This is a genomic window from Saccharothrix sp. S26, assembly GCF_021390395.1.
Lineage (GTDB): Bacteria > Actinomycetota > Actinomycetes > Mycobacteriales > Pseudonocardiaceae > Actinosynnema.
The window spans coordinates 1-57,671 of the sequence record NZ_JAJUWT010000020.1 but is presented as its reverse complement, the minus strand read 5'-3'; the positions used below and the strand labels follow the sequence as shown (position 1 = coordinate 57,671).

Below are 57,671 nucleotides of genomic sequence, written 5' to 3'. Positions count from 1 at the left end.
CCGCGAGGTGCACCGGCGGGCGGCGGCGACGCAGCACGCGCTGCCGGTGGTGGTGGCCGTCGGCACCACCGTGACGGCGCTGCCGGACGTGCGGCGGTCGTTGGGCGAGGCGGCGCACGTGGCGGGTGCGGCGCTGCGGTCGTCGGGCACCCGGCTGTACCACCGGCTGGACGACGTGCGGCTGCGCGGCCTGCTGCACCTGCTGCGCGAGGACGAGCGGGTGGTCGCGTTCGCGGACCGCGAGCTGGGGCCGTTGCTGGCACGGGACGCGAACCAGGGCACCCGGCTGGTGGAGCTGTTGCGGTGCTTCTGCGAGCACGGCGGCAACAAGTCCGCGGCCGCCGCCGCCGCGCATCTCTCGCGGACCGCGTACTACCAGCAGTTGAGCCGGATCGAGCAGGTGCTCGGGGTGTCGCTGGAAGACCCGGAGTCGGTGCTCTCGCTGTACGTGGCGCTGTTGGTGCAGGAGATGGGCGAGCGGGACCCTCAGCTGCCCCGCCCGCCCACGTCCGCGACCTAGCCCAGCGGCACGGGCAGCTTGCCCAGCTCGCCGCCCAGGTCGGGCGCCTGCCCCGTCGAGACCGGCGGGGCCACCGGGAGCTCCGGCACGGCCGGCAGACCGGGGATCGCGGGCAGGGCGCGGGCCTGCGGGGCCAGCAGGTCGCCCGCCGCCGGCAGCTGGGGCGCGGCCGGGGCCTGGAGCGCGGCGGGCGCGGCCACCTGCGGCGCGGTGACCTCCGACGTGCCGCCGGGCAGCGGCGCGGGCAGCTTCACGGCCTCGCCGCTGAGCAGCTCGGTGACGGGCTTGGTGGCGTCGACGTCGACCTCGGGGGCGTTGCCGACGTTGCCGATGTTGCCGTCCACGATCTCGGTGGGGCCTTCGGCGGCGGACGCGGCGGAGGCGAGCAGCGGCGAAGCACCGATGGCGAGCAGGGCGGCGGCACGCAGGAGGCCGCGCGTGCGGTATCCGGACACGGTTTTCCTAACCTGGTTGGGGACCTGCAAGTTGACCTACTCCGCATCGGCCACCGCACCCCTCACCCTTGACCGCTCGATCAGGTGACTGACGCTGCGTGTCCCCACACCACCCGATCGGGTTGCGGCTCGTGCACCGCCGCCGGCGCGGGTGAGAGCCCCGCGGGTCCGGGGTCGGGGTACCGGAACCGCGGGGCCGCCCGCCCCCGTGGCGGATCGTGGGCCGCGCGGGCCCGTGTCGGGGAGACGTGGTGCGACACGGGCCCGCGGCGGCTTCCTCCCCCGGAGCGCTAGGGGTTGGTGACCCCCAGCGTGTAGCTGCCGGAACCGCTGTACGCGTGCACGCGGTAGCGGTAGTAGCCCGGCGTGCCGTTGTAGCTCACCGCCTCGCTCGCGCCGGGGCTGTCGCCCTTGGCCACGACCACCCAGGAGCTGCCGTTCCACTTCTGCAGGTAGAGGTCGAAGTCGGCGCCGGACGGGCCGGCCAGGCAGCCGACGTGCGCGCCCGGGACCGTGGACTGGTAGTAGCTGTTGTTCGGCTGGAACGCCTGGCCGCCCGCGGCCAGCGAGCCGTTGTGGGTGGCCTCCGAGTCCTCGCAGCCGGTCGGCGGGTCGGGGTTGCCGCCCCCGCCGGTGACCAGCGTCAGGCCGTAGGCCTGGAGGATCTCGTTCACCGGCTGGAAGTACGTGGTGCCGCCGCTGCCGCAGTTGCCCGAACCGCCGGACGTGACGCCCTGCGCCTGCGTGCCGGCCAGCAGCGAGCCGCCCGAGTCGCCGGGCTCGGCGCACACCGTGGTCTGGATCAGGCCGGTCACCGTGCCCTGCGGGTAGGTCACCGACGAGTTGCGGGCCTGGATGGTGCCGCAGTGCCAGCCGGTGGTGGAGCCGGAGCGGCACACCGCCGCGCCGACCGGCGCGTCCTGCGAGCCCGCGACCGACACCGTGCCGCCGGAGTAGTTGTTGACCAGGCCGCGCGGCGTGTTGCCGGCCGCCACCTGCACCCAGGCGTAGTCGTTGCCGGGGAAGCTCGACCCGCGGAACGTGCCGCTCGGGTTGGACGTGGACGCGCCGGTGGTGCCGCAGTGCCCGGCGGTGACGAACCCGCCGTTCACGGAGAAGCCGACCGAGCAGCGCGTGCCGCTGCCGATGTTGTACGCGTTGCCGCCGACGACGTCGATCAGCGGGCGGGGCGACTCGGCGGTGGTGGTGTACCGGACGGCCGACGGGGAGGCGCCGGAGGACGCGACGAACGCGCGTGCGGCGGCGAGCCCGCCGGGGTGTGACTTGACCACGACGGTGTTGGTGGGCAGGTCGACGTACCAGCCGGGCACGGACTTCGGGGCCTTGGCCACGTTCGCGTCCAGCGCGGACTTCACCGCGTCCAGGTCGCGCTCGCTGCGCTGGACCACCTTCGTGCGCACGCCGTCCACGTCGGACGCGCCGGTCACGCCGACGGTCAACGTGCCGGACGAGTCGATCCACGCGCCGCCGAACCGGCCGTCCAACCGCTTGCGCAGGGAACGCGCGGTGTCGGCGTTGCGCTCGTCGGCGGCGAGCCGGGCACGCGCCTGGTCGGCGTCCAGCCCGAGGTCGCGCTGGATGGCGGAGAGGACTTCGGCCTCCTGGCCCGCCGGCGCGGCCTGGGCCGCGGTGGGGCCCAACAGGCCCGCCGCGACGAGCGCCGCGGCGAGCGCCACCGGTCTCAACAGTGCTGACATGGGGAGTTCTCCTCGAGGGAGGGCAGGGATTCCCCGTGAAACTAAGTGCGCGGGACCGGCCGCGGTAATACCGGTTAGGTCATAAGACGCGGTGATGCCCAGGACCGGCGGCGGGGTGTCCGGCCCGCGCGACCGGGGCGGCCCGCGCGACCTGGACACCGAGCCGGCGGCGGGCACGCGCCGGACACCGAGGGCACCGGGCCGGTGACGTGACCGGGCGGGACCGCGGGCCGTCAGACCAGCGCCTGGTGCGGCACCGCGCCGTACTCCGGGTGCGCCGGCAGCCAGCCCGCGTACCGGGGGCTGCGCTCGGCGGTCTCCCGGTACGCCTCGGCGGCGTAGCGCAGCACCTGCGGGCCCAGCGCGGCGGCCGGGCCTTCCGGGTCCCAGCCGATCAGGTGCCGCCAGCGCAGCGGCGCGCCCGCCAGCGGCATCGCGACCAGGCCCGGCGTGCGGCGGAACGTCGGCTGGCACAGCGCGACCGCGTCGCCGGACGACGCCAGGTCGATGCAGCTGTTGATGTCGACCTCGTACATGGTGCGCGGGGTGAAGCCCGCCCGGCTGCACGCGGCCACGAAGCAGTCGCCGAAGCAGCCGTCGCCGGGCACCACCGCCCACTGCATGTCCTTCAACGCGCCCAGCTCCACCTCCTCCAGCAGCGTGAAGGGGTGGTCCTCGGGCATCAGCACGAACACCGGCTCGACCGCCAGCACGTGCCACGTCAGGCCGTGCTCCGAGGGCGGCGGCGCGTCGCCGCACACGCCGACCAGCACGTAGTCCAGCCGACCCGCGGCCACCAGCGCCGACAGCTCGTCACCGGACCAGGACACCTGCGTGGAGACGTGCGCGCCGGGGTGCGCCTCGGTCAACCGGTGCACGAGCCCGCCGAGCATCGGCCCGTTCACCGCGCCCACCCGGTACCGGTCGCCGGGCACGGTGTCGTCCACCAGCCGCATCGCGTCCTCCTGCAAGCGGGAGAACGCGGGCAGCAGCACGCGCGCCCGCTCCAGCACCAGCTCGCCGAGCGCCGTGGGCCGCGCGCCGCGGTGGTCGCGCTCGAACAGCTTGCCGCCGAGCAGCGCCTCGATCCGGTGCAGCTGGGCCGTGAGGGCGGGTTGCGCGAGGCCTAAGAGGGAGGACGCCTTCGACAGGCTGCCCGCGTCCGCGATCGCGCAGACGACCCGCAGGTGCCGCAGTTCGAGCTTCATCCAACGGACGTTAGGTCACGGTTCACCCGCCAGTCGAGGGCCCGTCGCGGCCGCGCGCGGCGGCCCGGACCAGCGGCGGGAGTGGCAATGGACAGAGTGTGCCCTGATCATGGCAAGCGTGGACACTTTGCCACTGCCCACGCGCGCGGGCCGACCGGAGGATGCCGGGATGGAATTCGCGCCGAACCGCCCGCACGAAGGGTGTTTCACGAGCGTAACAGGGAAGTGACCGATGGCCCTTGACTCCGCAACCCAGGTCACAGCCGATCCCGACGGCCGCGTCGAGCTGCCCGACCACGCCGCGATCGCGGACAGCCCGCACTACAACACCGACCTGGCGCCGGTGCCGCTGGAGCGGCGCACCTGGTCCACCTACAACTTCTTCGCGCTGTGGATGGGCATGGCGCACAACATCCCCAGCTACACGCTGGCCGCGTCGCTGGTGGCGCTGGGGATGGACTGGGTGCAGGCGTTCCTGACCATCACCCTGGGCAACCTCATCGTGCTGGTCCCGATGCTGCTCAACAGCCACGCGGGCACGAAGTACGGCATCCCGTTCCCGGTGTTCGCCCGCGCGTTCTACGGCGTGCGGGGCGCGAACCTGGTGGCGCTGCTGCGGGCGTTCATCGCGTGCGCGTGGTTCGGCATCCAGACGTGGGTGGGCGGCAAGGCCCTGCACGTGATCGTGGGCCGGTTGGCGGGCGACGGGTGGGTGCACGCGCCGGTCGTGCTGGGCCAGGTGTGGACGTTGTGGCTGTGCTTCCTGGCGTTCTGGCTGGTCCAGATGCTGATCATCTGGCGCGGCATGGAGGCCATCCGCCGGTTCGAGAACTGGACCGCGCCGCTGGTCAGCGTGGGCTTCCTGGTCCTGCTCGGGTACGTGGCGGTGAAGGCGGGCGGGTTCGGCCCGATCCTGGCCGAGCCGTCGAAGCTCGGCTGGGGCGCGGACTTCTGGAAGGTGTTCTTCCCGTCGCTGATGGGCATGATCGCGTTCTGGTCCACGCTGTCGCTGAACATGCCGGACTTCACCCGGTTCGGCGGCAGCCAGCGCAAGCAGGCCGTCGGGCAGGTGCTGGGCCTGCCGACCACGATGTCGTTCATCGCGATCGTGGCCATCCTGACCACGTCCGGCGCGATGGCGCTGTACGGCGAGGCGATCTGGGACCCGGCGGAGCTGGCCAGCCGGTTCGACAGCACCGCGGTGGTGCTGGTGGCGCTGGTGGCGCTGGTGCTCGCGACGGTGTCGGCGAACCTCGCGGCGAACGTGGTGAGCCCGTCCTACGACTTCTCCAACGCCTTCCCGAAGAAGATCACGTTCGCGGTGGGCGGGCTGATCACCGGCGTGGTCGGCGTGGTGATCCAGCCGTGGCGGCTGATCTCCGACCCCGGCATCTACATCTTCGCCTGGCTCGGCTTCTACGGCGGCCTGCTGGCGTCCGTGGCGGGCGTGTTCATCGCGGGCTACTGGATCCTGGCCAAGACCCGCCTGGAGCTGCCGGACCTCTACCTGGCCGGGCGGGGCGCGTACTGGTTCCGGGCGGGCTGGAACTGGCGGGCGGTCGCGGCCACGCTCGTGGGCTCGGTGCTCGCGGTCGGCGGCGCGTACAACGGGCCGTTCCCGGCCGACGGCCTGATCCCGTTCCTCAAACCGCTCTACGACTACAACTGGCTCGTCGGCGTGGTCGGCGGCATGCTCGTCTACCTGGTGCTGGCGCCACGGAGGGAGAACGCGTGAGCAACGTCATCCGAGCGGGTCTGGTGCAGCAGAAGTGGACCGGCGACAAGGAGTCGATGATCGCGAACGCGGTCGAGGCGGTCCGGTCCGCCGCGTCGCAGGGCGCGCAGGTCGTGTGCCTGCAGGAGCTGTTCTACGGGCCGTACTTCTGCCAGGTGCAGGACGCGGACTACTACTCCTACACCGAGGGCATCCCCGACGGCCCGACCACCGAGCTGATGTGCGAGCTGGCCGAACAGCTCGGCGTGGTTCTCGTCGTGCCGATGTACGAGGAGGAGCAGCCCGGGGTCTACTACAACACCGCCGCGGTGATCGACGCCGACGGCACGTACCTCGGCAAGCACCGCAAGAACCACATCCCGCAGGTCAAGGGGTTCTGGGAGAAGTTCTACTTCAAGCCGGGCAACCTCGGCTACCCGGTGTTCGACACGGCCGTGGGCAAGGTCGGCGTGTACATCTGCTACGAGCGGCACTTCCCGGAGGGCTGGCGCGCGCTCGGGCTGAACGGCGCGCAGATCGTGTTCAACCCGTCGGCGACCAGCCGCGGCCTGTCGGAGTACCTGTGGCGGCTGGAGCAGACCGCGGCGGCCGTGGCGAACGAGTACTACGTCGGCACGATCAACCGCGTCGGCGTGGAGCCGCTGGGCGACAACGAGTTCTACGGCCAGTCCTACTTCGCCGACCCGCGCGGCCAACTGGTCGGCGAGGCGGCGTCGGACACGGAGGAGGAGGTCGTCGTCCGCGACCTGGACATGGACCTGCTGGCCGAGGTCCGCGACCTGTGGGCGTTCTACCGCGATCGCCGCCCGGACACCTACGAAGGGCTGGTGCGCCCGTGAGCACGTTGATCAAGGGCGGCACGGTGGTCAACGCCACCGGGGCCGTCGCGGCCGACGTGCTGGTGGACGGCGAGCGGATCGCCGCGCTGCTCGCGCCCGGCTTCCCGGTGCGGGCCGACGAGACGATCGACGCCACCGGCAAGTACGTGATCCCCGGCGGCATCGACGGGCACACGCACATGGAGATGCCGTTCGGCGGCACTTTCTCCGCCGACACGTTCGAGACCGGCACGATCGCGGCGGCGTGGGGCGGCACCACCACGATCATCGACTTCGCCGTGCAGGCCAAGGGCACCTCACTGCTGTCCACACTGGACAAGTGGCACGCCAAGGCGGACGGCCGGTGCGCCGTCGACTACGGGTTCCACATGATCGTCTCCGATGTCGACGACGCCTCGTTGAAGGAGATGGAGTCCTGCATCGACGCGGGCGTGAACACGTTCAAGATGTTCATGGCCTACCCCGGCGTCTTCTACGCCACCGACGGCGAGATCCTGCGCGCCATGCAGAAGGCCCGCGAGACCGGCGCGACGATCATGATGCACGCGGAGAACGGCATCGCGATCGACCAACTGGTCGCGCAAGCGCTCGCGCAGGGCCGCACGGACCCGGTCGAGCACGGCCTGACCAGGCCCGCCGAGCTGGAGGGCGAGGCCACCTCGCGCGCCATCACCCTGGCCAAGGTCACCGGGTCGCCGCTGTACATCGTGCACCTGTCCGCCGCCCAGGCGCTGGACGCGGTGACGAAGGCGCGCGACACCGGGCAGAACGTGTTCGCCGAGACGTGCCCGCAGTACCTGTACCTGTCGCTGGAGGACCTGGCGAAGCCGGACTTCGAGGGCTCGAAGTACGTCGCCTCTCCCCCGCTGCGGCCCAAGGAGCACCAGACCGAGCTGTGGCGCGGCCTGCGCACCAACGACCTGTCGGTGGTGTCGACCGACCACTGCCCGTTCTGCTTCAAGGACCAGAAGGAGCTGGGCCGCGGCGACTTCTCCAAGATCCCCAACGGGATGCCGGGCGTCGAGCACCGGGTGGACCTGGTGCACCAGGGCGTGGTGAAGGGCGAGATCACGCTGGAGCGGTGGGTGGAGATCTGCTCCACGACGCCCGCCCGGATGTTCGGCCTGCACCCGCGCAAGGGCGTCATCGCACCCGGCGCGGACGCCGACGTCGTCGTGTACGACCCGACCGCGCGGCAGGTCATCTCGGCCGCCACGCACCACATGAACGTCGACTACTCGGCGTACGAGGGCATGGAGATCACCGGCAAGGTCGACACGGTGCTCTCGCGCGGCCGGGTCGTCGTGGACGCGCGCGGGTTCCACGGCGCGGCCGGGCACGGCAAGTTCCTGTCCCGCGAGCTGAACCAGTACCTGGTGTAGGGGGCGGACGTGGACTTCGGGGTAGTGCTCCAGACCGACCCGCCCGCGCGGGACGTGGTGGCCGGCATGAAGGCCGCCGAGGACAACGGGTTCCGCTACGGCTGGACGTTCGACTCGGTCGTGCTGTGGCAGGAGCCGTTCGTCATCTACTCGCAGGTGCTGGCCGCGACGAAGGACCTGGTCGTCGGCCCGATGGTGACCAACCCGAGCACGCGGGACTGGTCGGTGACCGCGTCGTTGTTCGCGACGTTGAACGACATGTTCGGCAACCGCACGGTGTGCGGCATCGGGCGCGGCGACTCGGCGCGCCGGGTGATCGGGCAGAAGCCCGCCTCGCTGGCCACCCTGGGCCGGGCCATGACCGTGATCAAGGAGCTGGCCGAGGGGCGGGAGGTCGAGCACCACGGCACGCCGGTGCGCATCCCGTGGGTGCGCGACGGCAGGCTGGAGATGTGGATGGCCGCGTACGGGCCCAAGGCGTTGCGGATGGTCGGCGAGCAGGCCGACGGGTTCATCCTGCAGACCGCGGACGTGGACATCGCGCGGTGGACGATCGGGAGCGTGCGCGAGGCGGCCGAGGCCGCGGGCCGCGACCCGTCGGCGATCACGATGTGCGTGGCCGCGCCCGCGTACGTGGGCACGGACCTGGCGCACCAGCGCGACCAGCTGCGCTGGTTCGGCGGGATGGTCGGCAACCACGTGGCCGACCTGGTCGCGCGGTACGGCGACACGGGCGCGGTGCCGGCCGCGCTGACCGACTACATCAAGGGTCGCGAGGGCTACGACTACTCCCACCACGGTCGGGCCGGCAACCGGTCGACGGACTTCGTGCCGGACTCGATCGTGGACCGGTTCTGCCTGCTGGGCCCGGCGTCCGCGCACGTGGACCGGTTGCAGGAGCTGCGCGAGGTGGGCGTGGACAACTTCGCCCTGTACTTGATGCACGACGACAAGGACAAGACGCTCGCGTCCTACGGCAACGAGGTGATCGGCCGGGTGTGACCGCGCCCCGGGGCGTGCGGCCACCCGTGCGCCCCGGGCGATTTGCCTCGCGGGGTGGTGTGCTGGGATGGTCCCCGTTCTCGGGAAGATCAACGAGGAGGGACCCTTCCATGCGCTTGGCACTGACCGCCGCGGTTCTCGGGCTGTCCGCCGGGGTGTTGTCCGGCTGCGGCGGTGACGGCGGCGGGCAGGACGCGTCCCAGGCGACGACCATCACGGCGACGACCACCACCGCGGCCACGTCCGAGGCGTCGGCGAAGCCGGAGGCCAAGGGCCTGGACGGCACGTGGAAGCCGATCAACGACAGCCCGATCGCCACCCTCACCGTCACCGGCACCACCGCGCAGACGACCGGTGAGCTCGCCTGCCCCGGCACGATCACCGACGCCGACTCGGCCAAGCCGGTCCTCACCCTCGACTGCCCCACGCCGAACGAGGACCGCAAGCGCGGGACGCTGGAGCTCAAGCCGGACGGCTCGGCCCTCGTCGTCACCTGGGACGGGCCCGCCTGGGGTGGCCTGATCGACAGCCTCAAGCGCGCCGACTGACCTCGCCGGCCCGGAATTGTCGGACCCCCTCGCTACCGTCATCGGCATGATCACACCGACCGCTGCCGAAGAGGCCCGTTTCTGGGCGATGCTGGAAGACGCCTGGGCCGGCCTCGGCCCAGGCCCCAACGAGGTGCGGCGCGCGCTGGCCAAGCGTGACGTGTCCGAGGAGGCGTTCGAGGAGGCCGCCGAGCTGGAGGGGCACCTCGACGGCGTGCTGCGGGCGTTGGCGCGGGCGTGCGAGGGGCTGTCCGCCGAGGAGCTCACCGCGCTGGACCGGGTGGTCGAGCGCAAGCTGTACGACATCGACCGGGCGGACGTCCAGGAGGTCACCGACGGCTCGGACGACGGCTTCCTGTACGCGCGCGGCTTCATCGTGGCGCTCGGCCAGGAGTTCTACGAGGCCGTGACCCGCGATCCCCGGGTCGCGGTGGTGGACGCCGAGTGCGAGGCGTTCTGCTACTTCTTCGCCCACCTGCACCGAGTGCGGTTCGGGGTTTTCCCGGAGACGGGGTCGGGGATCTCCCGGGAATCGGTCTCGAACCCGGCGGGGTGGCCGCGGTAGGGGGTACCGTCGAACGCGTGATCGACTTCGAGAAGCAGTCCGTCTTCAAGCTGGCGCCGTGCCGTCCGGAGGACATCGCGTCGCAGGTGTCGCCGATCCTGATCCAGGGCGAGCAGATCGTGTCGAGCTTCAAGACGGTGCGGGACTTCGTGGTGTTCACCAACAAGCGGGTGATCGCGGTGAACGTCCAGGGCATGACCGGCCGCAAGAAGGACTTCACCTCGCTGCCCTACAGCCGGGTGCAGGCGTTCTCCATCGAGACGGCGGGCACGTTCGACATGGACGCCGAGCTCGACCTGTGGTTCAGCGGCCTGGGCCAGGTGCGGCTGGAGTTCAAGGGCCACGCCGACGTGCGGCTGCTGGGCCAGATGATCGCGACCTTCATCCTCTGACGGACACCGCGGTTGCCGGCGGACCTCAGCCCGGCACGACCGCGAACTTCCCGAGCTGGCCGGAGGCCAGGTCGGACGCGCCGGTGACGAGGTTGCGCACCGGCCCGCTCGCCCGGCAGTCCTGCTGGTACGGCATCGCTTCACACCCGCCCGTCGTGCCGTTGCCGAGTTCCCCGGTGCGACCGTTGCGGCCCCACGCCCACACCGGGCCGTCCGCCGTGCGCGCCAGCGTCGTGCCGGCCCCACTGCTGATCTCGACGACCCCGGTCACCCCGGTGACCTGCACGGGCACGCCGACAGCGCACAGGTGGACCGGCTCGACGCACGGCGCGTCGGTGCCCAGCTGGCCCCAGTAGTTGTCGCCCCACGCCCACACCCGGCCGTCCGCGGTGGCGGCGTACCCGACCTCGACGCCGGCCGCGATCGACACGACGTCGACCAGCCCGGCCACCCGCGCGGGCAGGACGTTGTCCCCCAGCGGCGCGCCCGTGCCGGCCTCGCCCCGGTGGTTCCACCCCCAGGACCACGCCGTGCCGTCCGAGCGCAGCGCGTAGGCCATGCGCCCGCCGGTGGCCGCGGCGATCGCGGTGAACGTGGTGCCCGACGGCTGCGGCAGCGGCACCCGGCGCGGCGTGCCCGCCCAGCAGAAGCCGCTGTCCGGGCAGGTCCCGCCGCCCAGGCCGCCCCAAAGGTCGTTGCCCCAGGCCCACACCGTGCCGTCCGACTTGAGCGCGTAGGACGCGCCGCTGATCGCGGCGATCGCCGTCATCCCCGTGAGGCCGCCCACCCGCACCGGGACGGCCGAGTCGGCGAAGACGTCGTGCCCGAGCCGGCCGTCCGCCGCCGAACCCCACCCCCACACGGTGCCGTCGGACTTCAACGCGTACCCGGCGGCGATCGCGGTCACGCCGGTCAGCCCGGAGACCCGCAGCGGCACGGTCGACTCGCCGCCGGCGGCGCCGGTCCCGAGCGCCCCGACGTGGTTCGCGCCCCAGGCCCACACGGTGCCGTCGGACTTGAGCGCGTAGGCGGTGCCGGTGCCGGTGGCCACCGCGGTGACCCCGGACAGCCAGGGGCGGCGGGACGGTGCCGCGCCGTACCCCTGGTCGCCGCCCCAGGCGTACAGGCAGTCGGCCGTGCACGGCGGCGGCGTGGCGAAGAAGCCCGCGAGGTCCACCACCAGGTCGGCCGAACCCGCGTTGTTGTACAGCGTGATCCGCACGCCGCCGTCGAGCGCGACCACGGCGCCGTTGGCCGTGTCCTGGCCGGGCGACAGGTTCAGGTTCGACGCGGTCGGCCGGTCGGCCCCGGCGCGGTACGCCGAGACGTGCGTGGTCGCGGTGACGTTGGTGCCGGTCAGGTTCACCACGGCGGCCGCGGCGGAGGTCGGGATCCGGGCGGACAGCTCGACGTCCCTGGTCCGGCCCGCGCCGAGCGGCCCTCCGGACTCACGGGTGTCCGTGATGCGGATCGGCGACACGGGGAAGAACCGGTGGCCGTGGTCGTTCGCGTAGTAGCCGGCCAGGTCCACGATGAGGTGCGTGTTCCCCGCGTGGTTGTAGAGCGCGATCCGCCGGTCCGCGCCCAAGGCGACCGTGACCAGGTTCGGGCTCGTCTGCCCCGGCTCCAGGTTCAGGTTCGACACCACCGGCCGAGTCGCGCCGGAGGGGTACGCGATCACGTGCGTCGACGCGGTGGGCTCCGTGCCGGTCAGGTTGACCGTCACCGCCGTGGCGGACGCCGGCACGTGCGCCGACAGGTCCACCTCGCGCGTCGAGCCCGGACCGACCTCGGTGGCCGTGCGGGTGTCCAGGACGCGGGTCGGCGGCGTCGTGGTGAACCGCGACGCCGCGTCGGAGGTGTAGTAACCCGCCAGGTCCGCGACCAGCTGCACCGCGCCCGCGTTGTTGTACAGGTAGAGCGTCCGCCCGCCGCGCGGCAGCGCCGCGGTGACCAGGTTGGCCCTCGTCTCGCCGACGCCGAGGTTCAGGCTGGAGTTCGCCGGGTGGTGGTACCGCTCCGCGGAGATCTTGACGTGGGTGGCGGCCGTCGGTTCCGTGCCGGTCAGGTTGAACACCACGGCGGTGGCCGACACCGGCACGTGCGCGGACACGTCGAGGATCGCCTCGCCCCGGACCGGGCCGACGCCGCCGCCGGTGCCGTCACGCGTGTCCAGCACCCGCCGCGGCGCCATCGGGACGAACGTCGCGCCTTCGTCGGCGGACGCCGAGGAGTCGAGCGGCTCGGCCTGTGCCGCACCGGGGTGTGCCCCGGAAGCGACCAGCGCGCACACCAGGAACGCCACAATCCGACGCACGATGTTCCCCCACGTTCCCGTTGATCCGGATGACCATAGATCGCGGAACCCCGGAAGCGATACCTCTACCGATCCCGTGACCGGCCCGTCACACGTCGTGCGGAGCGGAGTTCCACACCTCGGTGAACGCCTCACGGGTGATCGGCTTGACGGGCCTCGTTCGGGTCGATCGGCTCGTCGGTGGGGCCGCCGTACACGTCCTCCAACCGCCGCCACGGGAGCGGTGCACGCCGCCGGTCGAGGCCAGCCCGACCTGCCGGATCGCGATCAGCTCGCCCTCGTGCTCGACGGTCTCGTAGAGCGCACGCGCGCCCTCGTCCACCCGGCTCGAGATGCCGATCATCGGACCGAACGGGTCGTGCCGTCCCACCCCGCCAGGGCGCCGGGCAGCAGTTCGGCCAGTTGCACGGGGTACACGGTCGCGTCGGACGACGCCAGTTCCGGCGCCGACCACCACTTGTGCCGGCGGATGGTCCGCTGCTCGATCTCGTTGAACCTCGAGGTGTCCACGTCGACCGCCTCCACCCTCCCGATGAAGAACCACTCGACCGCCGCGTAGTTCAAGCCGTCGAAGGCGAACACGGCGTGCCGCTTCCACACCGGACCGACCAGCTCGTCACCGGAGACCTCCACGCCGGTCTCCTCGAACAGCTCCCGCACCGCCGCGGTCCGGACGTCCTCACCCGGCTCGACCCCGCCGCCCACGGTGAACCAGAACAGCTCGTCCGGTCGGGTCGGGTCGAAGCCCTCGAACAACAGCACCCGGTCCTCGGCGTCCAGCAGCACGACCCGCGCCGACACGCGCTGGGTCAACGCGGACGCCTCGACGTCACCGCCGGGTTCGGCGATCTCGAAGTACGACGGCGTGGGCGCGGTGCCGGCGAGCCGCAGCCACCGCACGGACCGCCGCCTGCGCAACGCCAACGTGTCGCGCACGGCGTCGTTGTGCACCCGCCGGGCCAGCACGACCCGCTGCTCGGCGTCGGACAGCTCGGCCGCGAGTTCCGGCTCCAGCACCGACCGGTCCAGCCCGTCCAGCAACGCCGACAGCCGGTTCTCCGCCGCTTCGCGGTCCGCGCGCGCCGATCGCTCGGCCCGGTCCGCCGCCGCGCGCAGCTCGGGCCTGCCGCACACCGCCGCCACCGCCCGCGTCACCACCGCCCGCCGGGCCAGGGCCGCGTCCAGCGCCGCCCAGGCGGCGTCCGTGCGCACGTGCAGCCGGTCCAGCCGGTTGGCCGTGCCCAGCGTCCACGGCCCGATGAGCACGGCCAACGCCAACAGGACCAGGAACGTCGTCGCGACACCGGAACTGGTCACGCCTCACCCACCCGACGGGGGTCCGCCGCCATGGCGCTCTCGTACACCCGCAGCACCTGGTTGGCCACCACCGACCAGTCGAACATCATCACCCGCTGCCGGGCCGCGTCCACGTACTCCGCCCGCCGCGCGGGGTCGGTCAGCAGGTCGCGCAACGCGTCGGCCAGCGCGGAGGGGTCCCCGACCGGGGTCAGCACGCCCGCCTTGCCGTCGTCGAGCACCCGTCGGAACGCGTCGAGGTCGCTGGCGAGCACCGCCGCGCCCGCCGACATCGCCTCGGTCAGGATGATCCCGAAGCTCTCCCCACCGGTGTTGGGCGCGCAGTAGACGTCCACGCTGCGCAGCGCGCGTGCTTTCGTCTCGTCGTCCACCATGCCGAGGAACACCATCCGCGACGCCAGCTCCGGTCCCGCCTGCTTGCGCAGCTCGTCGGCGTCACCGCGCCCGACCACGAGCAGCCGCACGTCGGGCAGGTCCAGCTCGCGCAACGCGTCGAGCAGCACCGGCATGCCCTTGCGCGGCTCGGTGAACCGGCCGACGAACCCCACCGTGCCGCCGGGGCGCGGGTAGCCGTCCAGCGGTGCCGCGTCGGCGAAGAACCCGACGTCCACGCCGTTGGGGATCTCGACCGCGTCACCGCCGAGGTGCTCCACCTGCACGCGGCGGGCCAGCGCGGACACCGCGATGCGGGCGGTGACCTTCTCCAGGAACGGCTGGAGCACCACCTGGAACGCCGACAGCATCTTCGAGCGCGGCGTGGAGGTGTGGAAGGTCGCCACGATCGGGCCGTCGGCCACCATCAGCGCCAGCATCGACAGCGACGGCGCGGTCGGCTCGTGCAGGTGCAGCACGTCGAAGTCGTGCTCGGCGATCCACCGCCGGACCCGGGCGAACGACACCGGGCCGAACGACAACCTGGCCACCGAGCCGTTGTACGGGATGCCGACCGCGCGGCCCGCGGCGGTGACGAACTCCGGCACCGGCGTGTCCTCGTCGGCGGGCGCGAGCACGTCCACCTCGTGCCCGAGGCCGCGCAGGGCCCGGGCCAGGTCGACCACGTGCGCCTGCACCCCTCCGGGCACCTCGAAGGAGTACGGGCAGACGATGCCGACCTTCACGCGGGTTCCCCCCGGCGGGCCAGCACCCGGCGCAGCGCCTTCTGCCTGCTCTCCGGCAGGTCGGCCAGCCACAGCTGCTGCATCATGTGCCAGTCGGTGGGGTGCGCGGCGATGTCGGCGGCGAACACGTCGGCGATCTGCTGGGTGGCCGCGGGCACGCCCGCCGTGCCGGACACGCGGATCGGCGGGTGCAGGCGGATGACCCAGCCGTCCTCGGTGAACCACAGGCCGGCCGGGATCAGCGCCGCGCCGGTGGTCGCGGCCAGGTGCGCCGGACCGGCGGGCATCAGGGTGCGCTCGCCGAAGAACGTCACGGGCACGCCGCCCGCGGTCAGGTCGCGGTCGGCGAGCAGGCAGACGACCTGGTTGGCGCGCAGCCGCTCGGCGAGCACCAGCGCCGGGTTGCGGTCGCCGCCGGTCAGCGGCACCACCTCGAAGCCCAGGCTCTCCCGGAACGCGATGAACCGCCGGTACAGCGACTCGGGCTTGAGCCGTTCGGCGACGGTGGTGAACGTGCCGCAGTGGCCGACCAGCCAGACGCCCGCCATGTCCCAGTTGCCGCAGTGCGGCAGCGCGATGACCGCGCCCCGGCCCTCGGCCAGCGCCGCGTCCAGGTTCTCGACGCCGGTCATCGTGCGGTCCAGCTCGGCGTAGAGCTGCCCCTGGTCCAGCGACGGCATCCGGAACGCCTCGCGCCAGTACCGGGCGTACGAGCGCACGGCCAGCCGCACCAGCTCGTCCAGCTCGGCCTCGCCCGCCTGCGGCACGACCCGCCGCAGGTTGGCCCGCAGTTGCCGCACGCCACCGCCGCCGCGCTTGGCCGCCCGGTCGGCGGCCGCGTCGAACAGCGCCCGCGCCACCTTCTCCGGCAGCAGCCGCACCAGGCGCCACCCGGCCGCGTAGCCGAGGTCGGCCAGGCCGCCCTTCAGGTCCCGACCCTTCACTTCCCGAGCTCCTTCGCGGCGCGGCTCACGGCCAGGATGCGCTGCACGACCGTGATCGTCACCAGCGCGGCCAGCAGGTACAGCGCCACCGGCAGGATGTAGGGCACGCCCAGCCCGTGCAGGCCCACGCCGACCAGCGCCACGATGAACCGCTCGGCGCGTTCGGCGACACCGCCGTCGGCGGACAGGCCGGACGCCTCGGCGCGCGCCTTCACGTACGAGGTGACCTGCGCGCCGACCAGCGACACCAGGGTCGCCGCGGCCAGCCCTCGCTCGTCCGCTCCGAACGCCCACCAGGCGATGGCGGCGAACAGCGCGCCGTCGGCGATCCGGTCGCAGCTCGCGTCCAGCACGGCGCCGAACTTCGTGCCGCCGCCCTGCGCGCGGGCCATCGCGCCGTCGATGAGGTCGAACAGCACGAACGCGGTGACCAGCGCCGCGCCGGTGAACAGCTGCCCTCGCGGGATGAACCACAGCGAGGCGGCGACGGAGCCGACGGTGCCGAGCACGGTGACGGCGTTGGGGGTGAGGCCGCGGCGCAGCAGCCACGCCCCGATCGGATCGGTGACGCGCGAAACCGACGCGCGGGCGAAGATGTTCAGCATGGGGTGGCGGGGCACCTACCGACTCCGACGACGTGGTCACCGGCAGCCTAACCGCCCAGCTCAGCCGAGCTTGCGGTGGTCCCTGGAGATGTTGTCCAGCAGGTCCTCCAGCGCGTCGCCGCGCACCGCCAGCCGTTCGAGCCTGCCGAACAGGGCCAGGTACTCGCGCACGTCGTGCGGGTCGGTGATGGTCGCGTTGCCGGTCAGCACGCTCAACGTCACCACCCGTTCGTCGTAGACCTGGAACCCGTGCAGGGCGACCAGGTTGGCGTCCGCGGTCCACGGGACCACGCCGAGCTGCACGTTCGGCCTGCGCATGATCTGCACGAGGTGGTCGATCTGCTCGCACATCAGGTCCGCGGAGCCCATCCGCCAGCGCAGCGCGCTCTCGGCCAGGAGGAACACGAACCGCTTGCCCAGGTCGTCCATGCGCGCCCGGCGCGCGCGCAGGGTGGCGATCGCGGTGTCCTGCTCGTGAGGCGGCGTCGTGTTCAGCACCACCCGCAGGTAGTTCTCGCTCTGCAACAGCGCGGGCACGCCCGCGTTCTGGAAGAAGCGGCTGGTGGTGGCGCGGGCCTCGATGCGGGCCACGGTCTGCTGGTGCCGATGCGCCCCCCGGTGCAGCACCACGCGGCGGGTCTCCGCCTCGGCGTGCAACTGACGGGCCAACTCCACCAGCTCGACCCTGGTCTCCCTGGTCGCGGACAGCTCGGCGACCAGGCGCTCCACGTCGGTCACGGACGGGAGGAGCATGCCGTTCTCGATCTTCGACAGCTTGGACTGGCTCATCCCGGTAGCGCGCGCCGTGGCCGTGCCGGTCATCTTGGCCTCGGTGCGCAGCCTTCGTAACTCGCGCGAGAGCCGTTCTCGGGCCAGCCGCGAACGCTCAGGTGCGGTCATGCAACGCACCGTATCGACGCTCACCCCTCTTGACGATCGGCCACAAAGGTGTCTGAGGCCGCGCCGACGGCCCACGCGGGTGATCTGGAACACGTCGCGACGGCCGCACGTGCACCAGGGCGTGCAGGTGCGCTTGCACCAGGTCCGTGGCCTGCGGTGGCGCGGTCACGGCGGGCGCGGCGGCGGCCGGCGCGCGGTCAGAACGCGACCCGGAGCAGGACGAGGTCCTTTTGCACCAATCTGATCTCGATGCCGGTGATGTCCGATCGGTTCAGCTCCGTCGTGGCCACCGGACGGGTGGTGGAGCCGGGACCGGCGGTCCAGGTCGCGACCCGCGTCGCGGTGCCGTCGGCCGCGACCACGTGCAGGGAGTAGGCGAACACGGGCGGCGGTGGCCCGTCCGGCACGGCGTAGGAGCACAGCACCTCGATCCGGGTGCCCCACGGCTCGTCCACCAGGTGCACGCTCGCCGTCACCGGGCTGGGCATGGTCTGGTGCATCGCCACGTCCGGCACGGGCGGCGGCGCGCCGGCCGTGACGTCGGGGGCGGCCGGCCGCACGGCCAGGGCGACCGCCGCCCCCGTGAACGCCGCCACGACCAGCGCGGCGGCCACCAGGAGCCGGGCACGCCGCCGGCGCGACCGCTCGGCCGCCACCAGGCCGGTGAGCACCGTCGGCGGCGGCGGCTCGTCGGCGTCCGGCTCGGGCTCCAGCAGGTCGAGCGCCCGGTCGCGGGGCACCACCGAGAGGATGCCCGGCACGCCCGCGAAGGACGCCACGTCAGCCGAGCACTCCGGGCACCCGGCCAGGTGCCCCTCGAACTCCCGCCGTTCGCCGGGCGACAGCGAACCCAGGACGTACGCGGCACCCCAGTCCCGGTACGGATCGACTGGCGAGCTCAACGTCCGGTGACCCCTTTCTCCTCCAGCGCCAGCCGCAGCGCCCGCAGACCGTAGTGCAGCCGGGACTTCACGGTTCCCTCCGGCAGGTCCAGTGCGACGGCCAGCTCGGCGACCGACTGCCCCATGTAGTACGCACGCACGATCACCGCGCGGTGCTCCGGCGTCAACTGCGTGAGCACGTCGGCCACCAACCAGGCGTCCAGCGCCGAGTCGCTGTGGTCGGACCGGGCCCGCTCGGGCAGCCGTTCCGACCCGATCTCCCAGCGGGCCCGGGCGCTGCGGCGCTCGTCGATCACGACGTTGCGCGCCACCGTGTAGAGCCACGCGCGCGCCGCCGTCGGGCCCTGCTCCAGCACCTTCGGGTTGCGCCACGCCCGCAGCAGCGCTTCCTGCACCACGTCGCGGGACAGCTCGTCGTCCCCCGTCAGCCGGCGCACGTACCGCCACAGGGCGGGCGCGTGCTCGTCGTGGAGGGAGCGCAGCAGGGCGATGTGACTGTCGTTGATCGCGCACCTCCTCGGCTAGTCGCGGTGCGGCGGTTCCCCGGTGGGGCGGGAGAACGCGGGCGGTCGCTTGGCGAGGAACGCGGCCGTGCCCTCGCGCATGTCGTCGCTGGTGAACGCCTCCCGGAACGCGTCGAGCTCGAACGCCAGCCCGGCGGCGACGGTCGTGCCGCGGGAGGCGTTCAACGCGGCCTTGGCCAGCGACACCGCCGTGGCCGAGTTGTCCGCGATCCGACCGAGCACCCCGCGTGCGGCGGCCAGCATCTCATCACGGCCCGCGAACACGGCGGTGACCAGGCCCAGCCGCAACGCCTCCGGCGCGTCGACGTGCCTGCCGGTGTAGATCAGCTCCCGCGCCACCGCGGGGCCGACCAGGCGTTGGAGCCGCACGCAGCCGCCGAAGCCGGGGATCAGGCCGAGCACGACCTCCGGCTGGCCGAACACCGAGCGTTCGGTGGCGTAAGCGAAGTCGCACGCCAGCACCACCTCGCAGCCACCACCGAGCGCGTAGCCGTCCACGCACGCGACGACCGGGCACGGCAGCTCCTCCAACAAGGTGGTGACGCGCTGGCCGAGCATCCCGAACCGCTCGCCCTCCTCCGGCGTCATCACGGCCATCTCGCGGATGTCCGCGCCCGCGACGAACGCCGGACCGGGCGCTCCGGTGAGGATGACGCCCCGCGGCGCCGGCCCGGCGACCAAGCCGGACAGGAAGTGGGCGAGCTCGGTGAGGACGCGGGCGTTGAGCGCGTTGCGCGCCGCCGGGCGGGACACGGTGACCGTCGTGACGCCGTCCCGGTCGTCGATGAGCAAGGTCGAGTAGTCCACGAGTCTCCTCACGAGTCCCAGATGGCGCCGAACGCGGGCACGCCCCGCGCTTCCAGCTCTTCCACGACGTGCCAGGTGGTCTTCTTGTTGGAGATGCAGATGACGGCTTCGGCGTCGAACTCGCGGTGCGCGCGCAGCGCCAGCTCGACCAGGTCGGGCTTGCCGTCGCGGACGGTGTCCCAGACCAGGGCGTCCGGCTGCACGGCCTCGATCTCGTCGACCAGCTCGTCGCCGTAGGTGTCGCGCGGCGTGCGGGTGGACCACACCAGCCGCGCCGGCGTGTCGCCCGACAGCAGGTGGGGCAGGCACGGCCCGATGCCGCTGCCGGTGGCCACCCACACCACCCTGGTGAACAGCTTGTCGATGTTGCCCACCCCGGCGGTGGGCACGCCCTTGACCCACAGGTGCGTCGGCAGGTCGTCGATCAGCGAGCCGGTCCAGTCGCCCGCGCGGGAGATGGTGAGCCGGAAGCCGGTGCGGCCCGGTGTCGGCACGTTCGCGAACGAGTGCCACTCCAGCAGCGGGTTGCGGCTCACGGCGGTCGAGGAGCCGGCGAACGGCGTCACGCCGTGGTCGAACGACACCAGCGCGACGTGCCGCGACGGGCGGGCGATGCGCACCGGCACCCGGCGCAGCCGCGTCCACGGCAGCACCACGCTCACCACCACCAGCAGGAGCAACCAGAACTGGGCCGAGCCGACGAAACCGGGCTGCCGGGACGCGTCCGCGGCGAACAGCGCGAGCACGGTCCAGCCCGCGAAGCGGTGCACGCGCTCGAACACGTCGTGCCGGCGGGCGCGCAGGCCCGGCAGGGCGAACACGACCATCGCGGTCATCAGGGCGAGGATCGTCCACGTGAGCGGGTCGTCGCGGACCACGGCCAGCACGGCGAACCAGGCGGTGGCGCACACGGCGGCGCCCACGTGCAGCCCGCCGAAGTGGTAGACCTTGCCCAACGTCCAGCGCACCCGCAGCGGCCACGTCGTCGGCGCGCTGGTGGCGAGCCGGAACAACAGGTTGATCACGTGCTGCTGGCGGATCAGCACGGCCAGCGCCACGTTCACGACGACCAGGTCCGCGAGCGCTTGCGCGTCGTCCACGCCGAACGCCGCGACGGCGTTGGCCGCGACGACCCCGGCGGCGAGCCGGTTGTGGTGCGTGAACGGGCGCTTGCGCAGCCTCAGCCTCCACGCCGGCGGCGTGTCGGTGCGCGTGGTGGTCATGCGACCGTCACCAGCGACGACAGCGCGGCCCGGTCCACCTTGCCGCGTTCGGTCAGGGGCAGGTCGTCCACGGCGACGACCCGTGACGGCACGCAGTAGTAGGGCAGCGCGCGTGACACGGCCTCCGCGGCCGCTCGTGGGTCGACGGTGGCGGGGCTGACGAAACCGACGAGCGCGCCTTCGTGCAGCACGGTCGTGGCGCGGGCGCAGCCGGGGGTCGTCTCCAGGGCGGAGGTGACCGCGTCCAGCTCGACCCGGAAGCCGCGTACCTTCACCTGGTCGTCGGTGCGGCCGTGGTGCTCCAACTCGCCGTCCGACGTCCAGCGGCCGAGGTCCCGGGTGCGGAACATCAGGTGGTCGCCACCGAGGAACGGGTCGGGCCGGTAGCGCTGGGCGGTCAGCACGTCGTTGCCGAGGTAGCCCGCCGTGACGCAGGCGCCGCCCGCCCACATCTCGCCGACCTCGCCGATCCGGCACGGCCGCAGGTCCTCGTCGAGCACGTACACCGTGGTGTTCGGGACCGGGCGGCCGATGGTCAGCCGACCCACCTCGGGGTCGTAGCGCTGCACGGTGTTGACGATGGTGACCTCCGTGGGGCCGCAGGCGTTGTGGAACGCGGCGCGGGCGGACCAGGCGTCGGCCAGGGGCTTGGGGCAGCGCTCACCGGCGACCGCGACCGCCCGGACGTCGGGGCAGCGCTCCGGGTCCAGAGTGGACAGCACGCCCGGGGTGGCGATGAGGACGGTGGCGGTGCTCGCCGCGGCCGCGATGTCACGACCGCGCAGGACGGAGGTCGCGCCGTGGGCCAGCGCGCCGAAGAGCTCCCACACCGCCATGTCGAACGCGATGTTGAGCAGGTGCGCCACCCGGTCGCCCGGCCGGATGCCGAGGTCGCCGGGTGCGGTGAGCAGGACGTTGCACAGGTTGGCGTGGGTGACGCGGACGCCGTTGGGCACACCGGTCGTGCCGGAGGTGAAGATCACGACGGCGGTGTCGCCCGGCTCGACGCCGGGTGGGCCGACGCGGCGGTCGGGGAGGGTGTCGAGGGCGAGCACTTTCGGCGCGGTGAGCGCGGGCGCGTGCTCGCTTGTGGTCAGCACGACGTCGATGCCCGCGGTGCGCAGCACGTGGTCGAGGTGGGCCTTCGGGGTGATCCGGACGTCCTGCGGCACGTACGCCGCACCGACCTTCAGCACCGCCAGGATGCCGACCACCATGTGGATCGAGCGCGTTAAGAAGACGCCCACGTGGTCACCGGGCCGGACGCCCGCGGCGAGGAGCTCGGCGGCGACGACGTTCGCGCGGTGGTCGAGCCGGCCGTAGGTCAGGCAGGCGCCCTCGTGCTCGACCGCCCGCGCGTGCGGCGACCGTGCGGCGTGGGCCTCGAAGGCGTGGTGGATCCGGTGGAACGGCGGGGTCGCGCTCGGGCCGCGACCGAATCGCCGGAACAGCGGGCGGTCGTCCGGGGGCAGTCCTTGCACAGCGGAGGGCTCGGTCATGGCCGTCACGGGGTGTGCACCTCTCGTCAGCCGGGCGTGGTCACCCGGTCTGAACGAGACAGCCCCACCGTCCGTTCAACGAGACGCGAAAAAAGTTGAACTTTCCCCCACCGCGAGAGTCCTACGTTCAGACCGCGAGAGTCCTACGTTCAGGACCCCCGAGTTCAACGCTCAGGCCCGGACGTCGGGTGTCCGAGCGTTGAACTCAGGGGTCGCGAACGTAGGACTCTCGCGGCGTGAAGGTAGGACTCTCGCGGGTCAGGTGGTGGTGGACCAGGCGTCGGAGAGCAGTTGCCTGGTCTCGCCCAGCAGTTGCGGCAGGACCTTGGTGTGGCCGATCACCGGCATGAAGTTGGCGTCGCCGCCCCAGCGCGGCACCACGTGCTGGTGCAGGTGCGCCGCGATGCCCGCGCCCGCCACCACGCCCTGGTTCATGCCGATGTTGAACCCGTGCGGCCCGGAGGCGGACCGGATCACCCGCATCGCCTTCTGGGTGAACGCGGCGAACTCCGCCGTCTCGGCCGCCGTCAGGTCGGTGTAGTCGGGCACGTGCCGGTACGGCAGCACCATCAGGTGACCGGGGTTGTACGGGTACAGGTTCAGCACCGCGAACACCAGCTCGCCCCGCGCCAGGATCAGCCCCTCGGCGTCGTCCAGCCCGATCACCCGGCAGAACGGGCACCCCTCCGGCTCGTCGCCGACGGCCTTGCCCTCGCCGCGCACGTACGAGAGGCGGTGCGGGGTCCACAGGCGCTGCAACGCGTCGTCGACCCCGACCCCGTCCTGCTCCTCGTGCCCGCCCTGCTCCTCGTACGGCCCCGTCACTGGACGAGTTCCGCCGTGGGCGAGGCGTTCTCGCGCCGGGCCACCCAGTCCACGACCGTCTCGACCGCACGCTCGACCGGCACGCCGTTGACCTGGGTGCCGTCGCGGAACCGGAACGACACCGCGCCCTGCTCCACGTCCTTGGCCCCCGCCAGCAGCATGAACGGCACCTTCTGCGTGGTGTGGTTGCGGATCTTCTTCTGCATCCGGTCGTCGGAGGCGTCCACCTCGACCCGGATGCCCTTGGCCTTGAGCTGCCGGGCCACCGCGAGCAGGTGGTCGACGTGCTCGTCGGCGATCGGGATGCCCACCACCTGCACCGGCGCGAGCCACGCCGGGAACGCGCCCGCGTAGTGCTCGGTCAGCACGCCGAAGAACCGCTCCACCGAGCCGAACAACGCGCGGTGGATCATGACCGGGCGCTGCCGGTTGCCGTCCGGGCCGGTGTACTCCAGCTCGAACCGCTCCGGCAGGTTGAAGTCCACCTGGATGGTCGACATCTGCCAGGTGCGGCCCAGCGCGTCCTTGGCCTGCACCGAGATCTTCGGCCCGTAGAACGCCGCACCGCCCGGGTCGGGCACCAGCTCCAGGCCCGAGTCCTCGGCCGCGACCCGCAGCGCCTCCGTCGCCTTCTCCCACACCTCGTCGGAACCGACGGACTTCTCCGGGTTGCGGGTCGACAGCTCCAGGTAGAAGTCGTCGAGGCCGTAGTCGCGCAGCAGCCCGAGCACGAAGGACAGCAGCGACTTCAGCTCGTCCTGCACCTGGTCTGGCGTGCAGAAGATGTGCGCGTCGTCCTGCGTCATGCCGCGCACCCGGGTCAGGCCGTGCACCACGCCGGACTTCTCGTACCGGTACACACCGCCGAACTCGAACATCCGCAGCGGCAGCTCGCGATAGGACCGCCCGCGCGACTTGAAGATCAGGTCGTGGAACGGGCAGTTCATCGGCTTGAGGTAGTAGTCCTGGCCGGGCTTGCGGACGGTGCCGTCCTCGTTGAGCTCGGCGTCGAGGTGCATCGCCGGGTACATGCCCTCGCGGTACCAGTCGAGGTGACCGGACGTCTCGAACAGGTTGCCCTTGGTGATGTGCGGCGAGTAGACGAACTCGTAGCCCTCCTCGGTGTGGCGGGCGCGCGAGTAGTCCTCCATGGCCTTGCGGATGATGCCGCCCTTGGGGTGGAACACCGCCAGGCCGGAGCCGATCTCGTCCGGGAAGCTGAACAGGTCCAGCTCGACGCCGAGCTTGCGGTGGTCGCGGCGCTCGGCCTCGGCCAGCAGCTCCAGGTAGGCGTCCAGCGCCTCCTGCGACTCCCACGCCGTGCCGTAGATGCGCTGGAGCTGCGGGTTCTTCTCGTTGCCGCGCCAGTACGCGGCGGCCACGCGGGTCAGCTTGAACGCCGGGATGTGCTTGGTCGTCGGCACGTGCGGGCCGCGGCACAGGTCGCCCCACACGCGGTCGCCGGAGCGCGGGTCGAGGTTGTCGTAGATCGTCAGCTCGCCGCCGCCGACCTCCATCACCTCGGCGGTGTCGACGTCGCTCTTGATGTCCACCAGCTCGAGCTTGAACGGCTCCGCGGCCAGCTCGACCTTGGCCGCGTCGACCGACTCGACCACGCGCCGGTTGAACCGCTGCGCGCCCTTGATGATCGCCTTCATGCGCTTCTCCAGCGCGGCGAGGTCGTCGAGCGTGAACGGCTTGTCGACCTGGAAGTCGTAGTAGAAGCCGTCCTTGACCGGCGGGCCGATGCCCAGCTTGGCCTCGGGGAACTGCTGCTGCACGGCTTGCGCGAGCACGTGCGCGGCGGAGTGCCGGATGACGCTGCGGCCGTCCTCGGTGTCGGCGGCGACCGCCTCCACCTCGACGTCGACCCGCGGCGTCCACGACAGGTCGCGCAGGTGGCCCTCGGGGTCGCGCACGACCACGACGGCGTCCGGGCCCTTGCCCGGCAGCCCCGCTTCACGCACCGCCGTCCCCGCGGTGGTCCCCGCCGTCACCACCACGCGCGGTGGGGCGAGAGCGGCTGCGGGACGTGGCTGGGACACGGTGACTCCTCGGTGTCGGGTCGGGTCTTGTGCCGAAGATGTTATCGGTGCTCACCGAGTCCTTTTCCGGCGCACCGGCTCGGCCGCTGCGGTGCCCCGCGGATCACCCGCTGGGGTGAGCCGCGGCGCCCCGGATCAGGGCGGGCAGCGCGTCGGCCGAGGTCACGGCCCGTCCGGTGGTGCGCTGGTAGCGGCGGACGAGGCCGCGGTGGCGGACGCGGTGGCCGAGCCGGCGTTCGACGACGAGCAGCGGGTTGCGGCGCGGCGGCGGGAAGGTCGCCGCCAGGTCGGCGAGCAGGGCCGCCCGGTCCACGCCCGCGGTCTTGAGCACCCACGCGACGCCGGGGTCCAGCGCGGTCAGGGCCAGCGCGAGGTGCTCGGGGCGGTGCTCGCGCTCGCGGCGGGCCAGGGCCAGGCGCAACGACGCCGAGTAGGCCGCCTGCGCGTCCAGGCCGAGCGGCGGGGACAGGCGGGCGCAGCGCCGGCGCGCCTTCGCCGCTCCGAACGGGATCAGCGGCTCCCGGCCCGCCGGCCGGTCCAACGCCCCGCCCTCCCCGACCAGGCGGTCCAGGTCGACGCCGAGCGTCCCGAGCAGCCCCCGGTCCGCCGCGCCGCCCGCGCCGAGGGGTGCGGCGAGGTACGCGGCGTCCCCGATCGCGGCGGCGGTCGCGCCGTGGCGGGCCATGACGTCGGGGAGCGCGCCGGAGGCCGGCCGGAGGTCGGCGAGAGCGGCCAGGACGTGTTCGCTGCCCGTGCGCGGGTGGCCCAGGGTGCGGGCGAGGTGGAGCGCGCGGCCGATGGTGCGTTTCAGGTCGGGGTGGTCGCCTCGGAACACCGGTCAGTCCTCTCGGCCGTACTTGCGGTGGACGGTCTGCTTGGTGACGCCCAGGCGGGTGGCGATGTCGCGCCACGACCAGCCGGCCCGGCGCGCGGCGGCGACGTGCTCGGCTTCCAGTTGTTCGACCAGCCGGCGCAGGCGGGCCACGGCACGCAGGCCGGCGTCCGGGTCGGCACCGTGCGCGGCCGGGTCGAGATCGGCGATCGCTGCCATGCCGTCAACATATGCTGACGGCCGCGCGGGCGTCAACACATGCTGACGGGACGGTTTCACAGCGGACCGACAGGCGATCGTCAGCCTGCCCTCAGGTCGACCCAGCACCATGGCGGTGACCAGCACGGCAGAGCAGGAGGTCCGCCATGTCAGACCCGAACCAGCCGCCGCACGCCAACCCCGACCCGACGGCGGACCGCACCCCCACCCCACCGGCCGACCACCAGACCGCCGCCACCGCCGGGCCCGCACAACCCGCCGACCACCAGACCGCAGCCGCCGGACACCCCACACCCGGGCACCCCGCCGCCGCAGCCGCCGGGCCCGGGCAGCCCGCCCCTGGACAGCCCATCGACCACCGGGTGGCCGCCGCGGCGCACCCCGGCTCCTACCCGCCACCGCCCGGAGGGGTCGGCCGGTTCGTCAGGCACCGGGCCACCCAGCTCGTCGCCGTCGGCCTGCTCGGGCTCGTCCTGGGCGGCGGGATCGTGGCGGTGGCCGACCGCGACCACCACCCCCGCTACGGCGTGGGCTCCGACCGGCCCGGTCACTCGCGGTTCGACGAGCGTGGCGACCGCGGACCACGCGGCGACCGCGGACCGGACCACGTGCCGGGACGCGACTTCGAGCGCTGAGGTCAGGACAGGAAGCCGCGCAGCAGCAGGGCCGTGCCGTCCAGGTGCTCGGCCATCGCCCGCCGCGCGGCCTCCGGGTCGCCCGCCACGATGTACGTCACGATCAGCTCGTGCTGCTCGTTGGAGTGCGCGAGGTTGGGCGGCAGCAGCGGTATCCGGTCCAGCAGGGCGTTGACCCTGGTCCGGGCGTCGGCGACGGCCGCGGTGAGCGATGCCGAGCCGGTCGCCTCGGCGATCGCCAGGTGCAGCCGCGAGTCCTTGCGCCGGTAGGAGTCGACCGACGCGTCGCGGCACTCGGCCAGCCGCGCCAGCAGGTTGCGCCGCTCCACCGGACCCAGCGCGCGGCCCGCCGCGCACTCCGCCGCACCCGTCTCCACCGCCGTGCGCAACGTCAGCGCGTCGGCCAGCTCGCCGGGGTCGACCCGGTGGTCCGGGGCGGGCGCGGGCAGCGGCGAGTTGACGAACGTCCCGCCGTAACGGCCGCGCCGCGACTCGACGTACCCGGCGTCCTGCAACGACCGGATCGCCTCACGCAGCGTCACCCGACTGACACCCAACCGGGTGGCCAGGTCGCGTTCCGCCGGCAACCGCTCCCCCGGCCCGACCACGCCGAGCCGGATCGCCTGCATGAGCCGCTCCACGGTCTCCTCGAACGCGTTGCCCGCCCGCACGGGGCGGAACAACGCGTCCTCCAGCGGCATCACAGCGGTGTCACGTAGGCACCGGCGATACCGCCGTCCACCAGGAAGTTCGACGCCGTGATGAACGACGAGTCGTCGCTGGCCAGAAACGCCACCGCCGCCGCGATCTCCTCCGGCTCGGCGAACCGGCCCAGCGGCACGTGCACCAGCCGCCGCGCGGCCCGCTCCGGGTCCTTCGCGAACAACTCCCGCAGCAACGGCGTGTTCACCGGTCCGGGCGACAACGCGTTCACCCGGACGCCCTGCCGGGCGAACTGCACGCCCAGCTCGCGGCTCATCGCCAGCACGCCTCCCTTGGACGCGGTGTAGGAGATCTGGGACGTCGCCGCACCCATCGTGGCCACGAACGACGCCGTGTTGATCACCGAACCCCGGCCGCGTTCCAGCATGTGCGGGATCGCGTGCTTGCAGCACAGGTACACCGACGTCAGGTTGACCTTCTGCACCCGGTCCCACGCGTCGATGCCGGTGGTGAGGATCGAGTCGTCGTCCGGCGGCGAGATGCCCGCGTTGTTGAAGGCGATGTCCAGCGACCCGTAAGTGTCCACAGCGGTCTGGAAGAGCGCCGACACCTGCTCCTCGTCGGTCACGTCGACCTGCACGAACAGCCCGCCCACCTCGTCGGCCGCCGCCTTGCCGGACTCCGCGTCGACGTCGGCGACGACGACCTTCGCCCCCTCGGACGCGAGCCGCCGCACCGACGCCAGCCCGATGCCGCTGCCGCCGCCGGTCACCACGGCAACCCGGCCCTCAAGTCGCACAACCATGTCTCTCCCAATCAGTGAGCGATGAAGACGTTCTTGGTCTCGGTGAACGAGTCGAGGGCGTCGGGCCCCAGCTCCCGTCCCAACCCGGACTGCTTGAACCCGCCGAACGGGGTCCAGTACCGCACCGACGAGTGCGAGTTGACCGACAGGTTGCCGGCCTCGACGGCACGCGAGACGCGCAGCGCCCGCCCCACGTCCCGCGTCCAGATCGACCCGGACAGGCCGTAGGCGCTGTCGTTGGCCAACCGCACCGCGTCCTCCTCGTCGGCGAACGGCAGCACGGCCACCACCGGCCCGAAGATCTCCTCCACGGCCGCGCGGTCACCGGGCGCGACCGGAGCCAGGACCGTGGGCGGGAACCAGAACCCCGCGCCGGAGGGTGCCGAGCCCCGGAACGCCACCGGCGCGTCGGACGGCACGTAGGACGCGACCTTCTCCCGGTGCGCGGCCGAGATCAACGGCCCCATCTCGGTGGCCTCGTCGCCGGGCTCGCCGACCACGACGCCCTTCACGGCGGGCTCCAGCAGCTCCATGAACCGGTCGTAGACCGACGCCTGCACCAGGATGCGGGACCGCGCGCAGCAGTCCTGGCCCGCGTTGTCGAACACCCCGTACGGCGCGGTGGCCGCGGCGCGCTCCAGGTCGGCGTCGGCGAACACGATGTTGGCCGACTTGCCGCCCAGCTCCAGCGTCACCCGTTTCACCTGCTCGGCGCAGCCGGCCATGACCTGCTTGCCGACCCGGGTGGACCCGGTGAACACGACCTTGCGCACGTCGGGGTGCGTGACGAACCGCTGCCCCACGACCGGGCCGGCACCCGGCAGCACCTGGAACACGTCCGGCGGGATCCCCGCCTCCAGGGCCAGCTCCGCCAGCCGCAGGGCGGTCAACGGGGTCAGCTCGGCCGGCTTGAGCACCACCGCGTTCCCCGCCGCCAACGCGGGCGCGAAGCCCCACGCGGCGATCGGCATCGGGAAGTTCCACGGCACGATCACGCCGACCACGCCCACCGGCTCGTGGAACGTCACGTCCAGCCCGCCCGGCACGGGGATCTGCCTGCCGAACAGCCGTTCCGGCGCGGCCGAGTAGTAGTGCAGCACGTCGCGGACGTTCCCGGCCTCCCACCGCGCGTTGCCGATGGTGTGCCCGGCGTTGAGCACCTCCAGCGCCGCCAGCTCCTCCAGCGCGCCGTCGACCGCCTCGGCGAACCGCCGCAACAGCCGGGCGCGGTCACCCGGCGCGACCGCGCGCCACGCGGGCAGCGCCGCCGAGGCACGGGCGATCGCCGCGTCGGTCTCCTCCAGACTCGCCAGGGGCACCGAGCGGACCACCTCCTCGGTGGCCGGGTTGATGACGTCGAACGTGGTCACTTCGCTCCTCCGTCGCGGGGTGCCCGGTCCCGGCTCGCACCGACGAGCGCGGCGAACAGGCGGTCGTCCTCGGTGTCGGCCTCGGGGTGCGACTGCACGCCGAGCACGAACCGCGTGCCCGGCAGCTCCACGGCCTCCGGGGTGCCGTCCGGCGCGCTCGCGACGACCCGCAGGCCGTCGCCGAGCACGTCCAACGCCTGGTGGTGGTGGCAGAACACGGTGGTCGCGAGGCCGACGACGCCGGCCAGCGCGGACCCGGGTGCGACCGCGATGCCGGTGTGCTGGAACACCCCCGGCGCCGGGTTGTGGCCGTCCACGTGCTGGACCAGCGTGCCGCCCAGCGCCACGTTGAGCACCTGCATCCCCCGGCACACCGCCAGCAGCGGCAGGTCCAGCTTCAGCGCCGCGCGGGCCAGGCTCAGCTCGACCGCGTCGCGCTCGGGCCGCGCCGGGCCGGTGCGCGGGTCGCGCGGCCGCCCGTACAGCGCCGGGTCGACGTCCGCGCCGCCCGCCAGCACCAGGCCGTCGAGGAAGGCGACGCTGTCGGCGTCCCACTCCCCGACCGGCGGCAGCAGCACGGGGTTGCCGCCCGCGCGCACCACCGAGTCGAGGTAGTCGCGGTGCAGCACCGCCGCTTCCACGTCCCAGACGCCGAACTTCGCGCGTTCGAGGTACGTGCTCACGCCGATCAACGGCCGTGCCCTAGAGCCGTTCGAAACCACGGATGCGCTCCCAGTCCGTCACCGCCGAGTCGAACGCGGCCAGCTCCACCCGGGCCGCGTTGAGGTAGTGCTCGACCACGTCCTGCCCGAACGCCTCACGCGCCAGCTCGCTTCGGGCCAGCAGCGACGCGGCGTCGCGCAGCGTGGCGGGCACGGTCGGCTTGTCGGAGGCGTAGGCGTTGCCGACGAACTCCTCCTCCAGCGGCAGCTCGTTCTCCACGCCGTGCAGGCCGGCCGCGATCAGCGCGGCGACGGCCAGGTACGGGTTCACGTCCGCGCCGGGCACCCGGTTCTCGAACCGCAGCGACTGGCCGTGCCCGACCACGCGCAGCGCGCACGTCCGGTTGTCCTTGCCCCACGCGACCGCGGTCGGCGCGAAGCTGCCCTGGGCGAACCGCTTGTAGGAGTTGATGTTCGGGGCGAGGAAGTAGGTCAGCTCGCGCAGCGCGGCCAGCTGACCGGCCATGAAGTGCTCCATGAGCTTCGCCATGCCGTGCCCCTCGGCGAACACCGGCTCGCCGTCGGCCGCGCGCAGGCTGAGGTGGATGTGGCAGGAGCTGCCCTCGCGCTCGTTGTACTTGGCCATGAACGTGATCGACTTGCCCTGCTGGGCCGCGATCTCCTTCGCGCCGGTCTTGTAGATGCTGTGGTTGTCGCAGGTCGCCAGTGCCTCGGTGTAGCGGAACGCGATCTCGTGCTGGCCGGGGTTGCACTCGCCCTTGGCCGACTCGACCACCATGCCCGCGCCCGCCATGTGGTTGCGGATGGAGCGCAGCAGCGGCTCGATCCGCGCCGTGCCGAGCAACGAGTAGTCCACGTTGTACTGGTTGGCCGGCGTGAGGCCGCGGTAGCCGCGGTCCCAGGCGTCCTCGTAGGTGTTGTCGAAGACGATGAACTCCAGCTCCGTGCCGACGAACGCGCTCAGCCCCCGTTCGGCGAGGCGGTCGAGCTGGCGCTTGAGGATCTGCCGCGGCGAGGCCGCCACCGGTGAGCCGTCCTCCCAGACGAGGTCGCACAGGACCAGCGCGGTGCCCTCGTGCCACGGGACGCGGCGCAGCGTGGCCAGGTCGGGCTTCATCACGAAGTCGCCGTAGCCGCTGTCCCACGACGACATGGCGTAGCCGCCCACGGTGTTCATCTCCACGTCCACGGCCAGCAGGTAGTTGCAGCCCTCGGCGGAGTGCGCCAGCACCTCGTCCACGAAGTAGCGCGCGGCGCAGCGCTTGCCCTGGAGGCGGCCCTGCATGTCGACCACGGCGACCAGGACCGTGTCGACCTCCCCGGCGTCCACGAGCACGCGCAACTCCTCCACGGCGAGCATCCGCAGTACCTCCAAAGGTATGTCAGCGAGCCATTGGACGCCTCATCTTGACACCTTCGAGTGAACGCCGCCACACCCGATCCGGGCCATTCTTCGGACGGGTGGCTGTTGACACGATCCGGTGATGCACGCCACTCTCCCTGCAAAGGAGCGCGTCTGACCCATTAGGGAGCGCAGATGGCGAAACACGTCGAGTACGAGAAGGTGGGCAGCGACTACCTCGAGCACCGGCAGCTCAAGCGGGGGGCCGCGGGCTGGGTGCTGTTGGCGGGGCTGGGGGTCTCGTACGTCATCTCCGGCGACTTCGCCGGGTGGAACTTCGGCCTCGCCCAGGGAGGTTGGGGCGGTCTGCTGGTCGCGACGATCCTGATGGGCGCCATGTACACGTGCATGGTGTTCGGCTTGGCGGAGCTGGCCGCCGCGCTGCCCGTCGCCGGCGCCGGGTACGGCTTCGCGCGCCGCGCGCTGGGACCGCTGGGCGGGTTCGCGACCGGCGTCGCGATCCTGGTCGAGTACGCCATCGCACCCGCCGCGATCGTCGTGTTCATCGGCGACTACGTGCAGGCGCTCGGGCTGTTCGGGCTCACCAGCTCGTGGCCGGTGTACCTGGTCTGCTACGCGATCTTCGTCGGCGTGCACCTGTACGGCGTCGGCGAGGCGCTGCGGCTGATGTTCGTGATCACCGGTGTCGCGGTGGTCGCGCTGATCGCGTTCGTGGTCGGGATGGTCGGGCGGTTCGACGCCGACAAGCTGTTCGACATCGGGGACGGGAGCTTCCTGCCGTTCGGCGTGACCGGGGCCCTGGGCGCGCTGGTGTACGGGATCTGGTTCTTCCTCGCGGTCGAGGGCGTGCCGCTGGCGGCCGAGGAGGCGCGCGACCCGAAGAAGGACATGCCGCGCGGGATCATCGGCGCGATGCTGGTGCTGCTGGTGTTCGCGGCGGCGATCCTCGTGTTCGCGCCGGGCGGCGCGGGCTCGGCGGCGCTGATGTCGTCGGGCAACCCGCTGCCCGAGGCGGTGCGGGCGGCCTACGGCGGCGACAACGCGCTGGCCCAGGTCGTGAACTACGTGGGCCTGGCCGGGCTGGTGGCGTCGTTCTTCTCGATCATCTTCGCGTACTCGCGGCAGCTGTTCGCGCTCTCGCGCGCGGGTTACCTGCCGCGGTGGCTGTCGAAGACCGGCAAGCGCAAGACGCCGTACCTGGCGCTGATCGTGCCGGGCACCGTCGGGTTCGTCCTCGCCGCGATCCTCAAGAGCGGCGCGACGCTGATCAACGTCGCGGTGTTCGGCGCGGCGCTGTCGTACGTGCTGATGATGGTGTCGCACATCGTGCTGCGGGTGCGCGAGCCCGGCTTGGCGCGGCCCTACCGCACGCCGGGCGGCGTGGTCACCACCGGCGTGGCGCTGGTGCTCGCGGTGGCGGCGGTCGTGGCGACGTTCTTCGTCGACGAACTGGCCGCCGGCATCACCGCGGGCATCGTCGTGGTGGCGCTGGCCTACTTCTGGTTCTACAGCCGCCACCACCTGGTGGCCGCTGCGCCGGAAGAGGAGTTCGCCGCCATCGCGCAGGCCGAGCAGGAGCTGAAGGACTGACCGGTCGGGTCGGGTGGCGCCCCCTCACCGCCACCCGACCGCCGCTCACCAGGTGCCGGCGTACGGGTAGGGAAACTCCCGCCCTTCGGCGCGGACGATCGCGGCGAACGCCTCCAACGGTCGCGTGATGTCGCCGTACCGCAGGACTTCGTCGCGGGACAGGATGCCGCAGTTCATGTCGAACCGGAGCACCTCACGCCTCCCGTCCGGGTAGCCGAGGACCATCTGGTACTGCCGACGCGCAGGCGCCGGACACGCGGTGTTCCGCATCTCCCACATCTCCTTCGGGACCAGGTGGCTCATCGCGCGGACCACGCTCGCGACGTCGTGGTCGATCTCGAAGCTGGGCAGGATGGTCGACCCGCCGTACACGCAGAGCAGGGCGTTCACCGCCGACTCGTCCGCCAACGGGCCTTCCGACTCCATCGGCGGGTAGGGGCGCTCCACGAGTTCGGCGGGGCAGTCGAGCGTCGGCATCATCGCGATCGGCGGAGGGGTGGCGATCGGGCTCTCCTCCCGGACGTCGCCGAACCACTGGGTGCCCACCAACGCGCCCGCGGTCAGCGCGACGACGAGGCCCGTCGCCACCGCGCCCCGCATCCTGCGCCGCTTGCGCACCCGTCGCCCGACCTCGGCCACCCGGTCGACCTCCGGCAGCTCCGGCACCGCGTCGGCCAACAGCTCGTGCAAGCCCTTCACAGCACTACCCCCTCGTCCATCAACGTCCTGAGCACGGCGTCCTCCCGCAGCACGGCGAGCGCCCGTGACGTGTGCGTCTTGATCGACCCCGTGGAGCAGCCCAGCACGCGGGCCGCGTCGTCCACGCTGCAGTCCTCGAAGAACCGCAGCACCACCACGGCCCGCTGCCTGCTGCTCAACCGCGCGAGCCGACCCCGCACGGCCAGCCGCACGACCGCGTCGCCCGCCACGTCGTCCCGCGTCACGGTGTCCGGCACCGCGGCGGACGGCGTCTCCGCCCGCCACCGCCGTCGCCACCACGTCATGTACGTCGTGTAGAGCACACGCCGGGCATAGGCGGCGGGCTCGTCGACCTTCGACCAGCGCTCCCACAACCGGACGAGCACCACCTGCACCAAGTCCTCGGCCTTGTGTGCGTCACCGGTGAGCAGCCAGGCCGCGCGGACCAGCGAGTCGGACCGCTCGGCGACGAACTCGGCGAACCCCTCGGGGGATCCCGGATCACTGCGCATCGTTACCTCCACCCCCAAGACGACGTGGGCCTGGGAGCCGGTTGACACGACGTCACCACGGTTCCACCTATCGTGGAATACAAGTCTTCTCGCGAGTGGGAACCCCTTGACAACAGAGGTCCCGCCCACGAGGAGGAGAACGATCATGAAGCGCAGCGCGTTCACCGCAGCGGCGGCCATCGCGGCACTGTTGTCCTCGGCCGCACCGGCACTCGCCGCGCCCACGTTCGAAGACCGGGTTTTGGCTCTGACGAACGGGGAACGCTCGGCCGTCGGCTGCCCGGCCCTCACCCCGAACGCCCAACTCGCCGCCGCGGCCAAGCGGCACAGCGACGACATGGCGCGCACCGGGAACTTCAGCCATACCGGCACGGACGGCAGCACAGCGGCGCAACGCGTCACCGATGCGGGGTATCACTTCCGGCTGATGGCGGAGAACATCGCCGCCGGCCAGGGCACCGCCGAGGAAGTCGTCAGCGCCTGGATGAGCAGCGAGGGCCACCGGGCCAACATCGTGAACTGCGAGCTGCGCGACCTCGGCGTGGCGCTCGCCGTGGACGGCGCCAACAAGATCTACTGGACGCAGGAGTTCGGCGTCACGGGGTGACCTCCCGCCGGTCCGCACCCGCCGTGGCCGACGGGTGCGGACGTCCGGGCGGGCCTCAGCAGTAGACCGAGCCGAACAGCCCGATCACCGCCTCGCCGGGCACGTCGGCGGGCAGCGGGTTGTAGGACAGCGTCGCCCGCGTGCCGTCGTCGGCACGGGTGGCGTACGTGCGGTAGCCGATCAGCTCGCCGCCGTGGCCCCACACCGAGCGGCCGCACGGCAGGTCGAACCGCTGCAACCCCAGACCGTAGGCGAAGATCGTGCCGGTGTCGTCCACGGTCCGCCGCATGGCGTCGAGCGACGCGGCGCTGGTCAGCCGGCCGCCCAGCAGCGCGTCGAAGAACCGGTTGAGGTCCTCGGCGGTGGAGATCATCTCGCCCGCCGCCCAGTCCAGGGTCGGGTTCATCACCGTCGCGTCGACCAGGCGCCCGTCGACCAGCGCGTAGCCGCGGGCGTGCGGGTGGGGCAGGCCCGGCCGCCGTCCCGGCACGGTGGTGTGCGCCAGGCCGAGCGGGCGCAGGATGCGGGAGCGCACCTCGTCGCCGTAGGTCCGGCCGGTCACGCGTTCGATCAGCATCCCGGCGACGACGTAGTTGGTGTTCGAGTAGTGCCACCCCTGTCCCGGGTCGAAGTAGGACGGCCGCGCGAACGCCACGTCCAGCAGCTCCTGCGGCCGGTAGGTCCGGAACCGGGCCGCGCCCCGCCACCGGTTGGTCGAGTAGCCCTCCTCGTGCGCGTAGTCGTAGAGGCCACTGGTGTGGTTGAGCACCTGACGCACGGTGGGCCGGTCGCCGTTGCGGCCCCTCGGCACACCGGCCACGTACCGGTCCACGGGGTCGTCCAGCCCGACCTCGCCCTCGTCCACGAGCTGGAGCACGACGGTGGCCACGAACGTCTTGGTGGTGCTGCCGATCCGGAAGTGCCCGCCGACCGACGCCTCGCCCGCCGCGTCCGCCCGGACGCCGGTCGGGTCCTCCACGGTCAGCAGCGCGGCGGAGGCCCAGCCCTGGTCCACCCACCCGTCCAACGCCGGGAACGAGCCGGTCAGGGCCAGCACGACGCCGGCAATCGCAGTGTTGATCATCACGACGGCCACGCTAGGGCGGCCCGAAGCCGTCGACCATGAGGAGCGCCACCCGACCGACTGGGGAAAACCACAGTGGAGGTGTGCCCGCCGGCGACGCCCCTGGCAGGATCGGGGCGTGAGTGACATTCAACGAGTTGGAGTGGTGGGATCGGGCCTGATGGGCTCCGGCATCGCCGAGGTCTGCGCGCGGGCCGGGCTGGACGTGCTGGTGGCCGAGGTCAGCCCGGAGGCCACCGAGGCCGCGCGCGGGCGGATCGCCTCGTCGCTCGGCCGGGGTGTGCGCAGCGGCAAGCTGTCCGCCGAGGACCGCGACGCCGCACTGGAGCGCCTGCGGTTCACCACCGACCTCGCCGACTTCGCCGACCGGAACCTGGTCGTGGAAGCCGTCGCGGAGAACGAGCAGGTCAAGACCGAGGTGTTCGCGGCGCTGGACAAGGTCGTCGCGGACCCGGACGCGCTGTTCGCGTCCAACACCTCCTCGATCCCGATCATGAAGCTGGGCATGGCCACCAGCCGTCCCGAGCAGGTCATCGGCGTGCACTTCTTCAACCCCGTGCCGGTGTTGAAGCTGGTCGAGCTGGTGCCGTCGCTGCTGACCGGCGAGAAGACCAAGGCCAGGGCCGAGGCGTTCGTGACCGACGTGCTGCACAAGGAGGTCATCCGCTCGCAGGACCGCGCCGGGTTCGTGGTCAACGCCCTGCTGATCCCCTACCTGCTGTCCGCGATCCGGATGCTGGAGTCCGGGTTCGCCAGCGCCGAGGACATCGACAACGGCATGGTGCTCGGCTGCGCGCACCCGATGGGTCCGCTGCGCCTGACCGACCTGATCGGGCTGGACACCACCAAGGCCATCGCCGAGTCGATGTACGAGGAGTTCAAGGAGCCGCTGTACTCGCCGCCGCCGTTGCTGCTGCGCATGGTGGACGCGGGGCTGCTGGGCAAGAAGAGCGGGCGCGGTTTCCACAACTACGCGTCCTGAGCCGACCCACGCCCCCGCCGGGCGTTCACGGGGCCGTCGATCCGGGTGATCGGCGGCCCCGTTCGCTTTACCACACCGCGACCGCCGTCGTCACGCGAAGAAGGCGACGAAGAATTAACAGGCGCGTCTTGAATGGTGGATCTCATTAACCGGCGAACCATCGACCGTACCTCGCGCCGCAGCCGGGACAAAAAGCCACGATGTGTCATCGGACCGCACCGCACGATTAGTGCGAAAGACTGACGAAGGTCGCGTCAAGCGGCCGTTCGGAGTATTCCCGGTTACCGGACCAGACCGCGTGGCTACTGATCGACAGGAGCTGTGACCTGCCTTTAGAGTGCCCTACGTCACGCTACGGCCGCCTGGTGGACAAGATTGCTTCGCCTAGCGTAACTTTCGACTCGCCCCCCACGAGGAGAACCCCGCCTTGGACCCTCACAACGTATCCATACGCGATTTCACGGGCCGACAGCTCAGCGCCCTGCTGCATTCTCTGGGCATCACGGAAAACACCGTCAAATCCGTGGGATTGCTTGCCGACGCGCTCGGGCCCGGCGGTCTCCGCCCGGTTTCCACCAGCCCGGACTGGCCCTCCGACGTCGCGGACGACCACACCCCGGTCGAGTTCTCCACGGCGTTCGCCGCGGGCGAGGCCCCCATCGTCCGCACGATCGTGGAACCCACCGCGACCAGGCCTTCCCGCGCCACCAACACGGCGGCGGCGCTCGCCGCGCTCGACCGGATGAAGCGCCGGGAGAACCTCGACACCCGTCGTTTCGACGCGGTCAAGGACCTGTTCCTGCCGGACCACCCGGAACGGGATTTCACGTTCTGGTACTCGCTCGTGTTCCGCCCCGACGAGGCACCCGCGGTGAAGGTGTACTTCAACCCGGAAGTGCGCGGCGAGGACGCCGCCGAGGAGTTGGTCGGACAAGCGCTGGAGCGGACCGGTTTCGCCGCCGGTTTCCCGGTCCTGCGCACCCACGCGGTGACCCGGCCGGGACTGGACAGGTATTCCTTCTTCGCGCTCGACCTCGTCGAACAACAGCGCGCCCGGGTGAAGGTCTACATCTCCCACCACGCCGCCGATGTAACGGACGTCACGCGTGCGGCGAAGGCCGCCCGGGGCGTCGATGTGGACCGGGTGCCCGACTTCTGCCTGCTCACCGGCGGCAGCACCGGGACGTTCGACAAGCGCCCGTTGATTTCCAGCTACACGTTCCTGGACGGCGACGCCGACGCGCCGAGCGGCTATTCGCTCTACGTGCCGATCCGGGACTACGTGGCCGACGACGAGGAAGCCCGCAGGCGGGTGCTCGCGGTGATGGCCAAGTACGACCTCGACCCCGCGCAGTTCGACGACGCGCTGCGCACCATCGCCCGGCGACCGCTGGACGAGGGCGTCGGCCTGATCGCCCACGTGTCGCTGCGCATGGGCAGGCCGCGTCCCGGCATCACGGTCTACCTCTCGTCGGAGGCCTACGACGTGGCCTCACCCCGTTCGATCAGCCTGGCAGGCTAGGAGTCACCGTGCCCACGATGGAGCCGTACCGCATCAAGGTCGTGGAACCCATCCCGATCACCACCCGCGCGCACCGCGAGCGCGCGCTGGCCGCCGCCGGGTACAACCCGTTCAACCTGGCCGCGACCGATGTGACGATCGACCTGCTCAGCGACTCGGGCACCGGCGCCCTGTCGGCCGAGCAGCAGGCGGCGGGGCTGCGCGGTGACGAGACCTACGCGGGTGCGCGCTCCTACTACCGGTTCCACGACGTGGTGCAGGAGCTGACCGGCTACCCGCACGCCTTCCCCGTCCACCAGGGGCGCGCGGCCGAGCGGATCCTGTTCACCGCGCTGCTCAAGCCGGGCCAGGTCAGCGTGAGCAACACGCACTTCGACACCACGCGGGCGAACGTGGAGATCCTCGGCGGCCAGGCCGTCGACCTGCCGTGCCGGGCGGCCGGGGACCTCGACGACGACGCGCCGTTCAAGGGCGACATCGACCTCGACGCGCTGGAAGCCATCCTGTCCGGTCCCCAGGACGTCGCCATCGTGCTGCTCACCATCACCAACAACGGTGGTGGTGGGCAGCCGGTGTCGATGGCCAACATCAAGGCGGCCGGTGAGCTCGCCCGCCGCCACGGCGTGCCGTTCTTCCTCGACGCGGCGCGGTTCGCGGAGAACGCGTGGCTGGTCACGCAACGGGAGCCCGGCTACGAGCACCACACCCCGCGGCAGGTCGCGGAGGAGGCGTTCCGCCTGGCCGACGGGTGCGTGGCGAGCCTGAAGAAGGACGCCATCGTCCACATGGGAGGGTTGCTCGCGCTGCGCGACCCCGAGCTGGCCGCCAAGTGCGAGCTGCTGCTGATCGCCACCGAGGGCTTCCGCACCTACGGCGGTCTGTCCGGCCGCGACCTGGAGATGCTGGCGCAGGGCCTGCTGGAGGTGACCGACCCGGAGTACCTGCGGGCACGGGCCGAGGCCACCGCGTACGTGGCGGAGCTGGCCCGGGCGGCCGGGGTGGACAGCGTGCGGCCGACCGGCGTGCACGCGGTGTACCTCAACGCGGCCCGCCTGCTGCCGCACCTGCCGCCGAGCCGCTTCCCGGGGTTCGCGCTGGCCACCGAGCTGTACCTGGCGGGCGGCATCCGCTGCGCCGAGCTGGGCTCGCTGTACCTGGGCGAGCTGGACGACGCGGGCGAGCTGCTCAAGCCCGCGCCGTACGAGCTGGTCCGCCTCGCCATCCCGCGCCGGGTGTACACCCAGAGCCACCTGGAGTACGTCGGCGAGACGTTGGCGGAGATCGCGAAGGACCCGGAACGGGTGCCGGGGTACCGGTTGACGCACGTGCCGAAGCTGTTGCGGCACTTCAACTGCCGGCTCGAACCGGTGCGGTAGGGGGGACGGGTGGCCGGTTCCGGTCACCCACCTCCCCCACCCCGACGGTGCCGTTACGGTGAGCGACGTGATGGGACACGTGCGTCGACTCCCGGTGACGCTGATCGTCTTGGCCGCGGTGGGTTGCGCCACCGCCGGACCGCCGGTGCCACCCGATGCCGGGTCGACCACCTCGGCGAGCGCCCCGCCCGCCCCGTCCGCCACCGAGACGGCCTGGGCGGCCGCGGTGTGCGGGATCGACCGGGCGCTGGTGGAGGCCTCCCGGGCGCCGGACCGGGTGGGGTCGGGGTGGCGCGAGGAGCCCGGCGCGCACCGGGCCGAGATCGTCGCGGTGCTGACCGACGTCGACACGACCCTCAAGTCCCTGCAACAGCAGGTGGCCGCGCTGACGCCCGCGCCGTTCGCCGGCGGGGACGCGGTCGTGCGGGCGTACCGCGACACCATCGACCCGTTGCAGGCCAGGATCGCCGGGTACGCGTCCGACGCCGCCGTCTTCCCGCCCGACGGGATCGCCGCGGTGTTCCGGCTCGCCGCGGGTGAACTCGTGTCCTTCACGGTCGGCGCGCCGGACCTCGATGACCCCGCGTACGCGCGGGCACGCCGGGTCGCCACCGGCTGCGGCGGCCGTTGAGCGGTCGCCGCGCCGGATCGCCTCACGCCATGGCGTCGAGCCGGTCCATCGTGTGCTGGATCAGGCTCACCAGCACCATCTTGGCGGACTCGCGGTCCCGCGCGTCGCACAGCACGAGCGGGATGGCGGCGTCCACGTCCAGCGCCCGGCGCACCTCTTCGACCTCGTAGCTGTGCGCGCCCTCGAAGCAGTTCACCGCGATGATGAACGGGATGCCGCGCCGCTCGAAGAAGTCGATCGACGGGAAGCTGCTGTCCAGCCGCCGCGTGTCGACCAGGATCACCGCGCCGATGGCGCCGTAGGCCAGCTCGTCCCACATGAACCAGAACCGGTTCTGGCCCGGGGTGCCGAACAGGTAAAGCACCACTTCCGGGTTGATGGTGATGCGGCCGAAGTCGAGCGCGACCGTGGTCGTCTCCTTCGACTCCAGGCCCAGCACGTCATCGACGCCGACACCGGCCTCGGTGAGCAGCTCCTCGGTGTGCAGCGGCGGTATCTCGCTGACCGAGTTGACCATCGTCGTCTTGCCGGTGCCGAAGCCACCGGCGATGACGATCTTCACTGGGGTGGGTACGAGCAGTTCCCCACCCGGCCGCTCAGATTCCACGGACACCGTCCAACACCGCCTGCAACAGGTTCCGGTCCGGCACTTGCGGGACTCGGGAGGGGTCTCGGATCACGACGTCACCGCGCTGGATGAGATCGCTCAACAACACCTTGACGACGACCAGCGGCACGTCGAGGTACGCGGCCACCTCGGCCACGGACAGCGGTCGCCGGCACAGCTCCATGATCTCCATGTGCTCGACCGACAACGCGTCCGGGTCCGACGGCGACGGCATCGCGCGCACCTGCGTCACCAGGTGCAGCTCCGGGCGCAGCGGTCGGGTCCGGCCGCGCACCATCGCGTACGGGCGGACCAGCGGGCCCGCCGCCTCGTCGTACCACCAGTCCTCGCGGCCGGCCATCAGGACGACCTTCGAGCGGCCGGCAGGCTCGCCGCGGCGGTGCCGCGCGGCGCGGAGGACAGGTACGTGCCCACGCGCTTGACGAGCATGTTCATCTCGTAGGCGATCATGCCCATGTCGGAGTCCTCTTCGCCCAGGACGGCCAGGCAGGCGCCGTGGCCGGCCGCGGTGACGAAGAGGTAGGCGTGCTCCATCTCGACGATGGTCTGCCGCACCGCGCCGCCGCCGAAGTGCCGCCCGGTGCCGCGGGCCAGGCTCTGGAACGCCGAGGCCATGGCGGACAGGTGGTCCGAGTCGTCCTTCGACAACCCGGGCGAGCGGCCCAGCAGCAGACCGTCGGCCGAGAGGACCACCGCGTGCCGAGCTCCGACCACCCGGCCGACCAGGTCCTCCAACAACCAGTTCAGTTCGTTGTGCTGGCTGGTCATGTCGTTCATCGGGTTGCCTTTCCGGTTTCCAGTCGTCCGGCCACAGCTGATCAGGGTTCGAGGTCGTCGCCGGGTGTCCGACGGGCGTCGCGTGTGCCCCGTTGGAACGCCGAGAGGCCCTTGCGGACCTTGTCGGCGGACTTCTCGGGGTCGACCTCGGGGAGCGGGTCGGGCGAAGGGTGGAAATCGTTGCGCACCAACTGCGGCGCCAGGTTCTGCTGACGGCGCCTGCGTGGCAGTTCGGGTCGGTCGGCGGCGGTGGCGGCCGAACCCGGCTCCTCGGCGGGCCACTCGGCCGTGGCCCGCTTCCGCTGCGGCAGCTCCAGCTCGCCGCTGCGCTGCGAGAGCTCGAGCTCGCCGCTGCGCTGCGACAGGTCCAGCCCGCCGCTCAGTCGTTCGACCTCTGGAAGGGGATGTTCGTTGGCCGCGGCCTCGGCCTGGGCCCAGAACCCCTCCAGGTCTCGGGAACTGTCGGGAAACCTGGCGTCTCGCACTGAGTCGTCGCCCTGCTCCGGGATGTCGTGGAAGGAACGACGGGGCAGCTGCCGGGTCTCGGCGGGCTCCGTCGCCGTGGTCGGGCCCGCGACGATCGCGGACGGGATGAGGACCAGCGCCAGCGTGCCGCCGTAGGGCGAGTCGCGCAGCTCGACGTGGATGCCGCGGCGGGCGGCCAGCCGGGCGACCACGAACAGGCCCAGGCGCGACTCGCCGCGCAGGCGCATCGCGTCGAACTCCGGCGGGTCGGCCAGCATCGCGTTGTGCTGCTCGCGGTCCTCGGGGTTGATGCCCAGGCCGTGGTCCTCGATCTCGACCACGACGCCCTGCGGCACCTCGCTGGCGTGCACCTGCACCTGGGAGCGCGGCGAGGAGAACGCCGTGGCGTTGTCCACGAGCTCGGCGATCAGGTGGATCGTGTCGGCGACGGCCGCGCCCACCAGCGCGGTGTCGGGCACGGGGTTCACCTTGACCCGGACGTACTGCTCGGTCTCCGCGACCGCGGCGCGCAGCACGTCGAGCAGGCGCACGGGCTTGCGCCACTGCCTGCCGGGCTGCTCGCCCGCGAGGATGATCAGGTTCTCGGCGTTGCGGCGGGCGCGGGTGGCGAGGTGGTCGAGCTGGAACAGCGCGTCGAGCTGATCGGGGTTCTCCTCCTCGCGCTCCAGCTTGTCCAGGATCTTGAGCTGGCGGTGCACCAGGCCCTGGTTGCGGTGCGCGATGTCGAGGAAGACCCGGTTCACGCCTTCGCGGGCCTGGCTCTCCTTGACGGCCGCGGCGACGGCGGTGTACTGGGCGGCGTTGAACGCGTCGGCCACCTGGCCGATCTCGTCGCTGCCGTAGTCCAGCGGCGGCACCTCGACCTCCACGTCGACGTGCTTGCCCTCGCGCAGCCGGTCGACGATGTCGGGCAGCCGCTCGTGGGCCAGGGTCAGCGAGTCCTTCTTCAACGCGGCCAGGCGCGTGATCAGGGCCCGGTTGACCAGGCGGTTCGACGTGCGGATGGCGATCAGGATGCCGATGATCACGGCGAGCAGGCCGATCAGGCTGCCGATCAGCACGGTGCGGAACTTGCTCTCGCCGCGCGCCATCGTGATGCTCACCGCGCCGGAGGCCTGCTCGCTGACCAGCGCGGTCAGCTCGTCGGAGATGGGGCCGCTGACGTTCTGCCACTCCTGCAGCGACCCGGCGGTGGCGGGCTTCTGGCCGTTCTGGATCAGCCTGCCCTCGAACTCGACCAGCCGCTTCCACTGGTCGCCCTCGACCATGAACTGGTAGTGCGCGCGCACCTCGGGGCGGGCGTAGGGGGCGATCGAGTCGTAGGAGGAGTGGTAGGCGCCGACCAGGTTGGCGAACTCGATGTGCTCCTCGGGCGTGAACTGCCCGGCGGCCAGGGCGCTGGAGGCCAGCGAGGTGGCGCGGGACATCCAGTCGGCGGCCTTGAAGTACTCGGTGGAGGTGATGGCGCCCTTGACGGACTCGTGGTCGGGCACCACGCGGGCCTGCACGCTGAACAGCGCGTCACCGGCGTCGAGGAGGCTGTTGTAGTAGGTGTAGATCTCGCTCTTGGACGCGCGGCCGGCGTCGAGGGCCGCGCGGCGCTGCGGCAGCTGGTCCAGCAGCACGTTCAAGGCGTTGATCTTGTCGACGATCTCCTGCGGCGCCTGGGAGGCCAGCTCGTCGAACGCCGTGCGCATCCCGTCGACCGCGCGGTCGGTCTCCGCCTGCTGGACCTCGAGGTCGCTGGTGCCGCGGTCGGGCTGGCTCAGCGCGGTCATGCTGAGCTCGCGCTCCTTCTGCAACGCGGCGAACGTCTGGACCGCGGGGATCGACGCGTCCTTCACGCCGACGGCCACGGCGCGGAGGTAGAAGCCGTCGAACAGGGTGTACGACGAGAACAGCGCCCACATGATGAGCAGGACGATGCTGGGGACGACGACGACACCGGTGAGGCGCGAACGGATCGTCTTGTAGTTCGTCTCCGTGGTGCTCTTCTGCTTCACAGCGCTCCGCAGCCTCGTCCGTGTGCCAGGTCAGGCGCAGCACTAGGACCGCTGACTCTTCTTCACCCGATCGGCGACGGAACGGTAACACTCGAAGATCATTATTACGAAGAGACAGCGATCACTTGCGCGACGCGACGATGAGGTTACCCAGTCGAGTGATGCCACGAACAGGGGGCCGATGTGAACTTCTCCGCACCGGCCCCCTGACTTTCACCGCTTCGGCACCGAAACGGCGTTGTACGTCGTCGTGGGCGTGGGCGGCGTGGTGAAGCGGGCGTTGGGCAGGTAGAGCCGCCCGGCGAAGGACGCCACCGTGGTCGGCACGTCGAACCGCGAGTCGGTGACCTTGGTCACCAGCCTCCCGCTCGACCCGTCCCTGGCCAGCGCGAACACCGCGACGGTGTTCAGCCGGTTCTGCACGACGTAGAGCGTGCGGCCCTCGACCAGCAGGCCGTCGCCGTTGGCCAGCACCTCTCCGCCGAGGTCGACGACGGCCGTCACACCGGTCCGCGGGTCGACCCGGTGCAGCTGCCCGGTGTTGCTCTGGACGATCAGCAGCGCCTTGCCGTCGGGCGTCTCGGCGATGCCGTTGGCGTTGAAGGCCCCCGGGGTCGCCACGAAGTCGCCGGTCAGCGGAATCGCGGTGTGCGACTCCGGCAACGCGCCGTGCCGACCCAACGCCACGCGATACAGCACCGCCTTGCGCGAGTCGGTGAAGTACGCGGCCTCATCGGTGATCACGACGTCGTTGACGAAAGTGTCCGAATCCGCGGCGAACCGATAAGACTTGAGGATCTCTCCGGTTCTCGCGTCGACCACCCTGGCGTCACCGCTCGCCCCACCGGCCACGAACAGCCGCTTGCGCGAGTCGACCTTCAACCCGACCGACGCCGTCCCGGGCCCCTGGCTGAACACCTCACCGCGCCCGGTGCGGAGGTCGACCCGCAACAGGTCCCCGTCGGCCAGCGACCCGAAGTAGGCGGTGGGCGTCGAGCCGATCGCGATGCCTTCGGGCTGGAACCCGTCGGGCAACGGGAAGTCGGCGGGGAACGGGTGTGCGGGCGCTGCGACGGCGGCGGACCCGGCGGTCACCAGGGAGGAAACCCCCAAGGCCACCGCGGCCAGCACACCGAGTGTGCGATGCATGACCACTCCTCTACGCTCGTGAGCACTTGCTCGTGAGACGTCCCGGAGTGTTCCGCAGCGCTCGGGCCACGAACAGGATCCACAGCGAACCGACAGGCGAGGGCTCGGGCCGACCGCACAGCCGAGCCCGAGCCCTGTCACGTGTCTGTCAGGCGACCTCCACCACCGAGATGCTGTCGACCGTGTCGATAGACCAGTAGTCAGTCCAAACCGGGACGGCGAGCATCCCCATAAGAGTGACGGACGCGCCGAAACGCTTCAGACAGTCAACCAACGTTCGTTTCCTGTTCTTGAGGCTTGCCTGGGTTGCCCCTCCGGCCCCGACTTCGGAGGTGGAGTGATCGTGGCAGAGCCTCCTGGAGGACCGACGGCGGGGTGGAATGACGCAGGTTAGACCGAACGAGCGGAATATTGTGGGTCGCACACACGATCGAGCGATGCCTGTACCAGTGGTACCTCATCCATGATCGGCAACAGCCGATCGAGGTGGCCGCACGACCACTCGATCACCGCAAGACTAGACCATATGGATGGTTACTTGCCGTGACGGGACCATCGGGGTACGCCCGATGTCGCAGAGTAAGGGTGACCTCTGAGCCTCATGTGCCTACACAGAGAAAACGCAGAAATGCGGTTCCACGAATTAACAAGCCGGACGTCCGTCTTGGTACCGCTTGCGGGTGGCCAAGTTGAATCGTCGACCTGTGGCGACCTGTGGTTCGGCGCTTAGAGAGGGCCCGCTCACTTCCGAGGGGTTTGACGTCCGAATTCGGACGGTTCGTCCGACCAGCGGGCGCTCCGGGCGGTCGGCACGGTGCGTTCACCGCCGAAAGGGTCGAGCTTCGCCGCCACCTCAGCGGCCCGGGGATCGCCGGCGTCGGTGAAGATCTTCCACGCCTGCTCCCAGCCCTCTATTGCCGCCGCGTGGGCCTTGGCCATCCACCTCAACTCGCCCAGCAGCACCAGAGCACCCGCCTTGCGCTTGGAGTCGCCGACCCGGTCGTAGAGCTGGACGGCACGACGCGCGCAGTGGGTGGCGCTGACCGTGTCACCGCGATCCCGGTGGATCCTCGCCCAGACCTGGCACGCACTCGCGGCCAGGGCCTGAGCCCTGGTGCGCATGTGCAACCGGACCGCCTTGGTGATGTAGTCCTCAGCGGTGCGCAACTCGCCTTGACGCCGATGCAGCTCGGCCAGCTCGCCGAGGGTGTCCGCCTGGCCGGTCAAGATGCCGAGCTCTTCGCGCAATTCCAAGGCACGGTGGAACAACTTCGCCGCATCCACGCGGTTGTTCTGCGACATCGCAAGCACACCCAAGCGGTGCAAGGTTCCCGCCGCCACCCCGCGGTCGTTCACCTCGTGGGCAAGGCGCAACGCCTCCTGGTAGCGGCTCACGCCGTCCTCGATCCTGCCCTCGGCGATGTCGACCCGAGCCAACAGGTGCAGCGAGGTCGCCGTGCCGCGTTTGCTGCCCATCCACTGGGCCATCGCGTGCGCTTGGTGGAAGTGCTTGCGCGCTTCGAAGAACGCCGACTGCTCGAAGTACACCAAGCCGAGATCGTTGTAGGCCGCGGCCTCGGCGTCCGCGTCACCTTCCAGTTGTGCCGACCCGACCGCGAGCGTCAGCACATCGCGGGACTCCCCGTAGTAGCCGCACCTTCGGAACATGTCCGTGACGACATGGGCCAGCTGGCACACTCGGGAATGCATGCCGCGGCGGGCAGCGAGGTCGATCACCGCGCAGAGATTCGCCCGCTCCTCGATGAACCAGTCCTGCGCCGCACGATCATGGGCGAAGTCCAGTGGCAGCACGTCTGCCACTGGCTCGTGCACCTCCTTCCCCGCGCGGTACGAGAACGCCACCGAGTCGGCCGCTTTCGCGGTGTGCAGGAAGAAGTCGACGAGCCGGTGCTCGGCGAGCCCGCGTTCCCGTTCCGTCTCGTCCACTCGCGCGCACTCCTCGGCGTACTCGCGGAGCAGGTCGTGGAAGCGGTAGCGGTGCAGCGGGCCGGGCTGTTCGAGCAGGTGGGCCGAGGACAGCAGTTCGAGGCAGTCCAACGCGGCCGACCGCGTCGTGCCGAGCATGGCGGTGACGGCGTCGATGCTCAAGTCCGGCCCCGGGTGCAGGCCGAGCAGCCGGAACGCCCGACGGTCCATGCCGGTCAACGCGCGGTACGACCACGAGAACACCGTCTTCAGGCTCATGTCGCCGTCGACGCCGTGGTTGCCGAGGTTCAACAGCCGGCGCTCGTCCCTCAGCTGGGCGACGAACTCGGCGAGCGCCGCGCCAGGGCTCGCCGCGATCCGGTGAGCCACGATCTCCATCGCCAAGGGCAGGGCTCCGCACAGCGCGCCCAGGTCTTTCACCGCCCACCGATCACGCAGGGCGCGGTCACCGATCCGGGTTTCGAGCATCCGGGTGGCTTCCGAGGGGCCCAGCGGCGCCACCGGGAAGGCGCGGGGCCCCAAGCCGGGCAAGCGGTTGCGACTGGTGACCAGGACGGTGCAGTCGCGCAGGATCGGGAGCAACGGCGATACCTGTGGCAATCCGCGCACGTTGTCCAGTACGACCAGCACCCGACGGTCCTGCAACGCGGACTCCAACTGCCGCGCCCGCCGGTCGGCGGTGGTCAAGTGGTCCACGTCGACACCCAGTGCTTCGAGGAAGCGGTCGACAACCACACTGGCGTCCAACGCCATGTCAGCCGCGAACCCCTTCAAGTCGCAGTGCAACGCCCCACCGGGGAACATGTCCACAACCCGGTGTGCCCAGTGCAACGCGAGGGCGGTCTTGCCGACGCCCGCGGTGCCGTGCAGCAGGACGACTCCAGGGCGAGGTTCACCCTTGGCGCACCCCGTCACCGCGTCGATCTTGGCGAGCAGGGCGTCCCGTCCGACGAAGTCCTCGACGTCGTGGGGCAGCCGCCGCGGTGCGGTCGGGGTTCGGGCAGGTCCGCGCGGCTGCACTCGGGCAAGCCCGGCCAAGCCCTCGTAGAACTTCTTGAGCGTCGCCGCGGCTGCGTCCTCGAACTCGTCCTGGAGCCGACGCCTCATGGCGTAGTAGTAGGCGTCCATCTCACTGCGCAAGTGCAAGCCGTGCATCGCCTGCAGCCGGTGCATGACCAGCGGCAGGTACGCGGAGTCGGCGGGCCGCAGTCCGTCGATGTGCGCGATCACGCCCCGGAAGTCGTTGTCCGCCAACAGGCTGGAGCACAATGCGCTCTGCATGGGCAGCCAGACGTTCTCGTGCGCCTGACGACGCCACGCCAGCGCCGGCTCGCCCGGCAGATCGGCGAGCGGGATGTCGTCGGCCCAGTACTCCATCGCCCGGCGGACCGCCTTCAACGCGTCCCGTGGTTCACGGGCCTCCCGCGACCGGTCGAGCAGTTGGGCCGACAAGAAGTAGTCGACGTTCGCCCGAAGGGCGGTCACCCGGTAGCCGCCTTTTCGATTCTCCAATTCCACGCCGGCGTTCATCAAATGCAACGCCTGCCGGATCCGGCCAGCGTAGTTGTAGAACGTCTGAGCCAGGTTCCGGGGCAGTTTGTCGTCCTCCGGCCACATCCATTCCACGAGTTCGGAGGTGGTGAACCAACTCCCCGGGTCGGTCAGCAGCACCCCTAGCATCCCTCGGGTCTTCGGTGCCGCCCAGCTCCTGTCCAACCGGGAGCCGATGCGCATGCGCGTTTCGCCCAAGATCGAGAACAAGCAGGTCACAGCGCCACCCCTCGCTGACGTCCAGTCGAAGTCTGGTGCACCTCGCGACCAACAGGCAATTACCGTTGCGGAATCGCTATTCGAGTCCCGACAGACGTTTGACAGATACCTGACAGACCGGCCCGCAAGGTTGCGGAACCGCACGTGCAACAGCACCCCTGAACAGCGGATCGAGGGTTTTGGAAGATCACCGTGAGGTGTCCTGACAGGGCGATCGTCGATTCTCGTGCCAACTGATCGAACGACCCTGATCGGAGGTGTCACGTGACCGGAGATCTGTGGACGAATGGGCCGATCGGCTTAGGCGCGGTGAGCCGGGTGACGAGGGTGGGGTGCAAGTCGGTGCTCGTCGTGGTGCCGCACGTGGTCGCCGGCACCAGGTTGGTGGACCTGCTGCCGTTGCTGGAAGCCGATCACCGGGTGCAGGTGCTGTTCACCACCGAAGGGGCGGTGCACGGGACGGCCGAGTTCGTGCGCGGGCTCGACGGCCACGTCGTGCCGTGGAGCCAGGCGATCAGGCACCGGTTCGACCTGGTGCTCGCGGCGAGCTTCCGCGGGATCGACCAACTGCACGGCGAAGTGATGGCCCTACCGCACGGTGCCGGTGCGTTGAAGTCGCGGTCACGGCCACGCCGGCACGCTGCGCTCCCGGCGCACGGGCTGGCGCGCGAGCAGCTGATCCGCGACGGCCGCGTCGTGGCGGCGGCGATCGTGCTGTCGAACCACGACGAGCTCGCCGCGTTGCGGGCATCGTGCCCCGAAGCCGAACCGGCCGCGGTGGTGGCAGGCGACATCTGCCTGGACCGGATGCGCGCCAGCACGCCGTACCGCGAGCACTACCGCCGGGCGTTGGGCGTCCGGCCGGACCAGCAGTTGATCACGGTCTGCTCGACCTGGACGCCGCATTCGACGTTCGGCGCGCACATCGAGCTGTACCGGACGCTTCTAACCACCGGCCAGCCGGTGGCGGCCGTGTTGCACCCGAACACCTGGAGCGTGCACGGCTTCCGCCAGGTTCGTGCGTGGCTGCCGCGCGGGTTGCTCGTCATCCCGCCCGAAGAAGGCTGGCGCGCCGCAGTGGTGGCCGCAGACGTGGTGGTGGGGGATCACGGGTCGTGCACGCAGTACGCGGCGGCGATCGGCAAGCGGGTGACGGTCGTGCCGTTGCCCGACGGGGTGCTGCGTGAGGGAGGCTTGGCCGACCTCGTGTACCGACGAGCGCCGATGATCGATCCGCGCCGGCCCGTGCTCGATGAAGCCGTGGTGGTGCCCGGGATGACCGAGGCGATCACCTCGTACCCCGATCGGGCCGGCGTGATCCTGCGTCGCACGATGTACCGCCTCATGGGCCTTCCCGAACCTGCGCGCACAGTGCCCGTGTCCCCGGTGGAGGTGCCCCGTGTCGTGGGGTGAATGGAGGGTGGAGACGGTCGGCGTGTGGCGTGTGGTGGGCGGCCCGTGGGACGGGTTCGTGGTGGCGGAGGACGGCGTGGCCACCGGGCGCTGGGTGGCGGTCGCCGACGTGGTCGTCTACTCCGGGAGACGTGACCGGACGCGTTCGGGCACCGGTTCCCCTGCCTGGGTGTACGCCGCCTCCGCGGCCTTGAGGTGGTCGTGCTCCTGCTGCTGGTCACCCCGGCGCGCGGCCACGTCGGCCAGCAACAGCAGCACGTCGGCGACGTAGTCGGGTGACTTGGTCTCCGCCATCACCGGTAGCGCGGAGTCCAGGAGGGCGGCCGCGGCGTCCACCTGGTCCAGGGCCAGGGCCGGTACCGCTGCGACGGTGCGGATGCGGGCCAGTTCCAGCACCTGACCCAGCTCCGCCATGATCGTCGCGGCGGTGGCGAACGCGGCCACGGCCTCCTCATGCCGTCCCAAGTCGGTCAGCGCCTCGCCGATCCGACGGTGGGCGAGCGCTTCGCCACGTCGCCTGCCCAGTGCCGACTCGACCTCCAGCGACCGCCTGAAGTACGCCAGCGCGTTCTCCGTCTCGCCCTGCTGCCGGCACAGTCGACCGAGCTGGCGCAGCGCCGTGGCGACCGAGGCGAAATCACCGGCCTGGTGCGCGAGCTCCAGGGCCCGTGACGCCGCGCGGGACGCGTCCGTCTGCCGCCCCACATTCAGGTAACCGATCGCCAGCTGCATGAGCAACCGGGATTCGGCGACGGAGTGCCGGTCGAGGCGGGCTGCCTCCGCCCCGGTCTCGAAGGCTGAGATCCAGTCCGCGAAATGGTGCCGGTGGAGGAAGAAGCCGAACAGGGTTTCCGTCACCTGCCAGGCGAGCGCGTGCCACTCCCGGTCGGCCGCCTCGCGGATGGCCATGACCAGATTCGCGCGTTCTGCCTCGAGCCAGTCCAACGCGGTGGCGATGTGGTCGAACATCGTTTCCGCCGACTCGTAGCGCGGTCCGACGCGAGGCCGGTCCGGCACCACGGCCAGATCTGCGGCCACCGCGCGATCCAGGTACCACTCGACGATGCGGCGCACGGCGGCGTCGCCTTCGGTCCCCGAGTCCCACTCCGCGTGCCGGCGGGCGTGCAGCCGCAACAGGTCGTGGTAGCGGTAGCGCTCGTCCGCCACTTCGCTGAGGAGGTTCTTCTCCACCAGGTCCGACAGGACCGGTTCGACCTCCTCCGGCGGCTCCCCCACCGCGGCAGCCGCCGCCTCCACGCCGAACGACGCCCCGGGGTGCAGGGCACAGAGACGGTACGCCCGCGCGTGCCTTGGCTGCAGTTCGAGGTAGGAGACGTCGAACACCGCCTCGACCGAAACCCCGTCGGCCAAGGTCAGCGTGCCGAAGCGTTCCGCGCGCAGGGAGCCGACCTCCTTCGACAGCGAACGCCGCGGATGAGTGGACAATCGGGCACCGACCACCGACAACGCGATGGGCAGGCCCGCGCACAGGTGAGCCAGCTCCCGCGCCGCTTCGGGCTCGGTGGCGACGCGCGTGCCGACGGCCCGTTCCAGCAACTCCAACGACGAGTCCTCGTCGAACGACTCGACCTCCACGAACCGGGCACCGTCGACCGCGAGGCCACTGAGCCGCCACCGGCTGGTCACCACCACGGCGCTGTGGGGTGACGTCGGCACGAGCGGTCGCACCTGCGCCGCGGAGACCGCGTTGTCCAGCAGCACGGAGATCGCCCGGTCCGCGGTCAAGGACCGGAACGAGGCCTGTCTTCGCGGTAGGCCCCACGGTATGTCGACGGCCGGCACACCCAATGCCAGGAGGAACGACTCGAGCACTTCGTCCGGCGTCACGGGCTCGTCGCCGGTGCGCGCGGCGAGGTCGACGTACAGCTGCCCGTCCGGGAACTTCGACCGGGCCTCGTGCAACCAGCGCACAGCCAACGAGGTCTTGCCCACCCCCGCAGGTCCGCTTACCACGACGACCAACGGGTGTCCTTCGTTCTCCGGGAGCCAGCCGTCCAGCGCCGCCAGTTCCCGTGCCCGACTGGTGAACAATCGCGGCGGGGGTGGCAGTTGGCGCGGGATCACCGCCTCTCGTCGCTGGTGGTGCAAGTGCACCTCCCCGACGCTGCCCGCCTGAACCACCGACCCGTAGACCGTGCCGGACACCACGTTGTCCCTGCCCTGCGTCAACGTTCGCCCCTCCCCCGTGTACGCAACGTGGTTCGAGTGTCACAGAAACAGCACCAACGACGCCGTAGCGAACAGGGTGAAGTCGTAGGCATCGGGACTTGTGGCCAAACCGTTGGCCTACGAGACACGAAGTTAGGGGTGGCCTGAGATAACGAACGGGTAACGGTCAGGTCGCGGGCTGGATGCGGTACGTATGCCACTGTGTCCACCGCCCACCGGCGGTCGGGGTTGGACGCACACATGCGCGTACCTACGACGAGGTGACACATCCATGAGGCGTAATCAGGGGCGGCACCGCTTTTCCCGGCGCACGAAGCTCACCGCCGGCGTGACCGGGTTGGCGCTGACGATCGGCCTGGCCGTGGCGATCAGCACCACCGGTGACCAGGGCACCGCCCAGGCCGACGGGGCAGACCTCTCCCTGTTCGTCGACATCACCAAGCAGCAGCGCAACGTGCGGGCGCCCCAGCCGCAGCGGGGAGCGAGCACGGGCACGTTCACCGTGGACTGCGGCCGCAACGAGAACGGCCACTTCAACCCGGACAACTTCATCGCGCAGCCGGGGGTCCGCAACGGCGCCGAGCACCTGCACGACTACGTGGGCAACGTGTCGACCGACGCCGACTCCACCGACGAGAGCCTCCTGGAGGCCGACACCACCTGCAAGAACGGCGACAAGTCGGCCTACTTCTGGCCGGTGGTCCGCATCGACCGCGACGACGAGGCCGAAGAGCCGGGCCGGCCGGCGGACGCCGAGGTGGAGTGCCCGGACGTGCGGCGCAAGCTGCGCAACGTGCCGCGCCAGGCCAAGGCCGAGGTGGACCGCAACCTCCAGGCGTTGAAGGACCAGATCGCGGAGGCGAACGCCAAGTTGAAGGCCGCGGCCGACGTCGACGACCCGAACTTCGTCAACAACGCCGTGCTGCGCCCGCTGCGGGACAAGCGGACGGCGACGATCGAGCGCATCGCCATCGCCGTCGACCGGGTCGCCGAACGCCCGCGCGGGCTCAAGAGGCTCGCCCCGTGCACGGTCAAGGACGGTGACGCGAACGACGCCAAGGTCACCGAGGCGGCCCGGGAGGCCGAGGCCGACGCGCCGGAGAAGGGTGACGGCAAGAGCGCCGGCGACGAGAACGAGCTGCCCGGCAACGAGGGTGAGATCCAGCGCCCCGAGGTCGTGGACATCACCTTCCGCGGCAGCCCCGTCGGCAAGGTCGAGGCGATGCCGCGGTTCCTCCGCGTCCTCTACGGCGACGCCAAGGTCTCCACGAACGGCCCGAAGAACGCCCGCAAGTCGTGGACCTGCACCGGGTTCGAGGACAAGGTGTTGATCGACAAGTACCCGATCTGCCCGCAGGGCAGCAAGGTCAAGCGCATCCACGACTTCGCCAGCTGCTGGGACGGCAAGAACACCGACAGCGCCAACCACCGCGACCACATCGTCTACCCCAACGAGAACGGCAAGTGCCCGCGCGGCTTCAAGGCCGTGCCGCAGCTGCGGATCAGCCTGACCTACGACATCCCCCGTGACGTGCAGGTCGCCGGGCAGTACGCGGTCGACGCCTTCCCGCAGGAGGAGCACAACCCGTTCTCCGACCACGACGACTTCGCCAACGTCATGTCCGAGGAGATCATGAACCGCCTGGTGCAGTGCGTGAACTCGGGCCGCCGGTGCAAGGAGTGACGATGATCCAGGCCAACTTCGCGTCCGGTGTGGACGAACTGCGCGCCACCGGGGACGTGCGCCGGCTGCTCGACCGCCTCGCGGTCGCGCGGGACGCCACGCTCGTGCACACCGACTGCCCCGACCACCGCGTGTGGGTCGGCGTGCGCGGCGACCGCGGGGCGATGCTGTTCACCGACGTGATCACCGGCTCGTGGGTCAGCCTCGGCGAGGGGCCGCGCCAACGTCCCCGGTACGCCGGGGTCAGCTTCCCCACCCACTGCGAGATCCCGGTCGCCGACCTCGCCGTCGCGATCGAGGAGTTCCTGGCCACCGGGCAGCGTCCGACGCTCGTCCCTTGGCAGCAGGTGAGGTGAGGAAGACGCCATCCCCGGCCCGCGCGGCGGCGGGTCGGGGATGGCCCTCTCCGGCGGCGCGGTCAGCCGGCTTGCAGCGCCAGGTACAGGTCCACCCGTTCGGCGAAGTCCGACAGGTCGACGCCCAGCAGGTCCTCCACCCGACCCACGCGGTACCGCAGCGTGTTGACGTGGACGTGCAGGCGCGCCGCCGCCGTGGTCCACGAGCCCGAGCAGTCCAGGAACACCCGCAGCGTGCCGACCAGGTCGGAGCCGTGCTCGGCGTCGTAGTCGAGCACCGGCCCCAGCAGCCGTCGGCGCAGGGAGCGGCGCAGCTCCTCCGGCACGCCGGCCAGCAGCAGCTGGTGCAGGGCGATCTCCTCCCCCGCCACGACGCACGTGCGGCCGGTCCGGCGTTCACCGAGCCGCCGGGCGTGTGACGCCTCCTCCGCCGCGCCGCGCAGCCCCGTGTACCCGACCGGTGAGGAGATGCCGACCAGCACCCTGGCCGAGCGCAGCCCCGGTTCCAATGTCCGCAACGCCGACCGCACGCCTTCGGTCCACGACCCCGACGGCGCCAGCGCGTACACCTCCGCGTCCACGGAGGTCACCAGGAACGTCGACGTGACCGACGACAGCACCTCCTCCACCAGCGCGACGGCCTGCTCGGCCTGCCCTTCCGACACCGACGCCGCCAGCACCCGCAGCGGCGCGTCCGGATCCCACCCGACCGCCGCGATCCGCGCGGCGACGTCACCGCCGGCGAACACCTGGCGCAGCAACGGCCCGGCCGCCCGGTTCTCGATCTCCCGCCCCTGCACGACCCGTGCCCGCTCCACGCCGACCAGGCTCGCCAGCTCGGCGGCCACCTCGTCGTGCGTGCGGTCGCCGGACACCACGAGGATCCACGAGGTCAGCCGCGAGCCGCCGCGAGCCGACACCGGCAGCAACGTCGTGCCGCGCACGACCTTGGGCAGCCGGTCGGCCAGCAGGAACTCCCGCACGAACGCCGCCGCGTCCGGCAGCTCCGGCCCGGCGACGACGCGACCCGTGCACGACAGCACCCGGCACGGGGCGTCCAGCTCCGCCGCGCCGGCCGCCACCAGCTCGGCCAGCCCGCCGCCGTCGGCGACCACGGTCAGCAGCCGCCGGTGCCTGCCCAGCTGCACGCCCGCGTCGCCCACCCGTTCGGCGGCCAGCTCCAGCACCACCCGTTCGGTGATGGCCGCGAACGACAGGTCGACCGGCACCTCCAGCAGCGGCACGCCGCGACGTTCACAAGCCCGCACCAGCGCCTCGGGCAATTCCCCTTCCTCCGGCGGGCTGGCCGCCAGCGCCGCGACGCCCGCCCCCGCCAAGGAAGTGACAAACTTTTCACAATCGGCGGCGGTCCGGTGCCACAACAACCCGGAAAGCACCAGCTCACCCCCGGACAGGTAGCGGGCCGGATCGGGCAGTTCGGTGCCGTAGAGCCTGGTCAGGGGCCTGTCCAGCGATTCGGCACCGACGACGAGGCGAAGTCGGAGTTCCGGCATCCCGAGCAGGCTCCGAACCAGCAACACGGGCGCCTCCTCGACGTCATCTCGTCGGTTTACCTTCGTCCGATCGTGTTTGTAGGAAAGCACAAAACGCCTCCCCGTAGGAGCCTGGGATTCATGCGTCAGCGCCGTAGCCGATCACCGTCCCCGGTCTGTGTACTGGCTCACACACCGCGCACCCCACCCACCGAGGTAGCCGATGGATTTCCTCCGCCCTGACACCCTCGCCGAGGCGCTGGCGCTGAAGGCCCAGCGCCCGGACGCCGTGCCCATCGCGGGCGGCACGGACGTGATGGTGGAGCTGAACTTCGACCACCGCCGCCCGGCCGCCCTGCTCGACCTGACCCGGATCGCCGAGCTGCGCGCCTGGGACCCCGACGGTGACGCGGTGCGCATCGGCTCCGGTGTCCCGTACACCCGCATCATCGACGAGCTGGGCGAGCGCCTGCCCGGCCTGGCGATGGCGTCCCGCACGGTCGGCTCGCCGCGGATCCGCAACCGCGGCACGGTCGGCGGCAACCTGGGCGCGGCGTCACCGGCCGGCGACACCCACCCCGTGCTGCTCGCCGCGGACGCCACCGTGGAGGTCGCCTCGACCAGGGGCACCCGGCTCGTCCCGGCCACCGGGTTCTACCTGGGCGTGAAGCGCAACGCGCTGGAGCCGGACGAGCTGATCACCGCGGTCCGCGTGCCGGTCACGCGCGCCCCGCAGCAGTTCGCCAAGGTCGGCACCCGCAACGCGATGGTGATCGCGGTGTGCTCGTTCGCCGTCGCCCTGCACCCCGCGC

General features: G+C 71.4%; 54 protein-coding genes (1 of these 54 running past the window's edge). 19 read left to right on the top strand and 35 right to left on the bottom strand.

Features of this window, described 5'->3' with window-relative positions:
• Positions 1-520, top strand: the 3' portion of a protein-coding gene (locus tag LZG04_RS29030; protein ID WP_233822754.1) for a PucR family transcriptional regulator. It extends 1,130 nt beyond the left edge of the window; 520 of the gene's 1,650 nt are visible here — the last part of the coding sequence; its start codon lies beyond the left edge, outside the window; its stop codon occupies positions 518-520.
• Here LZG04_RS29030 and LZG04_RS29025 read toward each other — a convergent pair.
• From LZG04_RS29025 to LZG04_RS29015, 3 genes are all read right to left on the bottom strand, one after another.
• On the bottom strand, positions 517-975 hold the full coding sequence (locus tag LZG04_RS29025; protein WP_233822751.1) for a hypothetical protein: 459 nt from the start codon (positions 973-975) through the stop codon (positions 517-519). The two genes, LZG04_RS29030 and LZG04_RS29025, sit on opposite strands and share 4 nt — an antisense overlap.
• Before the next feature lie 290 nt (positions 976-1,265).
• A complete protein-coding gene (locus LZG04_RS29020) occupies positions 1,266-2,693 on the bottom strand; it encodes a S1 family peptidase (RefSeq protein WP_233822749.1) in 1,428 nt (475 codons plus the stop codon).
• A 233-nt stretch (positions 2,694-2,926) separates the two neighbouring features.
• Positions 2,927-3,901: a LysR family transcriptional regulator gene (locus tag LZG04_RS29015; RefSeq protein ID WP_233822747.1), complete on the bottom strand. Its 975-nt coding sequence runs from the start codon at positions 3,899-3,901 to the stop codon at positions 2,927-2,929.
• A gap of 232 nt (positions 3,902-4,133) precedes the next feature.
• Between LZG04_RS29015 and LZG04_RS29010 the strand changes: the two genes are divergently transcribed.
• The 7 genes from LZG04_RS29010 to LZG04_RS28980 all read left to right on the top strand — a co-directional run bounded on the left by LZG04_RS29010 (position 4,134) and on the right by LZG04_RS28980 (position 10,364).
• Positions 4,134-5,636 (top strand): NCS1 family nucleobase:cation symporter-1, encoded by a 1,503-nt coding sequence (locus tag LZG04_RS29010; RefSeq protein WP_233822745.1) that lies wholly within the window; start codon positions 4,134-4,136, stop codon positions 5,634-5,636.
• Positions 5,633-6,475, top strand: a complete 843-nt coding sequence (locus tag LZG04_RS29005) for a nitrilase-related carbon-nitrogen hydrolase (RefSeq protein ID WP_233822743.1) — start codon at positions 5,633-5,635, stop codon at positions 6,473-6,475. The genes LZG04_RS29010 and LZG04_RS29005 overlap by 4 nt, the downstream gene beginning before the upstream one ends.
• The gene (gene hydA, locus LZG04_RS29000) at positions 6,472-7,857 is read left to right on the top strand and encodes a dihydropyrimidinase (protein WP_233822741.1); all 1,386 of its coding nucleotides are present in this window, start codon (positions 6,472-6,474) and stop codon (positions 7,855-7,857) included. Before LZG04_RS29005 ends, hydA begins: the two co-directional genes overlap by 4 nt.
• A 9-nt stretch (positions 7,858-7,866) precedes the next feature.
• Positions 7,867-8,859, top strand: coding sequence for a TIGR03842 family LLM class F420-dependent oxidoreductase (locus LZG04_RS28995; RefSeq protein WP_233822739.1), 993 nt, complete (start codon positions 7,867-7,869; stop codon positions 8,857-8,859).
• 110 nt (positions 8,860-8,969) lie between these two features.
• Positions 8,970-9,407, top strand: coding sequence for a hypothetical protein (locus tag LZG04_RS28990; protein ID WP_233822737.1), 438 nt, complete (start codon positions 8,970-8,972; stop codon positions 9,405-9,407).
• Positions 9,408-9,453: 46 nt separating this feature from the next.
• Positions 9,454-9,972, top strand: coding sequence for a DUF4240 domain-containing protein (locus LZG04_RS28985; protein WP_233822735.1), 519 nt, complete (start codon positions 9,454-9,456; stop codon positions 9,970-9,972).
• 17 nt (positions 9,973-9,989) lie between these two features.
• A complete protein-coding gene (locus LZG04_RS28980) occupies positions 9,990-10,364 on the top strand; it encodes a PH domain-containing protein (RefSeq protein WP_053714859.1) in 375 nt (124 codons plus the stop codon).
• A 25-nt stretch (positions 10,365-10,389) separates the two neighbouring features.
• Here the strand turns inward: LZG04_RS28980 and LZG04_RS28975 are convergent, their stop codons facing one another.
• From LZG04_RS28975 to LZG04_RS28900, 16 genes are all read right to left on the bottom strand, one after another.
• Positions 10,390-12,681, bottom strand: coding sequence for a hypothetical protein (locus LZG04_RS28975; protein WP_233822733.1), 2,292 nt, complete (start codon positions 12,679-12,681; stop codon positions 10,390-10,392).
• Between the two features lie 88 nt (positions 12,682-12,769).
• The gene (locus tag LZG04_RS28970; protein WP_233822731.1) at positions 12,770-13,024 is read right to left on the bottom strand and encodes a hypothetical protein; all 255 of its coding nucleotides are present in this window, start codon (positions 13,022-13,024) and stop codon (positions 12,770-12,772) included.
• On the bottom strand, positions 13,021-13,998 hold the full coding sequence (locus LZG04_RS28965; protein WP_233822729.1) for an NUDIX domain-containing protein: 978 nt from the start codon (positions 13,996-13,998) through the stop codon (positions 13,021-13,023). The genes LZG04_RS28970 and LZG04_RS28965 overlap by 4 nt, the downstream gene beginning before the upstream one ends.
• A complete protein-coding gene (locus tag LZG04_RS28960; RefSeq protein WP_233822727.1) occupies positions 13,995-15,116 on the bottom strand; it encodes a glycosyltransferase family 4 protein in 1,122 nt (373 codons plus the stop codon). Before LZG04_RS28960 ends, LZG04_RS28965 begins: the two co-directional genes overlap by 4 nt.
• Positions 15,113-16,045 (bottom strand): phosphatidylinositol mannoside acyltransferase, encoded by a 933-nt coding sequence (locus LZG04_RS28955; RefSeq protein ID WP_233823015.1) that lies wholly within the window; start codon positions 16,043-16,045, stop codon positions 15,113-15,115. The genes LZG04_RS28960 and LZG04_RS28955 overlap by 4 nt, the downstream gene beginning before the upstream one ends.
• An 11-nt stretch (positions 16,046-16,056) precedes the next feature.
• On the bottom strand, positions 16,057-16,665 hold the full coding sequence (gene pgsA, locus LZG04_RS28950; RefSeq protein ID WP_233822725.1) for a phosphatidylinositol phosphate synthase: 609 nt from the start codon (positions 16,663-16,665) through the stop codon (positions 16,057-16,059).
• Between the two features lie 60 nt (positions 16,666-16,725).
• Complete coding sequence (locus LZG04_RS28945) at positions 16,726-17,565, bottom strand: helix-turn-helix transcriptional regulator (RefSeq protein ID WP_233822723.1); 840 nt, start codon at positions 17,563-17,565, stop codon at positions 16,726-16,728.
• 197 nt (positions 17,566-17,762) lie between these two features.
• Entirely contained in the window at positions 17,763-18,467 is a 705-nt protein-coding gene (locus tag LZG04_RS28940; protein ID WP_233822721.1) for a zf-HC2 domain-containing protein, read from the bottom strand.
• Entirely contained in the window at positions 18,464-18,973 is a 510-nt protein-coding gene (locus LZG04_RS28935) for a sigma-70 family RNA polymerase sigma factor (protein WP_233823013.1), read from the bottom strand. Before LZG04_RS28935 ends, LZG04_RS28940 begins: the two co-directional genes overlap by 4 nt.
• 15 nt (positions 18,974-18,988) lie before the next feature.
• Positions 18,989-19,798 (bottom strand): enoyl-CoA hydratase/isomerase family protein, encoded by an 810-nt coding sequence (locus tag LZG04_RS28930; RefSeq protein ID WP_233822719.1) that lies wholly within the window; start codon positions 19,796-19,798, stop codon positions 18,989-18,991.
• Between the two features lie 8 nt (positions 19,799-19,806).
• Positions 19,807-21,021, bottom strand: a complete 1,215-nt coding sequence (locus LZG04_RS28925; RefSeq protein WP_233822716.1) for a hypothetical protein — start codon at positions 21,019-21,021, stop codon at positions 19,807-19,809.
• Positions 21,018-22,520 (bottom strand): amino acid adenylation domain-containing protein, encoded by a 1,503-nt coding sequence (locus LZG04_RS28920; RefSeq protein ID WP_233823011.1) that lies wholly within the window; start codon positions 22,518-22,520, stop codon positions 21,018-21,020. The genes LZG04_RS28925 and LZG04_RS28920 overlap by 4 nt, the downstream gene beginning before the upstream one ends.
• A 258-nt stretch (positions 22,521-22,778) precedes the next feature.
• Positions 22,779-23,345, bottom strand: a complete 567-nt coding sequence (locus LZG04_RS28915; protein ID WP_233822714.1) for an HIT domain-containing protein — start codon at positions 23,343-23,345, stop codon at positions 22,779-22,781.
• A complete protein-coding gene (thrS, locus tag LZG04_RS28910) occupies positions 23,342-25,390 on the bottom strand; it encodes a threonine--tRNA ligase (RefSeq protein ID WP_233822712.1) in 2,049 nt (682 codons plus the stop codon). Before thrS ends, LZG04_RS28915 begins: the two co-directional genes overlap by 4 nt.
• A gap of 103 nt (positions 25,391-25,493) precedes the next feature.
• Positions 25,494-26,225 carry a Clp protease N-terminal domain-containing protein gene (locus tag LZG04_RS28905; RefSeq protein WP_233822710.1) on the bottom strand — a complete coding sequence of 244 codons (732 nt, stop codon included), beginning with the start codon at positions 26,223-26,225 and terminating at the stop codon, positions 25,494-25,496.
• 3 nt (positions 26,226-26,228) lie between these two features.
• Positions 26,229-26,441: a helix-turn-helix domain-containing protein gene (locus LZG04_RS28900; RefSeq protein WP_233822708.1), complete on the bottom strand. Its 213-nt coding sequence runs from the start codon at positions 26,439-26,441 to the stop codon at positions 26,229-26,231.
• A 146-nt stretch (positions 26,442-26,587) separates the two neighbouring features.
• Here LZG04_RS28900 and LZG04_RS28895 point away from each other — a divergent pair, with 146 nt between their 5' ends.
• Positions 26,588-27,076 carry a hypothetical protein gene (locus LZG04_RS28895; protein WP_233822706.1) on the top strand — a complete coding sequence of 163 codons (489 nt, stop codon included), beginning with the start codon at positions 26,588-26,590 and terminating at the stop codon, positions 27,074-27,076.
• A gap of 2 nt (positions 27,077-27,078) precedes the next feature.
• On the opposite strand, the gene LZG04_RS28890 is transcribed toward LZG04_RS28895, so the two are convergent.
• From LZG04_RS28890 to LZG04_RS28870, 5 genes are read right to left on the bottom strand one after another with little or no spacing between them, the layout of a single operon-like run.
• The gene (locus tag LZG04_RS28890; protein ID WP_233822704.1) at positions 27,079-27,777 is read right to left on the bottom strand and encodes a FadR/GntR family transcriptional regulator; all 699 of its coding nucleotides are present in this window, start codon (positions 27,775-27,777) and stop codon (positions 27,079-27,081) included.
• Positions 27,777-28,544 carry a 3-oxoacyl-ACP reductase gene (locus LZG04_RS28885; protein WP_233822701.1) on the bottom strand — a complete coding sequence of 256 codons (768 nt, stop codon included), beginning with the start codon at positions 28,542-28,544 and terminating at the stop codon, positions 27,777-27,779. Before LZG04_RS28885 ends, LZG04_RS28890 begins: the two co-directional genes overlap by 1 nt.
• Positions 28,545-28,555: 11 nt before the next feature.
• The gene (locus tag LZG04_RS28880) at positions 28,556-29,914 is read right to left on the bottom strand and encodes an aldehyde dehydrogenase (protein ID WP_233822699.1); all 1,359 of its coding nucleotides are present in this window, start codon (positions 29,912-29,914) and stop codon (positions 28,556-28,558) included.
• On the bottom strand, positions 29,911-30,636 hold the full coding sequence (locus LZG04_RS28875) for a gamma-glutamyl-gamma-aminobutyrate hydrolase family protein (RefSeq protein ID WP_233822697.1): 726 nt from the start codon (positions 30,634-30,636) through the stop codon (positions 29,911-29,913). Before LZG04_RS28875 ends, LZG04_RS28880 begins: the two co-directional genes overlap by 4 nt.
• The gene (locus LZG04_RS28870; protein WP_233822695.1) at positions 30,617-31,957 is read right to left on the bottom strand and encodes a glutamine synthetase family protein; all 1,341 of its coding nucleotides are present in this window, start codon (positions 31,955-31,957) and stop codon (positions 30,617-30,619) included. Before LZG04_RS28870 ends, LZG04_RS28875 begins: the two co-directional genes overlap by 20 nt.
• A 177-nt stretch (positions 31,958-32,134) precedes the next feature.
• On the opposite strand from LZG04_RS28870, the gene eat reads away from it, so the two are divergent.
• Positions 32,135-33,550, top strand: a complete 1,416-nt coding sequence (gene eat / locus LZG04_RS28865; RefSeq protein ID WP_233822693.1) for an ethanolamine permease — start codon at positions 32,135-32,137, stop codon at positions 33,548-33,550.
• A gap of 45 nt (positions 33,551-33,595) precedes the next feature.
• Here eat and LZG04_RS28860 read toward each other — a convergent pair whose 3' ends face one another.
• A complete protein-coding gene (locus tag LZG04_RS28860) occupies positions 33,596-34,249 on the bottom strand; it encodes a hypothetical protein (protein WP_233822691.1) in 654 nt (217 codons plus the stop codon).
• Positions 34,246-34,761, bottom strand: a complete 516-nt coding sequence (locus tag LZG04_RS28855) for a SigE family RNA polymerase sigma factor (protein ID WP_233822689.1) — start codon at positions 34,759-34,761, stop codon at positions 34,246-34,248. The genes LZG04_RS28860 and LZG04_RS28855 overlap by 4 nt, the downstream gene beginning before the upstream one ends.
• A 145-nt stretch (positions 34,762-34,906) precedes the next feature.
• Between LZG04_RS28855 and LZG04_RS28850 the strand changes: the two genes are divergently transcribed.
• Positions 34,907-35,368, top strand: coding sequence for a CAP domain-containing protein (locus tag LZG04_RS28850; protein ID WP_233822687.1), 462 nt, complete (start codon positions 34,907-34,909; stop codon positions 35,366-35,368).
• A gap of 55 nt (positions 35,369-35,423) precedes the next feature.
• On the opposite strand, the gene LZG04_RS28845 is transcribed toward LZG04_RS28850, so the two are convergent.
• On the bottom strand, positions 35,424-36,452 hold the full coding sequence (locus LZG04_RS28845) for a serine hydrolase (protein WP_233823009.1): 1,029 nt from the start codon (positions 36,450-36,452) through the stop codon (positions 35,424-35,426).
• 118 nt (positions 36,453-36,570) lie between these two features.
• Between LZG04_RS28845 and LZG04_RS28840 the strand changes: the two genes are divergently transcribed.
• The 4 genes from LZG04_RS28840 to LZG04_RS28825 all read left to right on the top strand — a co-directional run bounded on the left by LZG04_RS28840 (position 36,571) and on the right by LZG04_RS28825 (position 40,963).
• Positions 36,571-37,434: a 3-hydroxybutyryl-CoA dehydrogenase gene (locus LZG04_RS28840; RefSeq protein ID WP_233822685.1), complete on the top strand. Its 864-nt coding sequence runs from the start codon at positions 36,571-36,573 to the stop codon at positions 37,432-37,434.
• 523 nt (positions 37,435-37,957) lie between these two features.
• Positions 37,958-38,956: a tryptophan dimethylallyltransferase family protein gene (locus LZG04_RS28835; protein ID WP_233822683.1), complete on the top strand. Its 999-nt coding sequence runs from the start codon at positions 37,958-37,960 to the stop codon at positions 38,954-38,956.
• 8 nt (positions 38,957-38,964) lie between these two features.
• Entirely contained in the window at positions 38,965-40,332 is a 1,368-nt protein-coding gene (locus LZG04_RS28830; RefSeq protein WP_374202907.1) for a tryptophanase, read from the top strand.
• Between the two features lie 67 nt (positions 40,333-40,399).
• Entirely contained in the window at positions 40,400-40,963 is a 564-nt protein-coding gene (locus tag LZG04_RS28825; protein WP_233822676.1) for a hypothetical protein, read from the top strand.
• A gap of 22 nt (positions 40,964-40,985) precedes the next feature.
• Here LZG04_RS28825 and LZG04_RS28820 read toward each other — a convergent pair whose 3' ends face one another.
• From LZG04_RS28820 to LZG04_RS28795, 6 genes are all read right to left on the bottom strand, one after another.
• On the bottom strand, positions 40,986-41,576 hold the full coding sequence (locus LZG04_RS28820) for an ATP/GTP-binding protein (RefSeq protein ID WP_374202906.1): 591 nt from the start codon (positions 41,574-41,576) through the stop codon (positions 40,986-40,988).
• The gene (locus LZG04_RS28815; RefSeq protein WP_053718070.1) at positions 41,560-41,931 is read right to left on the bottom strand and encodes a DUF742 domain-containing protein; all 372 of its coding nucleotides are present in this window, start codon (positions 41,929-41,931) and stop codon (positions 41,560-41,562) included. Before LZG04_RS28815 ends, LZG04_RS28820 begins: the two co-directional genes overlap by 17 nt.
• Positions 41,931-42,368: a roadblock/LC7 domain-containing protein gene (locus tag LZG04_RS28810; protein WP_053718071.1), complete on the bottom strand. Its 438-nt coding sequence runs from the start codon at positions 42,366-42,368 to the stop codon at positions 41,931-41,933. The genes LZG04_RS28815 and LZG04_RS28810 overlap by 1 nt, the downstream gene beginning before the upstream one ends.
• 41 nt (positions 42,369-42,409) lie before the next feature.
• Positions 42,410-44,857, bottom strand: a complete 2,448-nt coding sequence (locus LZG04_RS28805) for a nitrate- and nitrite sensing domain-containing protein (RefSeq protein WP_233822674.1) — start codon at positions 44,855-44,857, stop codon at positions 42,410-42,412.
• Between the two features lie 213 nt (positions 44,858-45,070).
• The gene (locus tag LZG04_RS28800; protein WP_233822672.1) at positions 45,071-46,006 is read right to left on the bottom strand and encodes an SMP-30/gluconolactonase/LRE family protein; all 936 of its coding nucleotides are present in this window, start codon (positions 46,004-46,006) and stop codon (positions 45,071-45,073) included.
• A 741-nt stretch (positions 46,007-46,747) separates the two neighbouring features.
• Positions 46,748-49,879 (bottom strand): tetratricopeptide repeat protein, encoded by a 3,132-nt coding sequence (locus LZG04_RS28795; protein WP_233822670.1) that lies wholly within the window; start codon positions 49,877-49,879, stop codon positions 46,748-46,750.
• Between the two features lie 162 nt (positions 49,880-50,041).
• Here LZG04_RS28795 and LZG04_RS28790 point away from each other — a divergent pair, with 162 nt between their 5' ends.
• A complete protein-coding gene (locus tag LZG04_RS28790; RefSeq protein WP_233822668.1) occupies positions 50,042-51,136 on the top strand; it encodes a hypothetical protein in 1,095 nt (364 codons plus the stop codon).
• 117 nt (positions 51,137-51,253) lie between these two features.
• Here the strand turns inward: LZG04_RS28790 and LZG04_RS28785 are convergent, their stop codons facing one another.
• Positions 51,254-53,326, bottom strand: coding sequence for a tetratricopeptide repeat protein (locus tag LZG04_RS28785; RefSeq protein ID WP_233822666.1), 2,073 nt, complete (start codon positions 53,324-53,326; stop codon positions 51,254-51,256).
• Positions 53,327-53,597: 271 nt separating this feature from the next.
• On the opposite strand from LZG04_RS28785, the gene LZG04_RS28780 reads away from it, so the two are divergent.
• Both LZG04_RS28780 and LZG04_RS28775 read left to right on the top strand, forming a co-directional pair.
• The gene (locus LZG04_RS28780) at positions 53,598-55,010 is read left to right on the top strand and encodes a DUF1996 domain-containing protein (protein ID WP_233822664.1); all 1,413 of its coding nucleotides are present in this window, start codon (positions 53,598-53,600) and stop codon (positions 55,008-55,010) included.
• 2 nt (positions 55,011-55,012) lie between these two features.
• Positions 55,013-55,366 (top strand): Imm1 family immunity protein, encoded by a 354-nt coding sequence (locus LZG04_RS28775; protein ID WP_233822662.1) that lies wholly within the window; start codon positions 55,013-55,015, stop codon positions 55,364-55,366.
• A 62-nt stretch (positions 55,367-55,428) separates the two neighbouring features.
• Here the strand turns inward: LZG04_RS28775 and LZG04_RS28770 are convergent, their stop codons facing one another.
• Positions 55,429-56,907 carry a PucR family transcriptional regulator gene (locus LZG04_RS28770; RefSeq protein WP_233822660.1) on the bottom strand — a complete coding sequence of 493 codons (1,479 nt, stop codon included), beginning with the start codon at positions 56,905-56,907 and terminating at the stop codon, positions 55,429-55,431.
• A 175-nt stretch (positions 56,908-57,082) separates the two neighbouring features.
• Between LZG04_RS28770 and LZG04_RS28765 the strand changes: the two genes are divergently transcribed.
• Positions 57,083-57,671: xanthine dehydrogenase family protein subunit M (locus LZG04_RS28765; RefSeq protein WP_233822658.1), on the top strand; the 589-nt coding region annotated here is incomplete at its 3' end.

What these genes read in the sequence shown, in the direction of transcription:
- LZG04_RS29015 (WP_233822747.1), bottom strand. Translation starts at nt 3,901, where the DNA reads ATGAAGCTCGAACTGCGGCACCTGCGGGTCGTCTGCGCGATCGCGGAC.
- LZG04_RS28925 (WP_233822716.1), bottom strand. Translation starts at nt 21,021, where the DNA reads ATGACCACCACGCGCACCGACACGCCGCCGGCGTGGAGGCTGAGGCTG.
- LZG04_RS29010 (WP_233822745.1), top strand. Translation starts at nt 4,134, where the DNA reads ATGGCCCTTGACTCCGCAACCCAGGTCACAGCCGATCCCGACGGCCGC.
- LZG04_RS28850 (WP_233822687.1), top strand. Translation starts at nt 34,907, where the DNA reads ATGAAGCGCAGCGCGTTCACCGCAGCGGCGGCCATCGCGGCACTGTTG.
- LZG04_RS28815 (WP_053718070.1), bottom strand. Translation starts at nt 41,931, where the DNA reads ATGGCCGGCCGCGAGGACTGGTGGTACGACGAGGCGGCGGGCCCGCTG.
- LZG04_RS28945 (WP_233822723.1), bottom strand. Translation starts at nt 17,565, where the DNA reads ATGACCGCACCTGAGCGTTCGCGGCTGGCCCGAGAACGGCTCTCGCGC.
- LZG04_RS28990 (WP_233822737.1), top strand. Translation starts at nt 8,970, where the DNA reads ATGCGCTTGGCACTGACCGCCGCGGTTCTCGGGCTGTCCGCCGGGGTG.
- LZG04_RS28970 (WP_233822731.1), bottom strand. Translation starts at nt 13,024, where the DNA reads ATGATCGGCATCTCGAGCCGGGTGGACGAGGGCGCGCGTGCGCTCTAC.
- LZG04_RS28895 (WP_233822706.1), top strand. Translation starts at nt 26,588, where the DNA reads ATGTCAGACCCGAACCAGCCGCCGCACGCCAACCCCGACCCGACGGCG.
- LZG04_RS29020 (WP_233822749.1), bottom strand. Translation starts at nt 2,693, where the DNA reads ATGTCAGCACTGTTGAGACCGGTGGCGCTCGCCGCGGCGCTCGTCGCG.
- LZG04_RS28775 (WP_233822662.1), top strand. Translation starts at nt 55,013, where the DNA reads ATGATCCAGGCCAACTTCGCGTCCGGTGTGGACGAACTGCGCGCCACC.
- LZG04_RS28780 (WP_233822664.1), top strand. Translation starts at nt 53,598, where the DNA reads ATGAGGCGTAATCAGGGGCGGCACCGCTTTTCCCGGCGCACGAAGCTC.
- LZG04_RS28985 (WP_233822735.1), top strand. Translation starts at nt 9,454, where the DNA reads ATGATCACACCGACCGCTGCCGAAGAGGCCCGTTTCTGGGCGATGCTG.
- LZG04_RS28890 (WP_233822704.1), bottom strand. Translation starts at nt 27,777, where the DNA reads ATGCCGCTGGAGGACGCGTTGTTCCGCCCCGTGCGGGCGGGCAACGCG.
- LZG04_RS28845 (WP_233823009.1), bottom strand. Translation starts at nt 36,452, where the DNA reads ATGATCAACACTGCGATTGCCGGCGTCGTGCTGGCCCTGACCGGCTCG.
- LZG04_RS28885 (WP_233822701.1), bottom strand. Translation starts at nt 28,544, where the DNA reads ATGGTTGTGCGACTTGAGGGCCGGGTTGCCGTGGTGACCGGCGGCGGC.
- eat (WP_233822693.1), top strand. Translation starts at nt 32,135, where the DNA reads ATGGCGAAACACGTCGAGTACGAGAAGGTGGGCAGCGACTACCTCGAG.
- LZG04_RS28900 (WP_233822708.1), bottom strand. Translation starts at nt 26,441, where the DNA reads ATGGCAGCGATCGCCGATCTCGACCCGGCCGCGCACGGTGCCGACCCG.
- LZG04_RS28870 (WP_233822695.1), bottom strand. Translation starts at nt 31,957, where the DNA reads ATGCTCGCCGTGGAGGAGTTGCGCGTGCTCGTGGACGCCGGGGAGGTC.
- LZG04_RS28800 (WP_233822672.1), bottom strand. Translation starts at nt 46,006, where the DNA reads ATGCATCGCACACTCGGTGTGCTGGCCGCGGTGGCCTTGGGGGTTTCC.
- LZG04_RS28810 (WP_053718071.1), bottom strand. Translation starts at nt 42,368, where the DNA reads ATGAACGACATGACCAGCCAGCACAACGAACTGAACTGGTTGTTGGAG.
- LZG04_RS28855 (WP_233822689.1), bottom strand. Translation starts at nt 34,761, where the DNA reads ATGCGCAGTGATCCGGGATCCCCCGAGGGGTTCGCCGAGTTCGTCGCC.
- LZG04_RS28920 (WP_233823011.1), bottom strand. Translation starts at nt 22,520, where the DNA reads ATGACCGAGCCCTCCGCTGTGCAAGGACTGCCCCCGGACGACCGCCCG.
- pgsA (WP_233822725.1), bottom strand. Translation starts at nt 16,665, where the DNA reads ATGCTGAACATCTTCGCCCGCGCGTCGGTTTCGCGCGTCACCGATCCG.